This window comes from Hirschia sp. (assembly GCF_058892565.1).
The window spans coordinates 1-57,187 of sequence record NZ_JBZXVU010000049.1 but is presented as its reverse complement, the minus strand read 5'-3'; the positions used below and the strand labels follow the sequence as shown (position 1 = coordinate 57,187).

General features: G+C 43.9%; 36 protein-coding genes and 1 pseudogene. 10 read left to right on the top strand and 27 right to left on the bottom strand.

The annotated features are described in order from the left end of the window. Positions 1-1,124 (top strand): glycoside hydrolase family 9 protein (locus AC5EF3_RS15485; protein ID WP_493548698.1); only part of this gene is annotated, 1,124 nt, incomplete at its 5' end. Positions 1,125-1,341: 217 nt separating this feature from the next. Here the strand turns inward: AC5EF3_RS15485 and AC5EF3_RS15480 are convergent. After that, positions 1,342-4,065, bottom strand: a complete 2,724-nt coding sequence (locus AC5EF3_RS15480; RefSeq protein ID WP_493548697.1) for a TonB-dependent receptor — start codon at positions 4,063-4,065, stop codon at positions 1,342-1,344. 310 nt (positions 4,066-4,375) lie between these two features. On the opposite strand from AC5EF3_RS15480, the gene AC5EF3_RS15475 reads away from it, so the two are divergent. From AC5EF3_RS15475 to AC5EF3_RS15455, 5 genes are all read left to right on the top strand, one after another. Next, positions 4,376-4,975 (top strand): RNA polymerase sigma factor, encoded by a 600-nt coding sequence (locus AC5EF3_RS15475; protein ID WP_493548696.1) that lies wholly within the window; start codon positions 4,376-4,378, stop codon positions 4,973-4,975. Further along, positions 4,968-6,017 carry a FecR family protein gene (locus tag AC5EF3_RS15470; protein WP_493548695.1) on the top strand — a complete coding sequence of 350 codons (1,050 nt, stop codon included), beginning with the start codon at positions 4,968-4,970 and terminating at the stop codon, positions 6,015-6,017. The genes AC5EF3_RS15475 and AC5EF3_RS15470 overlap by 8 nt, the downstream gene beginning before the upstream one ends. A 99-nt stretch (positions 6,018-6,116) precedes the next feature. Continuing rightward, complete coding sequence (locus tag AC5EF3_RS15465; protein WP_493548694.1) at positions 6,117-9,152, top strand: TonB-dependent receptor; 3,036 nt, start codon at positions 6,117-6,119, stop codon at positions 9,150-9,152. Between the two features lie 8 nt (positions 9,153-9,160). After that, positions 9,161-10,186: an alpha/beta hydrolase gene (locus tag AC5EF3_RS15460; protein ID WP_493548693.1), complete on the top strand. Its 1,026-nt coding sequence runs from the start codon at positions 9,161-9,163 to the stop codon at positions 10,184-10,186. A 4-nt stretch (positions 10,187-10,190) separates the two neighbouring features. Beyond that, positions 10,191-11,333, top strand: coding sequence for a pectinesterase family protein (locus AC5EF3_RS15455; protein WP_493548692.1), 1,143 nt, complete (start codon positions 10,191-10,193; stop codon positions 11,331-11,333). 92 nt (positions 11,334-11,425) lie between these two features. Here the strand turns inward: AC5EF3_RS15455 and AC5EF3_RS15450 are convergent, their stop codons facing one another. From AC5EF3_RS15450 to AC5EF3_RS15425, 6 genes are all read right to left on the bottom strand, one after another. Beyond that, complete coding sequence (locus AC5EF3_RS15450; RefSeq protein WP_493548691.1) at positions 11,426-12,808, bottom strand: alanine/glycine:cation symporter family protein; 1,383 nt, start codon at positions 12,806-12,808, stop codon at positions 11,426-11,428. A gap of 64 nt (positions 12,809-12,872) precedes the next feature. Then, on the bottom strand, positions 12,873-13,811 hold the full coding sequence (locus AC5EF3_RS15445) for a tetratricopeptide repeat protein (RefSeq protein ID WP_493548690.1): 939 nt from the start codon (positions 13,809-13,811) through the stop codon (positions 12,873-12,875). A gap of 35 nt (positions 13,812-13,846) precedes the next feature. Then, positions 13,847-15,628 carry an amidohydrolase family protein gene (locus AC5EF3_RS15440; RefSeq protein WP_493548689.1) on the bottom strand — a complete coding sequence of 594 codons (1,782 nt, stop codon included), beginning with the start codon at positions 15,626-15,628 and terminating at the stop codon, positions 13,847-13,849. Between the two features lie 4 nt (positions 15,629-15,632). Continuing rightward, entirely contained in the window at positions 15,633-16,832 is a 1,200-nt protein-coding gene (locus tag AC5EF3_RS15435; protein WP_493548688.1) for an amidohydrolase family protein, read from the bottom strand. Further along, positions 16,832-18,133 (bottom strand): amidohydrolase family protein, encoded by a 1,302-nt coding sequence (locus AC5EF3_RS15430; RefSeq protein ID WP_493548687.1) that lies wholly within the window; start codon positions 18,131-18,133, stop codon positions 16,832-16,834. Before AC5EF3_RS15430 ends, AC5EF3_RS15435 begins: the two co-directional genes overlap by 1 nt. 75 nt (positions 18,134-18,208) lie before the next feature. After that, on the bottom strand, positions 18,209-21,172 hold the full coding sequence (locus tag AC5EF3_RS15425; protein WP_493548686.1) for a TonB-dependent receptor domain-containing protein: 2,964 nt from the start codon (positions 21,170-21,172) through the stop codon (positions 18,209-18,211). 367 nt (positions 21,173-21,539) lie between these two features. On the opposite strand from AC5EF3_RS15425, the gene AC5EF3_RS15420 reads away from it, so the two are divergent. From AC5EF3_RS15420 to AC5EF3_RS15410, 3 genes are all read left to right on the top strand, one after another. Beyond that, complete coding sequence (locus tag AC5EF3_RS15420; RefSeq protein WP_015828454.1) at positions 21,540-22,007, top strand: Lrp/AsnC family transcriptional regulator; 468 nt, start codon at positions 21,540-21,542, stop codon at positions 22,005-22,007. 260 nt (positions 22,008-22,267) lie between these two features. Further along, positions 22,268-23,281 (top strand): PLP-dependent cysteine synthase family protein, encoded by a 1,014-nt coding sequence (locus AC5EF3_RS15415; protein ID WP_493548699.1) that lies wholly within the window; start codon positions 22,268-22,270, stop codon positions 23,279-23,281. After that, entirely contained in the window at positions 23,274-23,735 is a 462-nt protein-coding gene (locus AC5EF3_RS15410) for a RidA family protein (RefSeq protein ID WP_493548685.1), read from the top strand. Before AC5EF3_RS15415 ends, AC5EF3_RS15410 begins: the two co-directional genes overlap by 8 nt. A 161-nt stretch (positions 23,736-23,896) precedes the next feature. On the opposite strand, the gene AC5EF3_RS15405 is transcribed toward AC5EF3_RS15410, so the two are convergent. The 14 genes from AC5EF3_RS15405 to AC5EF3_RS15340 all read right to left on the bottom strand — a co-directional run bounded on the left by AC5EF3_RS15405 (position 23,897) and on the right by AC5EF3_RS15340 (position 43,455). After that, complete coding sequence (locus AC5EF3_RS15405) at positions 23,897-25,342, bottom strand: NAD-dependent succinate-semialdehyde dehydrogenase (protein WP_015828457.1); 1,446 nt, start codon at positions 25,340-25,342, stop codon at positions 23,897-23,899. Between the two features lie 274 nt (positions 25,343-25,616). After that, positions 25,617-27,200, bottom strand: a complete 1,584-nt coding sequence (locus tag AC5EF3_RS15400; protein WP_493548684.1) for a sensor histidine kinase — start codon at positions 27,198-27,200, stop codon at positions 25,617-25,619. Between the two features lie 18 nt (positions 27,201-27,218). Continuing rightward, on the bottom strand, positions 27,219-27,620 hold the full coding sequence (locus AC5EF3_RS15395) for a response regulator (RefSeq protein WP_493548683.1): 402 nt from the start codon (positions 27,618-27,620) through the stop codon (positions 27,219-27,221). A 272-nt stretch (positions 27,621-27,892) separates the two neighbouring features. Beyond that, positions 27,893-29,383 carry a DUF1593 domain-containing protein gene (locus AC5EF3_RS15390; RefSeq protein WP_493548682.1) on the bottom strand — a complete coding sequence of 497 codons (1,491 nt, stop codon included), beginning with the start codon at positions 29,381-29,383 and terminating at the stop codon, positions 27,893-27,895. Positions 29,384-29,525: 142 nt separating this feature from the next. Continuing rightward, positions 29,526-31,823, bottom strand: coding sequence for a TonB-dependent receptor (locus AC5EF3_RS15385; RefSeq protein ID WP_493548681.1), 2,298 nt, complete (start codon positions 31,821-31,823; stop codon positions 29,526-29,528). A gap of 338 nt (positions 31,824-32,161) precedes the next feature. Further along, positions 32,162-33,526, bottom strand: a complete 1,365-nt coding sequence (locus AC5EF3_RS15380) for a spinster family MFS transporter (RefSeq protein ID WP_493548680.1) — start codon at positions 33,524-33,526, stop codon at positions 32,162-32,164. Between the two features lie 319 nt (positions 33,527-33,845). Continuing rightward, complete coding sequence (gene maiA, locus AC5EF3_RS15375; protein WP_493548679.1) at positions 33,846-34,484, bottom strand: maleylacetoacetate isomerase; 639 nt, start codon at positions 34,482-34,484, stop codon at positions 33,846-33,848. Next, positions 34,477-35,175, bottom strand: coding sequence for a fumarylacetoacetate hydrolase family protein (locus tag AC5EF3_RS15370; RefSeq protein ID WP_493548678.1), 699 nt, complete (start codon positions 35,173-35,175; stop codon positions 34,477-34,479). Before AC5EF3_RS15370 ends, maiA begins: the two co-directional genes overlap by 8 nt. Beyond that, the gene (gtdA, locus tag AC5EF3_RS15365) at positions 35,172-36,227 is read right to left on the bottom strand and encodes a gentisate 1,2-dioxygenase (RefSeq protein ID WP_015828465.1); all 1,056 of its coding nucleotides are present in this window, start codon (positions 36,225-36,227) and stop codon (positions 35,172-35,174) included. Before gtdA ends, AC5EF3_RS15370 begins: the two co-directional genes overlap by 4 nt. A gap of 93 nt (positions 36,228-36,320) precedes the next feature. Continuing rightward, a complete protein-coding gene (locus AC5EF3_RS15360) occupies positions 36,321-37,091 on the bottom strand; it encodes an IclR family transcriptional regulator (protein ID WP_015828466.1) in 771 nt (256 codons plus the stop codon). Positions 37,092-37,184: 93 nt separating this feature from the next. Beyond that, on the bottom strand, positions 37,185-38,879 hold the full coding sequence (locus AC5EF3_RS15355) for a glycoside hydrolase family 3 protein (protein ID WP_493548677.1): 1,695 nt from the start codon (positions 38,877-38,879) through the stop codon (positions 37,185-37,187). A gap of 4 nt (positions 38,880-38,883) precedes the next feature. Then, positions 38,884-41,061: a glycoside hydrolase family 3 protein gene (locus AC5EF3_RS15350; protein ID WP_493548676.1), complete on the bottom strand. Its 2,178-nt coding sequence runs from the start codon at positions 41,059-41,061 to the stop codon at positions 38,884-38,886. A gap of 323 nt (positions 41,062-41,384) precedes the next feature. Continuing rightward, positions 41,385-41,984: a hypothetical protein gene (locus AC5EF3_RS15345; protein WP_149037425.1), complete on the bottom strand. Its 600-nt coding sequence runs from the start codon at positions 41,982-41,984 to the stop codon at positions 41,385-41,387. Between the two features lie 151 nt (positions 41,985-42,135). Further along, positions 42,136-43,455, bottom strand: coding sequence for a sugar transferase (locus AC5EF3_RS15340; protein WP_493548675.1), 1,320 nt, complete (start codon positions 43,453-43,455; stop codon positions 42,136-42,138). 427 nt (positions 43,456-43,882) lie between these two features. On the opposite strand from AC5EF3_RS15340, the gene AC5EF3_RS15335 reads away from it, so the two are divergent. Next, on the top strand, positions 43,883-46,138 hold the full coding sequence (locus tag AC5EF3_RS15335; protein WP_493548674.1) for a mannose-1-phosphate guanylyltransferase/mannose-6-phosphate isomerase: 2,256 nt from the start codon (positions 43,883-43,885) through the stop codon (positions 46,136-46,138). 89 nt (positions 46,139-46,227) lie between these two features. On the opposite strand, the gene AC5EF3_RS15330 is transcribed toward AC5EF3_RS15335, so the two are convergent. The 6 genes and pseudogenes from AC5EF3_RS15330 to AC5EF3_RS15305 form a co-directional block, all read right to left on the bottom strand. Then, positions 46,228-49,254 carry a response regulator gene (locus AC5EF3_RS15330; RefSeq protein ID WP_493548673.1) on the bottom strand — a complete coding sequence of 1,009 codons (3,027 nt, stop codon included), beginning with the start codon at positions 49,252-49,254 and terminating at the stop codon, positions 46,228-46,230. Position 49,255: 1 nt separating this feature from the next. Next, complete coding sequence (locus AC5EF3_RS15325; protein WP_493548672.1) at positions 49,256-50,209, bottom strand: response regulator; 954 nt, start codon at positions 50,207-50,209, stop codon at positions 49,256-49,258. 5 nt (positions 50,210-50,214) lie between these two features. Next, positions 50,215-51,552 carry an HlyD family type I secretion periplasmic adaptor subunit gene (locus AC5EF3_RS15320; RefSeq protein ID WP_493548671.1) on the bottom strand — a complete coding sequence of 446 codons (1,338 nt, stop codon included), beginning with the start codon at positions 51,550-51,552 and terminating at the stop codon, positions 50,215-50,217. After that, positions 51,552-53,765 carry a peptidase domain-containing ABC transporter gene (locus AC5EF3_RS15315; RefSeq protein WP_493548670.1) on the bottom strand — a complete coding sequence of 738 codons (2,214 nt, stop codon included), beginning with the start codon at positions 53,763-53,765 and terminating at the stop codon, positions 51,552-51,554. The genes AC5EF3_RS15320 and AC5EF3_RS15315 overlap by 1 nt, the downstream gene beginning before the upstream one ends. Beyond that, positions 53,765-55,534, bottom strand: coding sequence for an ABC transporter transmembrane domain-containing protein (locus AC5EF3_RS15310; RefSeq protein WP_493548669.1), 1,770 nt, complete (start codon positions 55,532-55,534; stop codon positions 53,765-53,767). The genes AC5EF3_RS15315 and AC5EF3_RS15310 overlap by 1 nt, the downstream gene beginning before the upstream one ends. Further along, positions 55,521-57,187: pseudogene (locus AC5EF3_RS15305) on the bottom strand (hypothetical protein); the annotation flags it as partial. The gene AC5EF3_RS15310 and the pseudogene AC5EF3_RS15305, both read right to left, overlap by 14 nt.

The window sequence follows — 57,187 nt, the reverse complement described above, 5'->3', positions numbered from 1 at the left end:
CGCGCGCTTGGGATAATTTCTCCATTCCCAGAGATCAAACCAGCATTAATTGGGATACAAATTACACAGATATGCATGTGCCAGATGGCGCAGCCGATATCCAGCAGCAAGTCAAACACGGTACTTTACAATTGCTCGCGCAATATGATGCCGTTGGACATGCAATACACGGCATAGTCGCGCCAGATTTAGATCAGTACACCTTCTTGGGCGATGCAGGCAGCAAAACCGACAATCGCATTTATGATGCAAGCATGTCCGCCGACGAGGAAACACCTACACATTCGGGCAAATTAGATGATAGATGGGCTTTCACATCTCGTTCTTCTGCATTGGAATATGGCTCTGCCGCAGGCATGGCAGCAGCGGCCAGAACTTTGAAAGGCTATGATGATGCGCTCGCTGAAAAAGCGCTTCAACAAGCAATCACAGTTTTTGCACATGAAGAGAGCAATGAACCCACACTATATCAACACGGGAACACCACTGGCGGCCCATTTGCATTAGAGAGAATCCGCGCTGCCGGTGAATTATTGCTCACAACAAAAGACCCAAAATACGCCAAATCAGTTGAAAAAGCATGGGATGACGCATTGCCATTCTTTGCTGGATTTGCCGACTTAGCCGTTGAAATTAAAGACTTAATGCCAAAAAACTACGACAAAAAACTACGCAAAGCAGCAAAAGACTTCATCGCAAAAGAAACCGAAAACAGGTCCGATAACCCATTCGGCGTCCAAATCACCCGCGGCGGCTGGGCTGGGTCTGGAACGGTAGCCAACAATGCCATCGTCTATTATTTCCTTCACAAGGCATACCCTGATCTCGTGTCCAAAGATCGCGTTTATGCAGGGTTTGACTTCCTGCTAGGCCAACACCCGGGACACAATTTATCCCTTGTCTCAGCTGTAGGTGCAAAATCTAAAAAGGTTGCTTATGGAAATAATAGAGCTGATTTCAGCTACATAGCTGGTGGTGTCGTTCCGGGTGTACTGGTTTTAAAACCAGATTATCCCGAAAACCGTGAAGACTGGCCGTTCTTCTGGGGTCAAAACGAATATGTGATACCCAATGGCGCACAATTCATTTTCTTGGCAAATGCAGTTGCTGAATTAGAAAACTAAATAACATAGACTTGGTTATAAATTAGGGTGCTGAATGTAAGTTTCAGCACCCATTTTTGTGGTCTGCTATGCAACCCTATTGCACCTCCCACCAATGACCATAACCAGCTGAAACTAAATAAAAAAACCACCCATCTCCATAGAGAGACGGGTGGTATCCAGCAGAAAAACGGAATAAATTTATGTGGAAGGAAAATTATCCGCTCTGCTGTATTGTTTACATGCTGTAACGAGCACCGAGCATGAATTGGCGACCTGTGTGACTGAATTCACGGGTCAGATCGAGATCACCATATCCAGTCCCGTAAATCCGCTCTTCTTCATCTGTCATGTTGATAATTTCAAATGTGAAAGTGAGATTATCATTGTAATTATAGAAAGATGAGAAATCGACATGGGTTGGTCCGTATTTACGTTCTTGCGCATGTCCGTTTCCGCCCGGCTCACTCAATAGATAGTCATCACGCTTATTCACTGAGAAACGACCGCCAAAATCTGCGTCTTCATAGTATAAAGTGAAATTGTATGAATTCGGAGATAATCCAGTTGAATCTTGTGCTTCAACATGTGTGTAGTTCGACGCGATACCCATATTGGATAGTGGTCCCGGCAAGAAAGTGAATGGTTGTTGATAAGTGATCTCAAACCCTTTCACTGAAAAACCTTCATTGCTATTGACCGGTATTGAATGGTCATACGGCACAGTTGCCGGATCAGCCTGATAGGACTCATCGTATTCAGGGTCAGCATAGATTGCTGGCCAGAATTCCTCGTCGATCAGTTTGTTCACAACTTCAGATGTCAGATTTGTCGCGATATTTTTGTGGAACACTGCTGCTGACAATAGCCCCTCACCACCCAAATACCATTCAAGCCCCAAATCGAAATCATTTGATTCATATGGATCAAGTTCTGGGTTCCCTAAATTCCCAACTGTACGCGTTGTATATCCAAAACTTGGACGCGCAATGTTTAGAGAAGATAAGCCCGGACGCGTCATGCTACGACCATAAGACAGGCGCGCAACCAATTCATCAGTTACATCAAGCGCCAAATTCATTGACGGTAGATAATTATCATAGCTGCGCTCGACACTAATTGGAAGGTCACCAACAACAGCTTCGGAAGTCACTGTCGTTTCTACATAACGGATTCCAAAATTCGCTCTCAGTAGCATGCTACCAACATCGAAATCACTGTTTAGCTCGACATAAGTTGCAAAAGTTTCTTCTCCAACTTTCCAACTATCTGCAAGGGATTCTGTATATCCAGCAGGGATAACACCGTCATTTTCAATCGCATCAAAATCAGCAACCAAAAATGGCACTAAATTACCATCCAATCCACTTCCGAAATTAGAATAAGGGAAAGCTGTTGTGTATTGCGCCGGATCAAACGCTGCTGAACCACCGATTCCTTCAGCATAAGAAACGGACCTATCATTGTAAGCCACACCAGTATTAATTGAAAACCTATCGCCTTCATAAGTTAGATCGACTTTAGAAGTAAGGTTTTCCTTTTCAACATCGTTGCTACGATTATTAGCGTTCACGACATCAATGAAATTATTTGGATCGTTCATATCGTAGTCGCCATAGTCCACAGAGGCGACTTCATTATTGGAATAATCATACGCATAGAAATGAGGAACTGAACGATAGTAAAATCGCAACTCTTCTCGGGTCGCATCATTCTTGGCAGAACCAAACATAGCATCTACAGAAATATTATCTGTGATCTGATATTCACCTGATAAGACAATCTGATCAAATTTTGATTCAGAAACTTGCTTACGGCTTTCATACCAAGATGTAACGTCATCAAAACTCGCCGCGATCAAATATTGTCCTGTAGGATCGACTGTAAATTCGATAGGCGTTTGACCAGTAAAATTGCCTGGATCTCCATGTGTTAGCAACCATTCCATAGAGTTGTAATTGCGGCGATCATTTGTAAGTTCAGAATGAAGGACATCAAAAGTTAGCAACAATTTGTCATTGGGTTGATATTGGAAAGAACCTGTAAGGCCGAGACGTTCTTGCTCATTCCCAAAAAAGTCAGCACGAGGCAAACGAGGAGCCCACAAACAATCTAGCGGATCTTCTGCACCACAGGCACCTGAAGGTGTACCATTCACGACTGGATTAGTGTCTGCCCAAGAATCTCCATTTATGAATGGTGAGGTCCAACGAACACTCCCAAAACCTTCCTGACGGACTGTACGGCCGGAATAAGCAACCGAGACAAGTGCACCCAAAGTGTCATTTGCGAAAGTGTCGCTGACCATGAGAGCAAGACGAGGGTCAACCTCTTCTGTCAGGTCGTTATAACCTGCTTGACCTGATACTGAAAAATTAAAACCTTCAAAATCAAATGGTTTTGCAGAATATAGGTCTACAGTTCCAGCAATACCACCTTCTTCAATAGATGCTGTTTGCGTCTTTTGAACATCTATTCGATTGAAAAGTTCTGCTGCAAAAACATGAAAGTCAAAGGCGCGACCACTATTTAAAGTTACTCCCCCAGAATCAAGACCATCACTCCCTGCTGGAACCTCCATCCCATTCAATGTTGTACGTGTAAAGCTCGGACTAAAACCACGAAGCGTGATGTTACGTCCTTCACCACCTTCACGAGAAATCGCAACCCCCGGCACACGCTGAATCGCTTCGGCAAGGTTTAGATCAGGCATTTTACCGATGTCTTCAGCTAAAATACTTTCACGTGAATTCACGGCTGCCCGTTTAAAATCACGCGCTTCTTGCAGAGATGAACGAAAGCCCTGAACTACAATTGTATCCAATTTCTTCGTTTCATTTGCTTCCTCTTCTGCTTCCTGAGCATAAGATGGCGCAGCAAAACAAAGCCCGAGCAATATCGGTGTCATTAAAGACGCACCCGAAAACAGCCCCTTTTTCAGGGATTTATTAAAAAAGCTCATTTTTCCTCCTTAGCTTAATATTTAAATATTCAATTTTAGAAAAATCCAGAAAATTAAATAAATTCAAATATTAATGCCCCTATTTACTTATTATGTATGGAATAATTACTGAACCAAAAAAAAATTTTGTTGATTTATATTTTGGGTAGTCTTCCATTTATTTTACGAGGCAACGAATTAACTAATTTATTGCTCGTATTTAGGTAGACTTTTCAAAAATCAAAACGAGTAATAAAAATGTTAAAAAAAGTGGAAAAATATTTTTAGATAATGTGTGATGCTTTTTCGAAACTGAGAAGTCTATATAGATATGTCGAAAGTTTACGCAGCATTTTTGAATTGCGAAGCAGCCATCCGGCGCACTATCGCAAAATATTGCCCACAACCGGCGGATGTGGACGAATTAACCCATGAAACATTTTTGAAATGCTTCGCTGCAGAACGAAAAGCCGATATTCGCGAACCAGAGCGTTTATTACTGTTCGCAGCTAAAAATGTAGCCTTGAGTGAGATCAAAAAGAAACGCAACACAACAACCGACTATATTGAAGATGCCCCCTACTCAACGGACATAGTTGATAGGAACCAGCACGATCCAGAACAACATCTCAATAGTCGCCGAAAACTTGCTGCTTTCACAATGATTATAGCTCAACTGAGTGAAGATGATCGCAAAATTCTTCTAATGCGTAAAATTGACGGCATGAAGTATTCTCAAATAGCAACGCGCATGAATATATCGGTTAGCACTGTACAAAAACGGCTAGCGGCATCGCTCACAAAATGCACTCAAAACATGATCGCAACTGGATACACACCTGACGAATTTGGCGGCAAAGCAGACTCACCTAAACCCGATCAGGCTGCCGCCGAAACATCAAAGACTGAATGGAATGCTGACAATGACTAACGAAAAGAAAATACTCAGCCTTCCCACTCGTCAACGACGTGAGGCCCAAGCTGCAGAATGGGTGACAAAGCTGGATGCAGACACGGTTTCCGCTATAGACCGCGCTCGATTTGATCAATGGATGTCAAGCAGTGAGAAAAACCGCGAATGCTATTACAGAATTGCTAAAGCGTGGTCAGCTCTCGATGATTTAGAAGAACTCCAACACCTTGCAGAATCTGATGATGTCGCCGAGCTTTTAAAACAAAATCGACGACAATCTCGGAAGATAGTCCAGTCGATAGGTGCCATGGCGGCTATGCTAATCATAGGTTTTTCAACATGGGTTGCTCTGCCTTACCTAAACACACAAACGTATAAATATGAGGCATTTATATCAACTGCGGTTGGTGAAATGCAAAATATTCAGTTACCTGATGGCTCATTGATTAAGGCAAATACAAATACTCATCTGGAAATTCATTACTCGAAAAACTCAAGAGACATCAATTTACTTCGTGGAGAAGCTTTCTTTGAAGTCGCTCACGCACCAGACCGTCCTTTCTCAGTCGTCGCAGGAGACAGGCAAGTACGCGCAGTTGGAACAGCCTTTAACGTGCGCCTGAGAGAAGCAAAACTAGCCGTAACTGTTGAAGAAGGGCGCGTGGCACTCATCAATAAAAAGGCTATGTTGGTTCAAAACAAAAACCCCGAAAACAATGCGGCTCAAGAATTGACGCAAATATCTGCTGGACAACGCGCCGTATTTGACACTGACATTGAAGAACTGGAAGTGTTGCAAGCAGAAAATTTACAAAGACGTTTGTCATGGAGAAACGGCATTTTGTCATTCTCTGGAGAACCACTTTCATTTATGATTTCAGAGGTCTCGAGATATTCCAACGTCGAAATTGAAATTGCCGATGAAAGTCTAAAAGACATGCCCGTCGCTGGATATTTTAAAGTAGGAGAAGTTGATGCAATGCTTGAGGTTTTAGACCTCATGTCTGACGTGACGATAGAACGGATTGATCAAAACAAAGTCCGTCTAACAAAAAAATAAATATAAAAAAACTTCGGAGGAAACACATATGACTATTTTTTGGAATGCAACCAATAGGTATTTTAGAGAAATTAGAAATGCAAATTTCTAAATCTCAAAATGTTTTGGAAATCACCCCGTAGAGTTGCAAACTGTTTTGCAACTTGCGCTGTTGGTTTATTTCTACTTTCGATGCCTTTAGCGCAAGCGCAAGATACTCATACCGTATATTCATTTAACATCGACGCCCAAACATTGGGGACGGCGCTCGACGGAATTGTGGAAAAAACAGGTGCTCAACTTTTTTATCCCAATGAGTTGTCCAGTGTTCAAAATAGTCAGACAGTCATTGGAAGCTATACACTTGATGAAGCGCTAAAATTATTGCTTGAAGGCACAAATTACAAACGCGGCGTCACGCAGAGCGGTGTCATTTATGTCCTGAACGCCCCTAAAGAGAGCCAAGCATCAAACGTGCAGCCTGTCCCTCTTTCGCCCCAACCATCTCCACAAACTATTCCTACTCCAAACTATAGTGAAGAAGAAGTTCCACACACCATCACGACACTCGAAACAGTAACAGTTACGCGATATCGCCAGTCGTTAGAAAAAGCACTTTACAATAAACGCCAAGCCATAAGCCAGCTTGAATCAATTATCGCCGAAGACATGGGAAAATTTCCTGACTCAAATCTCGCAGAGTCAATTCAAAGGGTCCCTGGCGTCGCAATCTCAAGAGAAGGCGGAGAAGGTCGTCAAATAACCTTACGTGGACTAGGTCCCTCTTTCACTCGGACAACTTTGAACGGGATGGAAGTGCCTGCTAGCACGGATGGACTGGACTCAAGCGGAGGTCTAAACACTGGGCGCGCGTTTGATTTTAATGTTTTTGCCTCTGACCTTTTCAGCCGTGTTGATGTACACAAAACCACTTCAGCCAGCATGGAAGAAGGCGGCATAGCAGGAACAGTTGCTCTTTTTTCTCCAAAACCGATGGACAACCACCCCAGCAATTTAGTGATCGCCTCAAATGCACGCTACAATAATTTGACAGGGCAAATTGATCCTAGCTTATTTGGGTTATGGAACGGCACTTATAAAGACGACAAGCTTGGGTTTCTTCTTTCTGCCTCATACTCAGATAGATCTGTCCGCCAAGAGGGGTTTGGTACGGTCAGATGGACCACCCCTATTATTGATGGTAGTGGCCCCTTCCCCTCAGAACAAGATGTTGAGGTGATCGGCACACCAAGTGTATCAGACTGCGCAGACAGCTCAGACACAATTGTCTCTCCTATCAATTGTCTTTGGTTTCCGAGGCTTCCTCGCCCGGATTTTTTCGGTAATTCTCAAACACGCTCAGGCCTTACAGGAAGTTTCCAATATCATCCTAATGACCAAACAAAACTGACAATTGACACCTTGATGTCGTCCTTGATTAACAGACGCAATAATTACAATTTTTTTGAATTTTTCCTGTCGTCTTTCAATGAAGTTCAGCCTACCTCAATTCAGATTGCCGACAATGGTAAACAAGTTGAAGCTGCCAGCTTTGACAATGTAGAATCCTTTGTCGAAAGCCGAAAACAAGATTCTGATACTGAATTCTTCCAGCTGGTTGCAAATATTCAGCATCGTTTTACCGACAGTCTTTCAATAGATGCGCTAATTGGATCAGCAACATCAAATTCTCACCGCGAAGAATACCGCTATTACATGCGGTCTATTCCGCATAGTTATAGCTTTGACTTTTCAGACAATGCGAATGTTCCCGACGTAAGTTATGGCTATGATTTCAATGATGCATCCAATTTTTCACTTATAGATGGCCGTCTAAGCTCAAGCGATGTTCTTCGCAACAACACAACTGCGCGTATTGATGCGACACTTGATCTGGACATTCTTCGTATAAAGTCGGGACTATCTTACAATAAACGGACAACTGAATACCAAGTCGCTTATATCTCTGACTTCCCTGATCAGGACTCTGCAAGCGGATTTACGCAAGCATTTCCCTATAACCGCTACGGCTTTAAATTTGACGGTCCGCTCTTTCCGTTCACTGTCGCTAATATTGATAAAATCAATGCAGTTCTCCTGACCTCACCTTTTGTCAAAAATTATGCCCAAAGCTGGCAAACTCACGAAAATACGCTTGCCGCGTTTCTCGAATTACAAGCCGCCCTTGATTTGAATGGAATGCCATTGCGTGTAAATTCCGGCGCGAGAATTGTCGAAACACGCGTTAAGTCTGAAGGCTTCACACAAAGTCAACAAGTCATGTCTCGCAACAGTTACACCAACCTTCTACCATCAGCGAGTTTATCTCTAGATACATCAGATAATTGGACATTACGTGCTTCATACGCGCGAAACATGACACGTCCCAGCTTCAATTTTTTAAACCCCGGAAACCCTGCTTTTGGCTATAACACAGGCACTGTAGTTACAGGCAATCCCTATTTATTGCCTAGCATTTCAGACGACATTGATTTTTCTGTTGAGTGGTATCCAGGCAGCGAATCTTTAGTTTCATTCAATATATTCAATAAGGAAATCAAATCACTGATAGAAATCAGTGAATCTAGGCAACTCATTGACCCCATCTATTATTCAACGATTGAAGCCGACCCAGAATATGATCCGAATGTAACTGTCGATTTTAGAACTGTTCCCTATTTGCATATTACGCCGTCCAATGAAGAGGGGGGAACATTGCGTGGAATAGAAGTCATATATCAGCAACCATTTTCGATTTTACCATCTCCTTTTGACAATTTTGGTGCGACTGCAAATTACACCTATGTCAAAGCTGACAATAAAATCACTGGCCTGTCTGAAAACTCTTATAATTTCACGCTGTATTATGAAGAGCCTCAGTTTGGCGGTCGTATTTCAATCAATACACGAGATGATTATATCATCCGCCTGCCAGGAGAGAACGGCAATCTAGCTGAAGGTAAGAATGGGCAAACTCAAGTCGACGTGTCGGCATTCTACAACCTAAATGACAAACTCAAACTGACATTTGAAATCGTCAATCTGACCGACGAATACGAGCGTATTTACGGGACAGGTGACGGCACGCTCAACCTTCCTCGAGAATATAACCATACTGGCGCGCAATACCTATTAGGTCTGCGCATTATTTTGTAGGGATAAAAATGAAACAAATTCAATTTATTAAGATTGCTTGCATGCTAACAAGCATGACCATACTGCCCCTTTCAGCATTAGCTGAAAACAACATTTTACAAGTTGATGATGGCTATACCGTTTCGCAAAGGTACGAGAAAAACAAGGAAAAATACCCAGAAATAGAGTGGCCCATTCTCTCCTTCCAGCCCGGACAGACAATACAATTCGACCTTGCTTACAAACAGACAGATCAACGCACGCTTCATGCCGACATATTCCGCCCGTCGTCTGAAATAAATAATGGCGGCGCACTGCTACTTGTCCATGGCGGCGGATGGCGCTCTGGTAACAAGTCCCACTTTTATGCATTGGCAAACCTGCTGTCTGCTCGAGGTTATACAGTTATTTTACCAGAATATCGTCTATCCATAGAAACACCATATCCGGCGGGACTTCTTGATATCAATGATGCCATTCATTGGGCAAAACAAAATTGTGCTCAATTAGGTTTTAATGCCGATAAAATGGCTATTGGTGGTGCCTCATCCGGTGGTCACATGGCCTCTCTCATCGCGTACACATCAAACAGTGACATCTACAAATCAAAACCTGACTTGGATACGAGTTTGATAGGTCTGATAGATCTGGATGGTGTGCTCGACTTAACCGACCCATTAGCCATTAAATACGAAAACCGTATGAAAGAAAAATCTGGCCTTGGCCTCTGGTTTGGCGGCTCAATGGAGAACAAACTCACAGAATGGACACAGGCCAGCCCCCTAGAACACATAGATGCAAACTCCCCTCCAACCTTGATCATTAGTAGCGGACAAATGCGCTTCACGACCGGTCACCAGAAAGTGCAAGAAAAGTTGGATAAGCTAAATATTGCAAACGACTTTTCAAGCTATGACGACATCCTACATACATTTTGGCTATTTGAGCCTTATGCATCTGATGTCGCTAAAAAAATAGACCAATTTCTAATCCAGAATACGTCCATTAATTCCCCTAAATCACCAGCCTTCCAATCCGACATTCGCGGAGAATAACCTCATGCCAACATCTCGTCTTTTAGCTAGTTTCCCTCTTGTTGGAGCCCTGCTCGCTGCCTGCCAATCTACAAATTTACCTGTGGCCCAATCACTTGAGTTTTCGGTGCAGGAAACTTGCGAAGCGACACCCAACTGTTTCACAAATATTCAAGACGCACTAAACGCCGCATCAGCACTAAATAGCTCTGATTGGAAGACAGTGTCTGTCGCCGCGGGTGATTACTACGAAAAACTCACCATTCGAGATGCTAAAACCCGTTTAATTGGTGAAGGTATCGAAACTACACGCATTCATTACGATGCAGTTGCGGAGACCGCTGGGAAATTCCATCGCCAAAACTGGGGAACTGCAGGATCTGCTACTATAACTGTCGATGCAGAAGACGTGCACATTGAAGGTTTCAAAATTGAAAATACATTTGATTACATATCCAATGACAAATTGGACAATGATGACCCAAAACGCATATCAAACTCTCAGGCCGCCGCCCTATTACTCGATATCCACAGTGACAAAGTCTATTTGAACAAAGTCACTCTGGAAGGCTATCAAGATACAGTCTTTGCCAACGGAAAACGAGCCTTCATATCAAATAGCTTTATTTCCGGAAATGTTGATTTTATCTTCGGCAATGGTCAATTGTTGATTGAAGACAGTGAAATTCAATCGCGCCGACGAGGCCAAGATTTTGAAGCTGGAGAAGTGCAATCATTTATCGCTGCTCCCTCAACTCAAATTTCAGATCGAATGGGAATTGTATTTCACACCTGCCGCCTAACACCAGAAGAAGGTTTACCAAACCACTCGATCACCCTTGGGCGTCCTTGGCACCCTACTACCCGCTTCCCTGATGGGCGATATGCTGACCCCAATGCGATTGGCCAAGCCATTTATATCAACACGTTTATGGATTCTCATATTCATCCAGACCATTGGTCAACTATGAATGGAACCGCCAGAAATGGTGAGAAGACAGACGTCTTCCACCCTGAAGACTCAAGGTTTCACGAAGTAGGTTCTTATGGCCCTGGCGCAAAAACGTCTTTTAAAGGCACAAGCTATACCGACTTTCCAGACATGGCCGAAATCAACACAATCATGTTTGATGACTGGAACGAGTTTAAAGACAGGTTAAAAGAATAAGCCAATTGCTACTGCATGCTCGGAAAAGAATTGGTTTCCGAGCATGCTCAAAAGCATTTTAGCTAAATCCTTCAATTTCGATTTTCTATTATTTAGTCCTGCTGAAGATTTTGGGTCCGGCTAAAATACTTTTTGGTTTCTCTTAGAACATGCGGTGATAACAGAACTGCCGACACCACGGTAGGAACCGCCATTAACGCAAAACTGATATCAATGAAATTCAAAATTGCGCCAAGAGACGATATAGAACCAACAAATACTGTCACAACATAGAATATCGAATAATTTCTGCCGCCAGCTTCACCAAACACGAATTTCGCACATTTCGTTCCAAAGTAAGAATAAGAAAATAGAGACGAAATACCAAAAGCTAAGACACACAGGAATAACAATCCTTTTCCAAACCCTGGGTAGGCTTGCTCGAATGCCATTGCTGTCAGCGTGACACCGCCATTTCCAGCCTCTTGCCAAACACCGCTAATCAAAATGGCAAGCGCAGTCATCGTACAGACAATCAAAGTATCAATGACAGGTCCAAGCATCGCCACAAGACCTTCATGTACTGGTTCATTGGTTTTGGCATCACCATGAGCCATTGGTGCCGTTCCTAATCCGGCCTCATTTGAAAACGCTGCACGTCGAACTCCAAGCACAAGCAAACCACCTAATGCACTTCCAAATACCATATCACCTTTATAAAATTGAGGTGCAAATGCGTCGGTAAAGATGAGCGCAAAATAAGTCGGAACTACATCAAAATTGATAACAATAACCCCGATCGCAAGAGCCACATAAAGCGCAACCATAAACGGCACAATAAGTGATGTAACTTCACTCACCCGCTTCAATCCGCCCAAAATCACTATCCCCGTAGCAATCGCCAAAGTGATACCCAATCCCGCGCTAACCCAGAGATCGTTTTCAATTCCCATGGGGATTGCAACCAAGTCATTCGCGGCTTGAACAAGCTGATTAGCGCTAAATAATGGCAGACAACCAGCCATACCAGCGAAGCAGAACCACCACGCCAAAAATTTCCATTTTTGTCCGAGTCCATTGATTATGACATACATTGGACCACCGCTAGCCTGCCCAGAACTATCAACGGTGCGAAACATAACGGCTAATGTACAAGTGAAGTACTTTGTTGCCATCCCGATAATCGCAGACACCCACATCCAGAAAACAATACCAGGACCTCCCAGCTCAATGGCCACGGCAACGCCTGCTATGTTTCCCATGCCTATCGAAGCAGCTAGCGCAACCGACAGAGCTTTAAAGTGAGATACCGCTCCAGTATCAGATGTTTTATCATGCTTCCCAGACAGAACAGATAAAGCGAGACCAAAATGACGGAAAGGAAGCAAACGCGAATAAATGAAGAAATATAAGCCCGCCCCCGTCACCAATATAACGAGAGGCCAGCCCCACAACCAACCTGCTAGATCTCCTAAAAATTTATCGAGAAAATTCAAAACGTACACTCCGATTATTCGAGATCAAGCCAACTTCACCCCGATAAATTCATAGGGCCTTAATTTACTTCAGGATTGTCAACTGATGTTCCGCAGTCAAATACGCCCATATATCCCAATATGGCGTTGCGAGAATAGCGTCATACACTTTTGCCGCTTCTTCGGGACGCCCCTGAAACAACATCCAATTTGCGACACCATTGGCAAGCGTTATGTCTTTGGCTGACCAATTGGATGCATCCGCTTCTAGGTCTATAACTTCTGCCGCAGTCCGTAGCCCCTTATACAACATCACTCGGTCATAATATGGATAAGAAGCGTCTGCTCCGGTATCAGCAGGAACATTCTCAAGCACTTTCTCTGCCGCTTCTACCTTTCCTGCCAAGTTATAAACCGTGTAGAGCCAATCAACGACACCCAGCACCTCATTGTCATTCGAAGATGTCGCTAAACTATCTCTAAATGCGCTTGCAGACGCTTCATAATTTTCAAGCAATAGCTCGGCAATTCCCAAGTGATAGCCAATCCAATGTCTGTACGTCCCATTTTCATGGCCATTTTTAAACTCGATTGCATCCGCGTCTAATGCATTATTGAGAGAATTGGCCAAAACTAAATCCGCACGCGCTGCCTCGACTTGTCTAGTGGTCAAATAACGGTGCGCCCGATGCCGCAATAGCTTAAAGGATTCTGGATATATCTTCAGTCCTTCAGAATAAGCAGCGATTGCATCTTGATATTGCTTATTGGCAGCCAAAAGCTTCCCAAGCTTCATAAAGTCATCTTCAGATAGCGAATCCTGTTCTTTAATCTTTAGAATTTTCCCTTCATTTTCTTCTCTTTGAGTTTCAGATACACCCCTTCTCAAAAGAGGTTCTCCAGTAAATGAAGTCGCTTCCGTTATCTGTCCACTATGCTCTTCAACCTCCGAAGGAGGTAGCTTTTCACATGCGGCAACTATAGAAAATGCGAGTATAGTTACAACCATATTAGCTTTTATCATAATACAATAAGCTTTCTATTAGAGACATTTAGGCTTTAAAAAAATTCGACACTGTCGAGCTCTAGCCAGAATTCAGAATTGGCTTCACCTTGACGGCCGAATGCGATTGCAGAGAGCTTGGATGTGTCAATTTCAACATTGTCATCGGGTTTGAAGTCCGAAAACAAAAACTCGACAGTTTTCCAATTTTTGTTGGCCTTAAAAGAAGCCAATGCCGCGCCTGATACCGAAGACAGTCGAGCATCAAATCGCCCATCTCCACGAACCTCAAATCGAACTCCTTTCATAGAAGTCGCATCAAGGGGAGCAAACGCTTCAGGTGAGAATGGTAGTAATACGTATGCAAAGGGTTGCTTCTTATGCGCAAACTCACCCGAGAAGTGCAATGCACTCCCTCCTGTTTCACGTTCAATTTTGCCAAAATCTGCTTGTGAGCGAGGGAAGTTCTTGTCGCGCAACAAAAGTCTAGCAGCATCATAAGCTGTCAGAGAGTCTTCGCGTTCAAAATCGTCAATCTTCTTCTTAGCTTTCACAGAAGGTGGCTGTCCTGAACCTTGAGGCTTCACCAATTTTCCCGATTTTACCAAAGCCACGCCATCGACATAGACTTGATCGGTTTTTCGAATATCAGAAACACTCTCCCAAGGGCGACCATTCACAAGAATAAAGTCTGCACGCATGCCCTCTTCAATCGCACCGCGATCATTTCCGACACCAAGCGCCTGCGCCCCATGGAGAGTAGCCGCTATTAACGCTTCTGAGGGAGACATACCGAAATCAACAAAGAGTTCTAACTCTCTCAAGTCAGCTTCACCAAAATATGTTGAGTCAATCCCCTGATCAGTTCCGAGTGCAACTGGAATACCCTCTTGATTAAAACGGTAAAGATTCGCCCGAGAAAAAGCCTGACGCTTTTGCATTATTTCAACAGTGCGGGGATTTGTAATTTTCGCCATTTTGTCAGCGCGAAGCTCATATACAACTAAGGTAGGCGCGTAAAAAACTTCCTTATCAAGCAATAATTCAATCAAGTCTTCATCTGTAACATCGTCTTGAACAGCATGAACAATCGCTGAAACTCCTGCCTTAGCCGCTAGCTTCGCCCCATCCACAGAAACTGTGTGCGTGAAAGTTGGCAATCCATTTTCATTGGCAACACCAACAATTGCTTCAAGAGCATTTGCATTTATGCTCGACTGATTGACACCATACCCATATCGCCAACCATCCGCGAACACCTTTATTGCATCAGGTTTATAACGCATTATCTTACGGGTCGCTTCTTCAGCATCTTCTTTCCCGTAGACGGAAGCGGTCATGTTGGAATCACCCCACTCCAAGCCATGCCCGTAAGGCACCCCCATCCTCGCAGTGAAAAACACATGAGGCGACATAATAGTCTCATGAAAGGCACGCTTAATCTGAAACGCTTCTGGAGATGTATGGAAGTCCGTAACTGTCGTTACACCAGCCAATAATAGATCGCTCGCAATGGATGCACGGTCTGCACCGTCCATATTTGTCCAATGTGTATGGATATCGATCAAACCGGGCAATAAAGCTTTGCCTTCTGCTTCAACGACCTGATCAGCTTTATCTTTATCAATTTGATCTTTTACGGATACGAACCGCCCATCTTCCACCAAAACATCTTTTTGGGATGCCGAGCCTGATCGTACATCGAAGACCAGAGCATCATTGATCAAAAGCGTTTCAGCAGCGGCTAGAGGAACCGAAAGCGAAGACAAAATACAGAATAGACCAGCCTGCCACATCGCTTTCTCGACGCCGCCACTTGGCACTTTGCGCTTCTTCATAAGCTTATTCCACTTCTTTTAGGTATTTGTCTCTAAGCATATCTTGTCGCGTAACAAGAGATTGTTCCTGTCCTGCGATATACATTTTGTTTAGTTTGGTCAGAGGCTGAAAAGGGTCGCCGCTCCATATCAATATGTCTGCTTTATATCCGACCGCTAGTTCACCAATCCCTGACATATTGAACATTTTAGCAGGATTTGATGTGACGGCTTTTAGAGCACTTTTTGCTGACAAACCATGAGCAACAGCAACACCCGCATGGTAGCGTAACAATTGAGCGTCATGTCCATTGTAGGGAGCAACAATCGCAATTTGAACGCCGGCCCTATCTAATATTGCAGCATTTTCCAATGTTGCTCCAATACGATTAAAATCCATCGGGCGGTTTTCGATAGCCTCAACAATAACTGATGTGCCTGCTTCAGCGAGCTGATCAGCAACCATCCAAGCTTCCGCTGCTCCATACAGAATTAAGTTGATATCAAAAGGCTCAACAATTTTTAGCAGAGCCTCAATATCTGATGCGCGATGGACAACAACAACCAACGGTATTTTACCTGCAACGACATCATGAAGTGCTTGCATATCACGTGATACCGCATCACTTTGCTGAGCAGCTTTAAGCTTGTCTTCCAACAGCAAAAATGCCGCGCCACGCTGAACCTTTGCCTTTGTAAAATCAAGAATGACCGCAACTTTACTCTGCTCTAGTAAGTCTTGACCTTCACCAGTGTTGATGAACGCCGCCAACCCACCAAAGCTCAATTCACTCGCTCCAGTCTTGCCAACCCCAGGCATTACCACAGCACGGGAAATACCCCCCTTACGGGCGACAGGAATAAGTGTTGAATTTCGATTTAAAGCATAGCTGATATCAACACCCGCACTAAAAGCCGATGTTGTCGCAAATGAATCATCCGCATTTGCACGATCCCACAACTCCATAGTTCCCAAATTCGTACCCGCTTGAATAAATCCAGAGGTAACAACTTGGTCAGTTGAGTCGACGACACGAGCATTTCTAGGAACCTTCAGATTGGGACCTATTTTCGTGATTTCTCCATCTTCAATTATGATATCAGTTGCAGGAGCATTGTCCGAGGAGGGAAACAATTTCGCATTTTTTATAATAATGGTTTCTGCATAAACACTAGAAAAACTAGCACCTAACCCCAACAACAAAAGTAGTACGATCCGTTTCATTATTCTACTTCCCCGTTCTGTCCTATCATAAAGTCAGAATGAGGCGGCTTACCTGACCGTTGAGCATATACCTGCTCGCCTTCAATAAAGACTTTCTGTGGGCGTGAATACACATCAAAAGGATGAGAGGACCACAAGACAATATCTGCCATTTTACCTGGCTCGATTGATCCTACTTTATCTCCGATACCAAGCTGATTTGCTGGATCCTGTGTGATCCACCCTAGTGCTTTTTGTTCGGTGACTTCAAAACCAGCATCCTGCGCCAATGAATATGAAATAGCAGCCTCCATATTCATATGTTGAGTCAAAATAGCCGCATCGGAGTGCAAAACAGCATCTACGCCTTTATCTTGAAGAAACGCCACCAAAGCTTCGATGGAGTCATAGGCTTCAAGCTTGAATCCCCAGCGGCGAGACCAAGTCGCCACACCAATATCTTGCTCTGCCAATAAGTCGGCGATTTTATAGGCCTCTACCGCGTGATGAAATGAGCTGATCTTAAACCCATACTCATTTGATATATCTATCAGGTTCGCCATCTCATCCGCGCGATAGCAGTGTACGATAATTTTATATTCACCTGCAATTGCCCTCGCCATCACGCCAAGGCGACTATCATCAAATTTTTTGTCGTCACTTTTGTCATAGTGCTGCTTTGCTTGACGCCAAATATCTCTAAATGCGGCCATTACCCCCATACGTGTAAAAGGGGTTTTGCCTTTCCCGCCATATACTTTTATTGGATTCTCACCACATGCCATTTTTAGCAATTCTGGTGCGCCTTCAAATTTCATTTCTTGAACTGTCGCCGCTGGGCGGTTTTTCAATACAACGCCCCGTCCGGCTACCAAATTTGTAGAGCCCGGCAATACAGCAAGCGTCGTCACACCGCCCGCTCGCACAAGATCAAACCCAGGATCCTGCGGCCAGATCGCATCAGCAACTGAAATCTCTGCGGTATTTATGCCCGTTTTTTCATTTAAATCCATCGTAGCGGGAACAGATGGCGTTGGGAAATTTCCAATATGTGTATGAGGATCCACAATTCCTGGTGTCAGCCATTGGCCTTGCGCATCAATGATGTGTGCATTTTCAGGTATGGACAGTTTGTCTTGTGCCGCCACGCGAAGAATCCGACCATTCTCAAAGACAATGCCGCCCTCTTCAATCACCGGCCCATTGGGTGAAAACACTTTAGCGTTTACAATTGCGACCGGCTGATCTTGCGCCAAAGCAGCATTCGCAGAGGCAAAAGACATCGCGGCGAAAGCCAAAATTCGAATTAAAGTGGATTTCATTTTCGTCCTCAAAACTTCCCCAAAATAGCCGCAACCTTGATAGAGGTTGCGGCTGTTAAACCAGAATACTTGGCTTTAGAAAGTGTATGTCGCACCAACGAAGATGTAGCGACCTTGCGCGTCATACACTTGAGGATATGTGTTAGCACGCCCGTCGATTTCGTTACCACCATACCCTGCTAGTGACGTCAAAGGAGGATCTTGATCTAACACATTGTTTATACCGGCTCTCAACCCAAGGCTTTCGGAGACAGTATAACTTCCTGAAACATCAAAGTAAGATGTCGCCTCAAGATCATTCACTAATGTCGGTGAAGTTGTGTATTGATCAACACTGGAAATATATCTCCAAGTCAGAACAGAAGACAGGTTTCCATTTGCCCACTCCAAACTAGCACGGTGGCTATATTCTGGAATTGGGTTGTTACATGCACCGCCATGGAAGCCCACACAGTCAATTCCATCATCTGTTGGTAGAGACTGAATGTTGTATTCATCTGTAATAGTAGCAGCATAGTTTAGCTTCACATCACCTGGAACTGGTATGTTGTAATCTGCCAAACCAAAACCATAACCCATGCTAACATCTACACCAGACGTTTTAAGGCGTCCTGTATTGATAAGCGTACTTTGGATATATGACTCACCCGGAATAAGAACAAATGATCCCAAAGAGTCCCGTTGAATTAAGCTACAATAAGCCTCGTCACCTGTTGAGATACAGTTGTCGATTGCTTGGCTAGGCTCAATTTGAGAGATGAAATCTTCTACTTCGATAGAGAAATAATCAATACTGGCCACAAAGCCTGAAAGCCATGATGGCTCATAGACAAATCCAGCAGTCCATGTATCCGAAATTTCGGGGTTCAGCTCAGGGTTTCCGCCTGAAAGTGTACCAATATTGTTAGTCACATCAGGAATGGAGCCATATTGATCAGCTGTTACGCCAGTCAAAGCACACTGTGCTGCTGACAAATATGGTTCAGCCAACTCAGTTGATGCATCAAAATCACCCGCACATGGATCATTCTGACCATTTGGAAGTGTCGCTAGTGTACTACGACCAAGATCTTGCGGACTAAACAGCTCAATCGGGTTTGGAGAACGTGTAGCACGTTGATACTGCGTACGAATACGAAGATCATCAATAGGTCTCCACGCCATTCCAACAGAATAGGTGTTTTGGCCACCCGTAGTGTCATAATAGTCTGAATATCGATATGCACCAGTCAGCGTCAATTCACGCATGAATGTTTTATCTTGTACCAGAGGTGCCAAGACCTCTGTGTAAGCTTCATAAACAGGCACTTCACCCGCAACAGCGCTTCTCTGACTTGTAGTCGTGTCACTGTCATCGGGAGTGAGGCTTAGAGAATCTTTGCGGTATTCAACTCCAAAAACCGTTTGAAAGCCTTCAGTTGCAAATGGACTTGTAACACCATAAACACCCAAATCACCTGACAAACTCGCACTGTATACAAGTTGCTTTGTGTCACCGACACGTAAAGTAGGAACTGTTATGTAGTTTGAAGCAGCTTCAGTAATCCCATTTGGAGAGAAAACATCAAATGGTACACATGAAGCATCCACTCCGTTGAGAGCTGAACGACACACAACATCCCCAGTCTCTGGGTCAACCACAGCATCCAATGCAAGTGTCACTTTAGATGTAGATACATCATTTAGCAGCAATTCATTATAATCAACAGATGAGGTTTGGAATGAAACTTCGTAGTCGAACCCTTCAAATGCTTTTCCTCGAATTCCACCAACAAAACGCTGAGTTTTCAAAGTGAATTCATTCACACGTGTGTAATCTGTATTACGGCGACCTATTCTTAAATCCGCCCGTTCAACACCATCAGCATCAATTGTCGTACTGCCTGCAGCACAAAATGTTGCTAGCAAATCGCCAGTTAGATATGGATTATCACAATTGATTGAATCTGTGCGACCGAGAGCGAGCCCTCCTGGTCCGACCTGAGCCGAAGTCGAATTGTCTACGACAGAAAAATCCATGAATACAGTGTGATCATTGTTCAAATCATAATTTGCAAATGCACCGTATGAGTGACGTTCTCTTGGACGTTGTAGATAATTCCCAGCGGAGAAATTAAAAGCATCAGTTGAACCTGCATAATTGCGCAATTCACCAGTTTCGGGATCAACGACTAAATCGAATGCACCGTCTCCTGATCTACTGAAACGAGAGATGGTCGGCATAGACCCTGAACCACTACATCCAAAATCCGTTCCGCCATCACGTGTCGTATATGGACACGCCGCGAAATCACGGTCTTCCCAACGCACAGCATTATCTTTGGAATATCCAAAATAGGCCGTTACATTCCCTTTTCCATTGTCGAAATTATTACCCGCAATGATGTTTAAATCGACAGACTCACCATCGAAAATAGAGTCCGCATCTGGCTGATTGTAATCAGACAATATACGTTCTGAATTAGAGTCATTATTTTCGGCGTAATATCCGCTTCCTTGAAGGTCTATCTGAACGCCTTCAAAATCACGCTTCATGATGAAGTTTACAACACCAGCAACAGCATCAGAACCATAAACAGCAGTCGCACCACCTGTCAGCACCTCAACGCGCTCAACCAATTGTGATGGGATTTGGTTCAAATCCGCAGCGACATTGATCGGGGATCCATATGGTAGCCTCTTACCATCAACAAGAACAAGCGTACGGTCAGCACCAAGTCCACGAAGGTTCACAGTCGCTGTTGCGCCATTAACCCCTGATGATGCCCCTTGACCAGACATAGCTTGAGGAAGAGTTGCGAGTAGATCTTCAACACGAAGCACTCCGCGTGTGTCGATGTCTTGCTCCCCAAGAACAACGACCGAACTACTTGATGTAAGATTGGGATTCGCTAGGCGACTTCCGGTGATAACAATCGTATCATATTTAGTCTGCGGAACCGCTTCCGTTTCTTGTGCGAGTGCCGCTCCAGCCCCAAAAGCACCGGCGGCTATAAGGGACACGCTTGACGCTAACCCCCGAATTGTTTTTGACTGCATTTTCTACCCCTACGCAGATGATCACTAAATTTATTAAACCATCCAGTCATAAGTATTTGTATTCGAAACAAAAGCTTACAATGGTACATTCATACCAATACAACTGAATTGTCTCCCTATTGATCAATCGCCTGATGATCTTTTTGTCATCAATTCATATATGGCGACTGCAAATTCACTCGCCTGATAATGGTATATATTCACTAAGCTTCCGCTTTGAACCGGCTACCAGAACAGTGTTTTTACAATATCATCAGCATAGAAATTAATTATTGAGCTTGTAAATAGCGAATATCGGAATAATATACCAAATTATACCTGTATTTTACTATTTATTGGTATGTATATGATATATCAGGGGGATATAATGAAATTTGATGATATAGATAGACGTATACTCAAGACAATCCAAGAAGATGCAACACTCTCGGTTCAGGACATTTCAGATAAGGTTGGCGTTACAACTAACCCATGCTGGCGACGCATCAAGAAACTAGAAGATGAGGGAGTCATAAAAAAACGAGTCGCCATTTTAGATCCAAATAAAATCGGCCTTGGCATGACTGTTTTTGTCACTATACGAACAGAAAACCACAGCACATCATGGCTGGATATACTGTCTAAAGCCGTTCAAATTATTCCAGAAATTGTTGAATGTCATAGACTTGGAGGAAAAGAGGACTATCTTCTCAAAGTTCAAGTAGGCGGCATCGAACATTATGACCGCGTTTATAAACGCTTTGTCGATCTTGTACCTGGATTAAATGATGTATCTTCGACTTTCTCAATGCAGAAGATAAAATACTCAACAGCATTTGACCTCTCTGAAATTTGATTCTTCTCTAGCAAACGTCAGAATTACATCAGTCTATTCGAACCACACACATCCATACATTGGTATGTTTATACCAATATATGTTACAATATTGAAAAATTTTGGGATTTAATTTTGATTGGCCTGCAATAGCATACCAATATTATAAAATTTAAATTCAGGAATTTTCGGTGTCTATTGCGTTAAAAACCCCACATTTCTCTTCTTCATGCCATTTAAGAGAAACTAGAAAAGAACGTCCCTATAGCCATCGCCAATGGATCAACGAGGCTATAGCAAAAATATGCGCTGAGGCAAAACGCGGCGGTGAAACTAGCTTAATTAGGCTGGATCTTCCTTTTGATAATGTTGATGTTTATTTAAAAGACGAAAGCACCCACCCATCTGGAAGCTTAAAACACCGCTTAGCCAAATCTCTGTTTTTATGGGGATTAAGTAGCGGCAAAATCGGCCCAGAAACCACAATTATCGAATGCTCTTCTGGAAGCACCGCTATCTCAGAAGCATATTTTTCTAAACTTCTTGGCCTCCCATTCATTTCTTTTGTACCCGACCATACGGCCGCAAAAAAAACGTCCCTCATAGAATTCTATGGCGGGCAATGCAAACTTGTGCCAGCTCAAATGATTCACGAAGCAGCCACGGAAGTCGCACGCTCAACCAATGGTCACTTTATGGACCAATTCACATATGCAGAGCGAGCAACTGACTGGCGCGCAGAAGATAACATTGCAGCCTCAATCTTTAGACAAATGGAATCTGAACGCCACCCTGTCCCTAGCTGGATTGTTGTCGGCGCCGGCACAGGTGGCACTTCAACAACAATTGGACGCTACCTGTCTTATGTCCGCCCAGACTGCAACACAAAACTATGTGTCGTAGATCCTGAAAACTCTGTGCTTTATGACTATTACACCTCACGCGATATCAATTTGAAAGTCTCACAATCTTCTCGCATTGAAGGCATTGGCAGACCACGCGTTGAACCATCATTTTTTCCAGAACTGGTGGATAGAATGTATAAAGTTCCTGATGCAACATCTATCGCCGCAATGCTCTATTTGGAAAACCTCACAGGCCGCCGCTTTGGCGCATCAACTGGCGTAAATCTGGTTGGAGCAGTAGAACTAGCAAGAGAGCTTGAAACAAAAGGCGAAAAAGCAAGTATTGTGAGCTTAGCCTGCGATAATGGCGAGCGGTATTCCGAAACTTATTACAATGATCAGTGGCTAATCAAAAACAATCTATTACCGCAGGAAAAATTCAATGTCTAAGCTCCAAATCACCCTTTCCGAAATGGGATTAGTGCTCCCTAAGCCAGCCACTGCAGTCGCAACGTATGCGCCATTTAATTGCTCAGGCAAAACACTGATAATTTCAGGCCAATTAGCAAACGCAAACGGTCAATTCATTAAAGGAACTTTGGGTACAGACCTCAACCTTGAAGATGGCATTCAAGCTGCGCAACTTTGCGCACTCAATATTGTCGCACAAATAGGTAATGCCTGCGACGGAGATTTTTCAAAAGTCGAAAGCATTTTCAGGCTTGGTGCTTTTGTACAAACCACAAACGATTTTATTGACATTCCCCAAGTTGCGAATGGGTGTTCCGATTTATTGACAAAGCTATTTCCCGGAACCGCTCTTCACGCCAGATCAGCTGTTGGTGTTGCAAGCCTCCCCTTAAATTCAGCAGTAGAAATAGACGCTATAGTGATTTTAAAATAAGCTCCGCACAATGCAAAGCTAGGGTCGCTATTGAAGGTTCAACTCGCTACATTCAATTCATTTGGAAGCCACACAAATGTTGGCTTCCATTATTTGAAATCCCTCAAAACTCATCAAAATCACACGCACACGCACGCGAGTTATAGGCATATTCTAAGCGTTTAATTGCCCTTTTCTATGCCCATACAGACATATTTCAGCTCAAGATAATCATCCATACCATAGTGAGAACCTTCACGGCCCAGACCCGATTGTTTCACACCTCCAAATGGCGCAACTTCAGTTGAAATCAGCCCAGTATTCACACCCACAATGCCTGTCTCAAGTCCTTCAGCAACACGCCAAACTTGTGAATGGTCACGCGAATAGAAATACCCCGCCAAACCAAATTCAGTGTCATTTGCCATCTTCAAAACATCTGCTTCAGTTTCAAATTTGAAAACAGGCGCAAGAGGACCAAAAGTCTCTTCACGTGCAACAGCCATATCGGATGTCACCCCTGTTAGAAGTGTTGGCTGGATAAAACGACCTCCCAATGCATGTGCTTTTCCACCAGTAACCAGCGAGGCACCTTTGGAAACAGCATCTTCAATATGCTCATTCACTTTGGCGATTGCATTTGCATCAATCAGCGGTCCGAGTTCAGCACCTTTTTCATTGCCGGGAGCCACTTTCAATGCCGTAATAGCTTTGCTTAATTGTTCGACAAATTCGTCATGAACACCAGATTGTACATATATCCGGTTCGCACAAACACAAGTTTGCCCAGCATTTCTAAACTTGGACATCATAGCGCCTGCAACAGCGGCTTTAACATCAGCGCTGTCAAACACGATGAATGGGGCATTGCCGCCCAATTCCAAAGACAGCTTTTTAATAGTCGGCGCCGACTGCTCCATCAATAGCGCACCAACACGCGTTGAACCTGTGAAACTAATCTTAGATACATCAGGGTTTTCAGTCAGTTCCGCACCGATAGATGTTGAACTTCCCGTCACCACATTAACAACACCAGCAGGAATGCCCGCTTCCATCGCCAAAGCCCCCAGCGCTAAAGCTGTAAACGGCGTTTGTGTTGCTGGTTTAATTACCGCTGTACACCCAACTGCCAAAGCGGGTCCGATTTTGCGTGTAATCATAGCCGCAGGAAAATTCCACGGCGTAATCGCAGCAACCACACCGATAGGCTGCTTTAACACCACAATCCGTTTGTCTCGCTGATGCCCTGGAATAACGTCCCCGTAAACTCGCTTTGCTTCTTCGGCAAACCATTCGATAAAACTCGCAGCATAGACGATTTCACCTTTCGCCTCTGCCAAGGGTTTACCTTGTTCTTCCGTTAAAATCTCTGCCAATTCGTTCTGATTTTGTATGATTAAATCAAAATATTTGCGCAATTTGATTGAGCGCTCTTTGCCCGTCAAAGCAGCCCAAGCAGGCTTTGCTGCTTTTGCTGCAGCAACGGCTTGCGCCGTTTCATCACGACCAAATTTTGGCACCCTGCCTATCACTTCGCCGGTCGCTGGATTGTCTACATCAATCCAGCTGTCATTTGTTCGCCATTCCCCATTAATCAAGCAAGCTTCACGCTTTAATGATGCACTCATTCACTTCGTCCCAATTGTTATATTTATAATCTTCTATTATTAGAGATGTATTCGTCTTTTCCATGTAAAAGTCAAAGCGACATTCACCCCCACCCTGAAAAACACTAATGACTTTCATCCCACAAATAGAGATAGAAAAGCGCGACAATTCTCGAAATTAATTCATACCGTAATCGAAGAAAATGCGGCGAAAGCACTTAGATCGCATATCGATCTTTTTAGTCAGAAATCTAAGAAAATGTTATTGGTAGCAGGCCTTCATTTGCATTGACGTTTACGCAATCTGAGCGACTAACGGTATCGACGCCAGCGTCTGAACATCTGGTGCCTTTGGAATCGTCCAAGAAATACAAGCCCCCTCACTTATATTCGATTCAATCCAAATTTGCCCTTTATGGGCCTCCACAATTGTCTGACATGTAGCAAGACCAAGCCCCGTCCCCTCTTTTGAACCAGTAGAAAGATCAACAGCTAGCGGGTCAAATGCACGAGAGACGAACTCTGGATTAAAGCCCGTTCCATTATCCCGAAAAGACAAACGCCAAGCAGATTTCTCTTCTTTGACCTTCAAATAAATATTCAATTGTTGATCCGGAATGCGATACTTTATGCTGTTGGACATTAAGTTTAAAAATAGAGTCTCCAACATTGATGCATCACAGATAATCTCTGCATCACCGTCTATTTCAATTCGACACTCTGCTTCATCTAAATCATTTTGTAGAAGCCTAGCTGAGGCATCAATAAGCTCCGAGACTCGATACGTTGAAAATTTCGGCTGACGATACGCTGTTTTCGCATTATCAAGCGTCTTTTCTATAGTCTCGATCAACTTCTCTCCACCTGAGATGTTGCGATTCAAATAAGTTTTAGCCCCTTCGACATTATCCGCTTCCAGCGCCTCAACAGCCAACTCGGAATATACTTTAAGGTTCCTAATGGGGGCCCTGAGATCATGAGCCATATCGAACGCAAAACGCTTTAGATGTTGATTAGCAGTCGATAAATTCGAACTTAGCTCCGTAGCATTACTTTGATATTCCTCAAGCAGCGCAGAAATCCACCATGTCAGAACAGCTCCAGCAACAATACTCAGCCCCGCAAACATAACAAAGAGCACGCTTACAGAAGCATTTTCTATACTTCTCGATGGCAAAGCAAGAATATAAGACGCGAGAGGAACTGCGACCAATATCAACAATGATCTGCGTAGAACTCTTCCTCTTAAGCTGATCTGAAAAACAGTCATGCCGATACCAAGGCGAGGATGCATAAGAACACACACAACCATAAACCACGTGATTAAAATCGACGTGTGAATAGCCATGGAGTCAAACGGTCCCGCGACCAATACAGCACCATGGAAAAACAATAAATCCAAAGCTCTCAATAAGGATGTGCAACTTACACCAAGAGCAATAATCGCTATCGCTGTAGAAAAGAATTTAGCAAATGGAAAAAGCGCATAAGATAAACCAGCCAACATGAGAGCAAACTTGGTTGCGAGTGATGGCTCAAGCGCCCAAATACCCATCTCAGATCGTTCATTATCAAAAAGCAACAAAAACAACATACTGAGTGAAAGCAATGCACCAATTGTTGCTGAGACAATCACCCCAAAGCGACTAGACCGCAAGCTAAATATACATGCCACGCTCAGACTTATAATGCTAATCGCGGTAACAGGCTTCATCGAAGGCATGTCACTAAACACTGTTGTCAGTGTTGGTATAAAGGCACCCCAGCCAATTAATAAAACCGCTAGCGCAATAAACCCAATTAGTCCCGCATGTAATTCAAGCGATAAGAGCCAACTTGGTATGCGATTCGAGCCAAAGGCTTTCGAATATCGTAACATCCCGTCTCCTATTGCTAATTAAGCCCCAATAGGCACATAACCTGTAGACCAATATTCCACCAGACAGGTGGCAAACTTCCGATAATCGTCGAGTGATCCAGGTTTCTCAAAATAGCTGTTACAGCCCAGCTGATAGGCGCGATCTATATCTTGTTGATATGATGAACCAGATAGCATAATCACCGGTGTTTTATTACCTTCGCCGCGAAGCTGTTTTAGAACATCAAACCCATTCACTTTTGGCATTTTAATGTCCAAAACCACAAGATCAATTGGATTGCTCATGATGTGATTTGCTGCAATTTCAGATTCTGTCTCAGCCAATATGCTGACAGCGCCCGCTGCATTCAATGCCAATCTTAATAACTCTATACAATGTTCGTCATCGTCAACAATAAGAATGCTTTGTACCTTCGACATAGTAACGACTCACAACTGAAAGTTTCTTTTAAATACTACATATATTTAGAGTGTTCAAGTTTACTCGCTCTTACTCCTAATCGGTTCGAATGATTGAAATGAGTGCACAGACAACGCAAAAACGCAACTGGCATCCCAATTAATCAAAAGCCGATTGGAAGAGACATAGTAAAAGTTTGCGCCTGCAAACAACAGTAATTGATCGCCGAAATCCATAGTCACCATTAACGCCTCCCCACCTACGGAAAGGCGTTTTATTGCTCTGTCAGCGCCTAATGTGACGGCTGTATCGGAATAACCGCGCACTCATAGCCAATGACCGCAGAGGAATCTGCAAGCCCCGGAAGATTGATAATAGCACGACGATATCTTGTTAATGCGGGTGATCCAGCATCGGTTATTTGCGCGATTACATGCAAATTATATTCTGCTGGTGGCGTAAACTGATCCACTTTTGCTGTGCCAGCAATTTTCACGTGCGTATCTGCGCCCACCGTGTCACTTAGGGTCACCTCAGGTGCAAACCTGCCGCCCGCTTCACGATACCAAAACCAACGAATATCTAATGCATCACCATCTGGATCTGAAGAGCCGGTCGCACTTAGCACAATCTCTTCGCCCGGACAGGCATCAATATAGACAGGAGCGAAGCCATCCTCACCATTTAGTATGATTTCTGGCGCATGATTAGCCTGCTCAAAATCTGAGGTCTGGCTCCATTGAATGCGTGAAGCAAAATCATTTTGAAAAGCCTCTCTCCAGCGCCAAATCGTCGCTTGAGGCGAAGAAAATGACTGCCCTCCATCACCTCTCAGACTATCAAACGTGGTTGTCCACAAACCAAGAAATGCAGCCATTTTTTCATAGCGGCCACCCCATCCACCCCAATCAGGTCTCTCAGGATCGCTTAATCCATTCGGAATCAAATTCAAAAAAGACGGCGTATCACCTTCCACAATATAAGCTGGTGGCGGGTAAAGCTTTCCCAGAGGACCTTGATCAATAATATGTTTTGAGAGCCAGTCCAAGCTTACGGTTTTCTGGTCCGCGCCGGGAACAGCTCTGGAAATTCCAGTCCATGTCGCAAGACGATATTGCGTAAAACCATGAACATCCGACACCCAAAACAAAGATGGAAATTGTGACCGTGCCCACGGACCAGCATCATCTTGATCAGAAATCGAATACACTCTCAATTTAGAGAGAAAATCCGCTAACTCATCCGAACTTCGTGTTTCTCGCACCGTCCACAATGCTTGAGCCAAGGTTGATGCACCACCCCATACAGAAACCCAAACAGGCGCATCATCAGACTTATCAACCGTGTCGATAATCAATTGCGAAGCAGATGATTCAAAGCCTTCACCCACCCCCGTCATTCCATATGTTGGATGCCCCGTGACAATGTTCTGGCGTATGTAAATCGCGTCTGGATAACGCGCATCGTGAACTTTTAAATTTTCGAAGACCTCTTCATAAGCATCGACCCGCTCGTCAATCAATTGCGGGTTCACTGTGGCAGGCAAATGCCTTGATGTAACAGCAGCTATGCCTTTTAGGTCAATTTCATTCGTATACAGCAATAGCCGAACAAGAGATTCGGCATCGTCCGGTTCATTTCCAATATCTGTAAGTACAATTAATTGCGGACGATCTGACTTTGTTTGTCTCTGAGTTTCAATCAGATCAGCCAGTTTTGGAGAAGCCGCACACGCCCCTAAAAGCAACATTGAAAATATAACGACTTTGGAAAAGCATCTCATCGGATTTATTCCTTTGGATCATTTAGGAAGTCAGACGCACCGAGCATCACATGAATCCTGTCCACGTAACAGAAAAGCGAGCCTCTTCTTTTACAAAAGGCTCGCTTTATTCATCTGACTATAATTACCTATCGAACTGCGATTAGAATGAGTATGATAGTTGAGCACCAATATAGCGGTGACGGTTACGTGCAATCTGTTGAGCGTAACGACCACCAGCAAGTGGAGCCACAAAGATTTGTGGAGTGTACACTTCATCCGTCAAGTTTTGACCAAAGATGCTGAATGTGTAACGCCCATCATCTGATTGAACACCAAAGGAAGCATTCAACAAGCCGTAAGAATCTTGAACAGCATTCGGGTCTTGGTTGAGGTTTGTGAAGATTTCACTCTGCCATGTTCCGTTCACTTGAACAAAACCATCAAATGGTAAAGTTTCAAATGGAATTTCCTGCCGGATCAAAGCAGTAAACTTTGTATCTGGAGAATATGGAACTGACTTTCCGCTCAAATCCTGCGTACCATTCACACAGCCCAATGCTTCTGTTTGACCAAGGTAACACTGGCTTCCTGGGAATTCTTCAAACTTGGCATCAATAAGAGCTGCACCAAAATTAATACGTGTCAATTCAGTCGGACGATATACAAATTCAGCTTCAATCCCTTGCGTGATGACCTGCCCAGCATTGTCTAACAAGAATACAACATCATCAGTGTCTTGACGCTGCGCCTGGAAGTCATTGTAAGTCGTGTGGAATGCAGCAAGATATGTTGAAAGCTTTCCATCAAATGTGTTGAGTTTCAAACCAACTTCAAATGCATCCGAAATTTCAGGATCTACAGGCTGAGTTGTTTGAATTGTCCCAAGACTAAGATCAAAGCCGCCGCCTTTATATCCGCGCGAATAGCTTGCGTATACGGACCCCGCATCACCAAGCAGTCTACGAACACCAATGTTTCCTGTGACAGCATCATCTTCTAAGCTGTCTGAGATATCAAGCAATGTCCCAATATCACCCGGCAATGCGACATCACCTTCTACAAGCACATTCTCAGGATTTCTATACCCTACCCAAGAAAGCTCTTCACGTAATGCACGCACACCCCCGAAGACTGTCCAGTCCGGTGTTACAAACCAGTTACCGCTAGCAAAAGCAGACAAGTTTGTATTCTTTGCCGAACCATTAAACTGACCGCTTCGGTTTAGAAGGCTGTCACCTAAATTCCACTCCCAGCGACGCTTGAAAGTGCGATCAATTTCTGTCTGGAATGCAAACAATCCAACAAGAAAATCAAATTTTTCATACGTCGGAGACGCAAGTCTGAATTCTTGACTTTTTTGCGTTAGCTCAGTCGTACCATTGTTATAATTGAAGTTAAAAAATGGCATTGCCTGAGGCTCTTCAAACGGCAACTGGTCAATATCCAAATTGCTGTCGATAGTGAAATCACGCCACGCAGTTACAGATGTTAACTCAAAATCATTGTCAAAGCTGTAAACAGCTTTTGCAGACAAACCACTTTGTTCTGAATTACTGTAAACACCACCATTAATGTTAACCTGATCATTTTCAGGACCAACGACTACTGGTGCAATCAGGTTAGCAGCCGTTTCACCAGATGCCTCTGAAAAGAAGCCACGAATTGTGTATGTCGGTGTCGCTTCACTATTACGGTGATCACCGATAAAAGTCACTTTCAAGGCATTCGTTGGATTAAACTCAAGTTTACCACGTGCACCCCAAACGTCATATCCGTTTAGTTTTTCGCCATTGTATACGTTTTCAGTGACACCATCGAGCTGCTTGCTATATGCAGAAAGTCTCCATCCAGCAGTATCACCAATTGGCCCAGATAAACTTCCACGAGCCTCCAATTGACCGTCTTCTGCGACGAGCGCATCAAAATCGCCAGAAAAAACATCAGAAGGTGCTTTTGTCGTCACAGAGACAACACCCGCGGACGCGTTTTTACCAAATAATGTACTCTGCGGCCCACGCAGAACCTCAACGCGCTCAATATCAATTAGGTCTTGAAAAGCCTGACCAGAGCGCGCCATCACCACGTCATCAACAACAACAGATACTGACGGTTCCACAGCAGATGAGAATACAGAAGTTCCCATACCGCGAATATTCAACGAGCTACTTAGGTCGTTGCTTCCCTTTGTAAATGTCAAACTGGGAGAAACTTCTACGATAGAGTCCACAGCTCCAATCATGTTGTTTTCTAGATCATCTCCAGTAACAACATTTACAGCCACAGGTACTTGCTGAAGAGTCTCTTCACGGCGAGTGGCAGTCACAATAATTGTGTCCAAGTTTCGCGTTTTAGTTTCTGTCTCTTGCGTAGCAGCAGCCTCTTGTGCCGCAGCAGGCAATGCATAACTGACACCCAACACAATCGTGGACGTCATCAGAATTGATCTCAAATGTTTCATTCTATCCTCCCTTTGGACCTATTATTTGAATTTGCGTAACTCTTTTTCAGGACAATCCCTCAAGCAGGAGATTAAATGTAACGCGTCTTTTTGAGCTTAAATGCGAAGCTTGACCATCCATCTTGATTAACCCAACGCATTCCTACGCAACTCGATGATTTGAATATCTGAATATTCCTCATTGTGCAACCAATTTTCCAATGCGGTATATAAAATGAAAGGGTAGTGTGGAGTATTTGCCACGGTTTTGAAAACCAACACGCTTTAAAAAACAACAAAACGCCCCCGCTAATTAGCAGGGGCGCTTCTGGGAGGTGCTCTTAAATCTAAATTTAAGCTCAAGAGCTAGTGTGTTGTTTAACCGTTTCGATAGCTTTCACATGATTTTGAAATCCAAGGATAAGCAAAATAAAAGCTAAGGGTGAAAACACCAAATTTGTAATCGCCAATGAGTATGGCAGCGCAGTTGAATCACCAAAACCAATATCAGTTATCAGAGCCACAATTGTTGGCCCAAGCCCTGCTCCAAGTAAGTTTACTCCCAGCATGAAGATTGCCACCACTTGGGCCCTCATGCGATTGGGTGTAATTTCTTGAAGCGCGGCGAAACAACCGCCAAATGGAAACCCAGCACAGAAGTTCATCACTCCAATTAGGATAAGCGCTAAGGTCGGCGTGCTCATAAGTGGGTAAAGTATCGTTACCGGAATCAATGCACCAAAAGCAAACAGAGGGGCGATAAGGTTTGCACGGACATGACCCATTTTCTTTAGATAACTTGCAACGAAACCACCCAGTAAAGCACCACTCGCACCACAGAAAACCACAACTGGGCCATAAGCTGCACCTATCTGTCCCGCATCCCAATCGAATTTACGTTGAAAGAAAGCCGGTATCCAAGCAGACCCAGACTGACCAACAAGTATAAGAAATGCCAAGCCCAGAATAATACCAGCATAACTCTTCCAATTAAGACCAGCATAAGCTTTCATCTCTTGAAAACTCATGGAAGTTTCTGCTTTTTTCGTTAAACCACGCCGCTTAGGTTCTTTAACAAACATAAAAATCGCAGCTAGCAACATTCCCGGTGCTCCCACAATAAGGAAGGGCACCTGCCACGGATCTAACGTTCCCAAAATCGGAACAGTAATAGGCCCAACTTCATTTAGGTGCGTGATGATTGACCCACCAATAATCAAAGCAGCTCCACCACCTAGATAAATTCCAGTTGAAAACAAACCTAAAGCAGTCGGCAACCGATCTTTTGGAAACATGTCTGCCAATAAAGACTGAGCTGCCGGAGTAAATCCACCTTCACCTGCCCCCACACCAATACGCGCTAAAAGCAGCATGATATAATTTTGTGCCAACCCACAAAAACAAGTCATAACACTCCATAGAGATATCGCTGCAACAACGATATTCCGACGGTTCGTTGAATCTGCCAATCGCGCTATTGGAATACCAACAGCAACATAAAAAAGAGAAAACGTTAGGCCGTATAGGATGCTAATCAAAGTATCACTTACCTGAAAAGCCTCTTTAATCGGCTCAACAAGCATAGCTAATATTTGGCGATCAACGAATGCCAGAGAGTTAGCAAACGTTAATAGAATTGCAACAGTCCATGCCACGGCTGGCTTTGGCCAATCTGAGTCATGGCTCTTTACTTCGTCACCAGTCTTTTCAGACACCTGGCTCATTTTGGTCTCCTCCTTCTGGGTAAATTGCTAACCAACCCAGTTATTATTCTTATGTCAGCACAGCTAAGATATTGCATACAAAAAATTTACCATTAAAGAATTTATTTCATCATAGTGAAACAAATTTAGACCATCAAAAATTTCAAAACTCTTTTGATGACTTATCACGCAAAGGAGCCCCTACTGATCTCAAGTCTATGGGAATACAAGGGTCACCCGGTCAAACATTATCTGCTACATCTTTTCTCATAACGCTAATCACCAGAAAAAGTTTAGTTGCAACCCTAGAGTGTTTTGCTGATATTAAACCCAACACGCGCTAAACAGCATCTGGCTGGTTTTCTGGCATCGCCCTCTTAAACGCATCCAAAGTGAGACATTTCGCTTCGATTTCCATAAGACGCTCCCACTTCATAGAGGCACCGAAACGACGGGCATTTACAAGCTGAGGAATAAGGCAAACATCCGCCAAAGTCACATCCTCACCAAAACAAAATGGTCCTGATTGCCTTTTGATTAAGGCTTCACACGCATCTAATCCCTCATTTATCGTCGTCGCAGCCCAGGCATTGACTTGATCTTCATCCAGCCCAAGAGCTGACAATCTTTGAAGAATTTTCAGATTTTGAATAGGATGTATATCGCATGCAATAACCTGCGAAAACGCCCGAACTCTCGCGCGCTCAATTGCATTATCAGGCAAAAGCTTGGGCGTTGGAATAATCTCATCCAAATATTCGCAGATTGCGAGACTTTGCGTCAAAACCGTATCATTACCCTCTAATGCCGGAACAAAACCTTGTGGGTTTAGCTTCAGAAAAGCCTCACTATTTTGTTCATTTTTACGGAGCTTATATCCGAATTGCTCATAGGAAACACCCTTCAGATTCAATGCAATACGAACCCGATAGGATGCTCCAGAACGAAAAAAACCGTGAAGAGTATACTGACTAGTCAACGGGAGTTTCTCCAACTTTGACAGTACAGGCTGTAAGTCCGTCAATTGTCACCGAGATTTCATCACCAGTAACAACCGGTCCGACACCTGCAGGCGTTCCCGTATAGATCAAATCACCTGGCTCAAGACGGTAGAATTTAGAAATGTAGGCTACGACCTCTTCTACATCCCAAATCAACTCGGCCAAATCACCATCTTGCTTCACTTCACCATTTACAGTCAACTTGATTGAGCCTTTGCTCATGTCGTGCACATCTGAAGCTTTGTGTAATAGACCAATTGGAGAAGACTCTTCTACATTTTTACCAGTATCCCAAGGACGACCTTTTTCTCTGGCTTCTAATTGCAGATCACGACGCGTCATATCCAAACCTGTCGCATAACCATAAATATAATCACGCGCAGATTCGACAGGAATGTTACGTCCCGCTTTTCCAACAGCTATAACTAGTTCTGCTTCATAGTGAAAATTTTCAGTGCAAGGCGGGTACATAATTGTTGCACCAGATGGCACAATTGTTTCTGCCCATTTAGTAAAGAAAAATGGAAGTTCACGGTCTGGGTCACGGCCCATTTCCCGCGCATGAGCAGCATAATTTCTACCAATACAGAAAATACGACTTACCGGATAGGTTTCTCCACTAGTCGTTTCCGTTAGAGTTGTTTTTTTAGGTTCAAACACATTGCTCATGAACACTTCTCCCTATACAGGCCCAACTTCTCTTGAGCCCCTTTGTCAGAATAAATAAATAGGACGAGCTCTGAATCAGCGCGTAGCTGCAGCTCTTTCCACGACGGAATTGTAAAAATATCTCTTGGCCCGATCTTGAGGATTTTATCGCCAATTCGAGCTTCACCATGCCCACTAACAACTGTCGCGACACTACCATCAGAAGATTGACGAGTTTTGGTTTCAAAACCAGCCGGCAACAACCGTACGTGCGCAGATATAATCGGCATAACAGATCCACCGGTTGCTGGATTTATGAACTCCAGAGCATGCCCGAGATGTGGATCAATCTCACTTCCTTCAGCAACACCACGTAGGGATTGCATCCAGTCTTGATACGGATAATGGAAAAGAGGTTGATGTACCGGCCTTGTATCTGCGGCACTTCCACTGAATGGACGCATATTTTTCCCGTAACGTTTTAGCGTATCTCCAGGAGGTTGCGTTTCCTTGTGTGCTTTTTCATCCAACCGCTCAGCAAATGCGGCATCAAATGATCGAACAGCGGGAATATCTAAGCCATCCAGCCAGATCATATGTTGTTCAGTTTCATTTCCGTGGTCATGCCATTGCCAAGAAGGCGTCAACACCAAATCAAACTGACTCATCACTGCTTTTTCACCGTTTAAAGCAGTAAATGCGCCCTCACCTTCAAGCACAAATCGCAATGCACTTTGTGAATGCCGGTGACTAGGTGCAATTTCCCCCGGAAGCACAAGCTGCAAACCAGCATAAAGGCTCGGCACTATCGCAGAACTTCCAGGCATATCTGGGTTTTCAAGAATGAGGACGCGCCGCTCTGCTTGCTCAGCCGTTATGAGCCCCCCAGCTTCAAGCAGATAATGCCGCATTGAATCAAAGGACCATTTATACACGCGTGCAGGCGATTGTGGTTCAGGAGTAACGAGGCCTGCGAGCAGCTCCCATAAAGGCAAAAGATGTTCTTGTCCCATCCTTTGATACAATTGCTGCATGCGGGACTGATTTTCTGCCGTCAGTTTGGAAAGAGACATTTACATTCCACACATAAGTCTTTGAAGCCATCATTATGATCAGCTCTTCAAATTCACTATTGCGGTATGAATTCCCCAATGTCAAACTCTAAATCAATTCACCCATCCCAATCTCTCACTTACTCTTTTACATGCTGCGCGCAATTCTTCGCCTTCTTCATCCTTCTTATAGACAGACGAATCTGGCTGGAGGGACGTTGCAGTCAAAACAGCGCGACCTTGAAGGTCAAATATTGGAAATGCCGTCGCCCTTAAGCCCGGTATCATTGTTCCATGCACTAAAGAGCACCCATCTTTACGAACACGTTCACGTATTGCTTCAACTTGGGAATGATCCATCTGAGCATCTGCCAATTCATGATATAAAACACCAATCAACTCTTGCTCCGGCGCAAATGTCAAAAACACATGCCCAGTTGCCGAATACAGCAAAGGCAAAACACTGCCGACAGAAAAAGATGTCATTACAGCCGGCCGACCCATATGCCAGCGAATAACAGTTGGTCCTTGTGGACCAAGAGCTGCTATTTGAACTGTTCTACCTGTTCGAGCGACAAATTGGCTTATTTCTGAGTCTGCCTCACGAATTGGGTCGGCCTGCCCTAAAGCCGCCAAACCGATTTTAATGGCACCTGCCCCCAGATCATATCGGCCAGTCGCTTCATTCTGATGTGCCATTCCTGACTCAATCAGACTGACGAGATAGCGATGGGTCTGAGAGGGTGCCATTCCGCATTGTTCAGCAACGCGCTTAAGCGTTGCTGGCTCGCCTATGCTAGCTAAAGCTTCAAGGACTCTGACACCGGTTTCAACGGATTGAATACCACGCCGTTTATCTTGATTATTATTTGATTCTTTTGACATTCGTAGAAACATATTCTTTTGTTTTGCAAACGTCTATCAAGAATTATCTAATGATCATTTACGCCTCAGAGAATTGACTAACCAACAATAATATCAATATTTTAAATGCTCTAGACCACAAAAGGCGTCTACAGGCGAAACACCCTCAAATGCGACTTCTCCAAACAAACGCGGCACCAACTGGCGTTGCACCTCTGCTATGGAACAATAAGCATTTATGTAAGTTTGATAATTTGGCGCATCAAACAAATAATATGGCTGCCCAAAAGAAACAATTATTGTAGGAATTTCCTGATTGAATTGCGCCATCCCATTACGTGGACTACCGTGCAATTTTGCAAAATCCAAATGAATATTGGATACACTTGGCGTGGCTTCCTGACCGATCAAATACACTAAAAGATCCGCATCTTCAGCCGTGGGGAAATTGTCTTTATCAAATCCTCTTACTTCACACCCTCTTGCAGTTAATTCCGCTTTAAATGGATCGTAATTTCTCTCTGGCGCTCCCGAAAAAAAACTCCAACCTTCGTCTTCTACAACCACAACTCTTTTTTGCTTGATTGATTTTAAAGGCAATAATTTCGCTGTGTCTTTGACAAGGGTAATCCCTTTTCCACACGCCTTCTGCGCAATTTTCATGTGCTGATCAGATCGCAACATCCCCTTGGTTTCTTCAAGCACTGGAAGTCTTTCTAGACTCGTTTTGGTGTGAAGCTGCAATTTGGCTTTCAGCGTCAGCATTCGCCGAACAGCCTCTTCCAACCGCTCTTCTGATAGCTTTCCTGTGCGAACGCCATCAAGCATAAGTTTCATATCTCCAGCGGGATCTCTGCTGAACAAAAAGGCGTCACATCCATTTTCAATAAAAGCTGGTACTGCTTCTTGTCGGCCCAACCAACTTGTCACACCGCCCATCACAGTGGCGTCAGATACGATAAGCCCTTGAAAACCCAGCCTTTCACGTAGCAGGACACGATTTAACAGATCAGACACAGATGCCGGCTGAAATGCACTTCGTCCTGCGTCTGGAATCAGAGATCGAATAAAAGATGGGAGCGCAATATGCGCGGACATAATGGTCATGACACCATCATTGATCAGCGATGAATATATACTCCCAAATGTATCCATCCAATCGTCAAAATTTTGAGGATTTGCTGTCGTTACAAGGTGTTGGTCACGCTCATCATAGCCTTCACCAGGCCAATGTTTAGCGGTGGCAGCCATGCCGTGCTCCTGTAGGACACGTACATAAACACGCGCCTGCGCTCGCACTTTTTCAACATCACTCCCATAGGAGCGCGTCCCTACCACTGCATTGCGAAACGCAACATTGAGATCAACTACCGGCGTAAACGTCCAATCATACCCCAATGCACGACTTTCAAGAGCAACTAACTTTGCTAATTCTTCTGTTAATTCAAGGTCATCGCACGCAGCTACCCCTAATTGGTTGGGAATATGCGTTGCGAATGGATAGCTAATCGAACCGCCCTCAATGTCACCAGTAATGATAGGAGGAACACCTTCGCTTTCATCTAATAACCGCCTTGTTGCACGCAAATGCTGCTCAAGATTATGACTAGGAAAACGGTGAATACCACCTGGCGCAATGGCGAGTAAATCATCACATTCAGCATCTGTATCGTATCGACTTGATAGCACAAATAATTGCGCTATGCGTTCTTCCACACTCAAACTCGTGAGGGTTTTGTCTACCCATTTTGTGGCTTGAGTATCGAGACTCAGTGGGTTTAGTGTGGGTTTCGTGTTCAATTTCTTCATGCCTTCATCCGCCCATTACTAAAGTGAGCGCATCAGGGTCACCTGCGTAAGATGATACCCTTAATTCCACATTCTCAAGCGCTGGTAATTCTCGCTTTTTCACACTTTCATTCCAAAGCGCCAAAGCTTCAAAAGAACATGTCACGTCTACAGATTGAGAAGTACCTGCATTCACTTTCACAGGCGCAAACCCCACTAACATCGACTCATTTGCATGCTGTCCCGTTAAACGTTTTCCATACACTTGAACGATATGAATACCATCTCGCGAACCGGTATTTTCAACTGCAATTTGAAGGGCCGCTTTTTCTGCGTCCAATTCTTTGATTGTTGCATTTGAAATGACAAACTCAGTGTAGGATAACCCAAATCCATGCGCATAAGCAGGCTCGTGATTGTTTGCATCAATCAGGCGCTGACCATATAAACGACCATATTCAATTGCTGTGGCGTCTTTGTCGAAAAATGGCAGATCTTTAGCATTTTGGGCAATAGCATATGGCAAACGACCAGCTGGATTCACATCACCGGAAATAATATCAGCCAGTGCATGACCTCCTTCCATACCGGCATACCACATCATCATCAGAGCCGGGACATCATCTCGCCACTCATCCATGAGCACAGCACCAGCAGCAATGATGGCCACAATTGTTTTAGGGTTTGCCGCGCTTACTTTTTTAATGATTTCCCGATCAACTTCCCGCAATTCAAGCGAGGAGCGATCACCACCAACAATTTTCATAGCTGCATCATCCGACTGCTTACTTGCCGCCAACTCAGCCATTTTTTCCTCAAAACCTTCTGGTGGTGGCGGAAAATTCTTTTTAAATTCAGGGTTTGAGCGCATTTGATTGCCACCAAAAAACTCCCCCTCATCTCTATAATCATATCCAGCCACAACGATGGCCACATCCGCATTTTTAGCAGCGAGTTCAGCCGCATCTGGATTATCTTCTGAGACCAATTCTATCTGCGCATCTGGATACCGAGCACGTATTCCCGCTTCAGGTGTCACATAATAAGGTGGTACGACCCGCGATGATCCGTGATCTCCCATATTCGGAGCATTCGCCAAACGCCCAATCAAAGCTATGCGCTTCACTTTAGATGGTTCAATTGGAAGAACTGCTCGCCCTTCTTTATCCTCATTTTTAAGCAGGACCATAGATCGACTGGCAACTTCTCGGGCCAATTGTGCGGCTGCCTTATTGGCGATTAAAGCTTCTGGATACCCATCTTCCAATCGTGCTGCATAATGCTTCAACTGTATTTTTAAAATGCGCAGACAGGATTGCTCTACTGTTGACCAATCTGTCTCACCGCTTTCAATTTGCGTAGCCAGATATTGTGCTCTTTGTTGGATATAAGGTGCCTCAAGGTCTAAACCAGCATTCAGTGACGCCGCGCTATCACGCAACCCCATGACAAAATCACTGATGACAAAGCCGTCAAACTTCCAAAGCCCCCTTAAAACATCTGTCAGAAGGTAATTATGATGACCTGCCCACTCACCATTTATGGCGTTATAGGCGCTCATGACACTATCCACGCCTTCGTCAATTACTTGTTTAAAATGAGGTAGATACACGTCGTGCAAGTCTTCTTGGCTGACGGAAACATCAACTTCAAAACGTTTATTTTCCATGCTGTTGAGTGCATAGTGTTTCACACATGTCATGGTGTGCTTTTTCACGCCCCGACAAAGGGCTGCGCCAAAACTTCCTAATTGATAAGGTTCATCCCCATAGGTTTCTTGAACACGTCCCCACGCCGGATGGCGCGCAAGGTTTATACAGATTCCACCAAAGAAATTTCCGCCGCGCGCCCGAACTTCCTGACCGATAACATCACCAATTTGTTCTTCAAGCTGGACATCCCATGTGGCCCCTCTCGCCATAGCCACAGGAAAAGCCGTGCCTTCACCAGACACACAACCACGCGGACCATCGACAAAGTGAATTCCCGGAATACCAATTCTATCAATCTGGCCCATAATATAAGGACGAAGATTATAGCGGGTGGTCATCATTTGCATAATGCCATCATGAAAAGGCAAATCACCGTCCAAAACCCAAAGTCGCTCTTCTTCGGTGAGCAAATCATACAAAAATTTAGCTTGCTCAGATAGCGATGCTCCCCGCTTGACTTCGTCTACGGCCTGATCAAATGGTTTTGTCATCGCTGCATCTCTCCTATTATATGTCATCATGCACAGCTTCGGCTATGCTATCAATTCAACCCATTTATTTCACAATGGGGAATTAATGTCATATATGGATATATCGCTATAATCAATTTAGAATAAAGACAAGATTTAGGAGCACGAGCTGCTGCAAGACAAAAGCTCTTTATATCTAGCTTATAGTCATGACAGCCGCGTACGAAGAAAGCTCACTAAAAAATACACTCACAGCTTTTAAATTCTGCACATTATATTTCTAGATCATTTAAAGGTATGCTCGTCCAATTACCGATTGAATGAAGCTAACCTGCCAGAGCAGACTATGGTCGAACCTTTGCAACAACACGGCGATGCAACGTTTCAGGTAAAAATGAAACTATCCAAGCAATCGCTTCATAATGGGCTTGTAGCCATATCGCGTGATACCCACCCGTTTCAACGCATGAATAGCTATGCTCTATGCCTTTCCAATCCACTCTGTTTTTTAATGATTTCACACGAACCAAATGCATGCATTCGCTAATATAGGTGACAGATTGCGCCTTCATGTCCTCAATAGAACTCGCAGCACCTTTAAGACTAGTTACCGTGTCATTGGAGGTTCTGTCTGCCGAAACTAGCGAGTTTGGCACACCCAGCATTGTTGCTTTTATTGCCATATCCACCGCCCCAATTCTGCCCTGCAAAGGACGCATACCTCCAACTGTTTTCAAGTGATTTATATCGCCAGACAAGACCATGCCAACGGACTTTGCCATCCGCCTATTTAGCAAAGACTTGTTTTCGGTATGAAAAACAATTCCGACATCTGTAGAGCCCTGAAAACTATCATCTACAGATTGCGCAGAGACGTAAAAAACTGCGACTCCGATAACGTCTAGCAACAGCAAAAATATCACAAGCTTTATTACAGTTTTCAACGTCTCATCCATCCAATACATACCATTTCAATGGTAATATATCTGATTTCCTCAACATTGAAGAGTAATTTTAACTATAAAATCTTAGTATAAACAACTATTAGACAAACCTTATGCGCCTTGCCTAATGCCAATAGACGAATGAAGTGTATTACTTTGCACCATTTCCAGTCAAAACGACTTGGAATGTTTTAAAAATTACGAGCACATCAAGCCAAATGGATAAGTTGCGCACGTAAAAGAAATCATATTGCAGTTTCACATCTGCATCTTCAACACTTGTGACGTGGCCTTGATGAACTTGCGCCCATCCAGTGATACCCGGGCGCACCAAATGACGATAACGGTAGAAAGGGATCTTCTCTTCATACCAACTGGACAAGCGCATGGCTTCAGGACGCGGTCCTATCCAACTCATTTCGCCTTTAAGAATATTCAAAATCTGGGGTAGTTCATCAATCCGATTTCCACGGATTTTACGACCAATTTTCGTAATCCGGTCATCATCGCTCTTAGTCATCTCACTATTGCGATTGACCTTAGTGGAGTCTTGCTGACGCATAGACCGGAATTTATAAATCGTAAAAGGCTTACCACCAAACCCCATGCGTGTTTGTTTAAATATTGCAGGCCCAGGGGATTCCAGACGAATAGCAATCGCAACGGCAAGCAAGAGAGGCGATAATAATATCAAAGCCGATAAAGCCAAAAACCAATCAACATAAAGTTTTGCTGGTGCATAAAGCGTCGTTGGCGCTAGGGAGCCAAATTTGTTCTCCGCTAAATGATCAACAGGCATACGGCCAGTCAGCGATTCAATTACCTGTTTGACATGAAATATGGGTCGCCCACGCAATGCACTATCTGCGATATAGCGTTCCCAATCCTCATCCAAACTTTCATTCAAATCGACAACCAGAGGCAAATTTCCACGCTCTTCTAGGGATTTAACTTGAACTAAATCAACCCAACTCAATTGTTTGAGCAAGTGTGTACGACCGCCATCTATATAAGCTAAACGCAATCGCGTGACACGTTTTCTCAACAGAAACAAAACCATAAACCATGACGTTGTCATGCCGAAACTAATGACAAACTGATAGCGACTGTAATCCAGCCTTAAGAGAAAAAACATCACAACAATTAGAACATACCCAGCAACAAAGCTTGGGAGAACATATTGAACTTTACGGATACCTGGAAAAGACGTGATCTTATAAAAGAACAAAAAACCTAACAAAAATGCCAGAGTGGTTCCAAGAAGAGAATTATCATAGCTCGCGACCTGATCCGCAAACTGCTCCCAACGCCCCCTCATGAGAGCGGGAGCTACAACGGCGAGGAAAAGACCTGAAATGAGTTGAAAATGTAAGCGGGTTATGTAACGAACAACGCGCTTCCATATACTCCCCTTGCCTTTTGTGGAAAATCCATAATTAGCTAATTCTGCAGAAACAATCTCGTTCATCATCTAAAAAGACAAGCAATAATCTGCTTTATCTTCCCCCAACATAATTATCTCAAAATATTAAAATATAAGAATTTAACCCAAAATTCTATGTACCGTTGAATTAGAATACAGCAAGAACCTCGCCAAACCAAGTAATGATTTATTAATCATTGAATTTTGGCACCTATGCGGACCAAATTGCAAATGAGCAAAGTCGCTAATGCTCACTCTAATTTACTAAAAACCGTCAAGATACAAGGTTAAAATCATTTCAAAAAAATTAGCTTATCCAAGTTTAGGGATATGCATTTTAACAATTTGGCAAATACGTTTTGCCTTGATGTTTTATCTTTTAGCGCGAACAGGACTCTTCATTTTGTAGAAACCTGTTGAAATTTGTGCCTATTTGCACCAAGAGGGTCATGTTCAAACATGGGTGGGATCAGAAATGACACTAAAGATAGTACCGGCTATTTTATGTGGTGGTAGCGGAACGCGGCTTTGGCCATTATCACGCTCGCATGAACCTAAACAACTTCAAACTCTGTTTGGAGAGCATTCTCTGCTAACCCATACCGCTCTGCGGATGAACGCAACCCCAAATAGCGAAGCACCGTTGATTATCTGTTCTCAGGCATATGCAGCCGAGGTTGAAAATCAACTATTTGAAAATGGTATTCCTTCAAGCGCTATCCTTGAAGAACCCATGGGACGCGATACTGCCGCTGCGGCTGGTATTGCAGCTCACTGGGTCAATGAAAACCTTGGTGAAGATGCAATCCTCGTTCTAGTTCCAGCCGATCACTATATTGAGGATATGGAGCATTTCCATACAGCGATTATTGAAGCGGCCCAAACTGCTCAACAAGGTAATATATGCACAATAGGCGTCACCCCTGACCGCCCTGAAACCGGCTTTGGATATATAAAACGTGCTTCAGAAAAGCTTAAAGAAGCGCCAGGCTATCCCGTAGAAAAATTCGTTGAAAAACCTGACGCTGAAACCGCGCAAATGTATATTGATAGCGGAGATTATGTCTGGAATGCCGGTATCTTCGCCGTACGCGGCTCAACCTATCTCAGCGAATTATCCAAATTTGAACCAGACATCTATGCTAAAGTTCTAGCAGCATGTAATTGCGCACGCACAGAGACATCACCTAACGGCTATAAACATCTTCAATATGACCCGCTCTTATTTAGTGCGATAGAAAAAAAGTCTATCGACTATGCCATCATGGAACGCACAGAAAATGCCGCTGTTGTTCCTGCTAAATTTGGTTGGTCAGATGTAGGGAGTTGGGCCAGTGTACGCGAACTCGGCAACATGGATAAGAATGGCAACAACTTAACAGGTGATGTCCGCATTGTAGATTCTAGCAATTGTCTCGTGCAAGCTAGCGGCCGCGTCGTGGCACTCATCGGAATGCAAGATGTAGCCGTCATTGACACACCAGACGCTTTACTGGTTTGCCACACTGAGCACGCACAAAGTGTGAAGAAAGTGCACCAAGCACTCGAAAAAGATGGTCACTCGACCGCACTTGGACATGGTGCAAGGTCCAAATCTTTTGCCTCTCGCCAACGTGGCTGGGCGCGCAACTGGTTATTTAACCAAGCCCTACCTCTTTGGGCTGATATCGGCCTAGACCGTGAATTTGGCGGTGTTTATGAAGCGCTTAATATGGAAGGCAAGCCCCTCCACGACATGGGGCGCCGTTTCCGTGTCCAAGCGCGTCAAGTTTATGCATTTGCTCATGCTCATGAAATGGGATGGAAGGAAGGTGCCCACGCCCTTGAATCTCCACTCAATTATATGCTCAAGCATTGTTGGTTAGAAACCGGCGGTTGGGGGCATATATATAATCGCGATGGTTCTCTGCTAGACGGGCGCATAGATACTTATGATCAAGCTTTTGCGCTTCTTGGACTTGCTTGGGCATATAAAGTCACAGGCGAAAAACGCGTTCTAGAAGCAGCGACAAAAACAAAGGAACTCCTGTTTAATCGGCTCCGTCACCCAATAATCGGGTTCGTGGAAGGTATACCTGCGACTACACCCAGAAGAGCCAATCCGCATATGCATTTGTTTGAAGCTGCAATTCACTGGATGGAATTGTTTGGTGATGAACAAATGGCTGATTTAGCTGAAGAAATTTTCGAGCTATACACACAACGCTTCTGTGTTGATGGATTATTGCGTGAATATTTTCACGAAGACCTGACACCATTGCCTGAACGCGCAAATGAGCGATACCGCCTTATTGAACCCGGACATTTACTCGAATGGGTCTTCCTATTGCGTAAATATGCAAAAATGACGGGACGCAAGACAAACACCACCGCTGTTTTAGAAGCATTTAGCGACACTTATGGGATTGCACCCGAAACCGGACTTGTCATGAATTACTGCTATCCAGATGGAACGCACCCAGAGAATGTAAATTCTCGTTTATGGCCGCAAACAGAATATATCCGACTAAAGCTCTCCAATGACTCTATCCCAGAACAGCGTAAAGGTTTGGAAATGCTGGAGCGTTTGAAAAAGCATTACCTCAATGTGAGTGGCGAAAACATGGGATATTGGCATGATGAAGTAGACGGTGCAGGAAAGGTTATTTCCAGTAATTCACCAGCCAGTACATTATATCATGTGCTTGGGTGCCTGATGCCGCTAATCAACGAAAAGACAGCTTCTGACTAAGCTAAAATACTCCAATACAATAGAATTTGATAACGCTATGCTAGTTTCAGACCTACATAGCGTCATCAAATCTATGCTATTGTTTTCCTTTAAATAGCTTGTTTTTGAACACTATTTCCAGATATTTCCGCTTTTCCATCAAGCAATAACATACCACTGACATCCAAGAAGCTCTCTAATTCAGTCAGCATTTTTGTGAATTCTTGATTACTATAACCAATCTGCGAATCTTGATCAGAAACTTCTTTAGCTTGTGCTTCCAATTTTTTAGCTATGGACGATAGCGCTGTCGCCCCCATTTGCTTTGCACTGGATTTTAGAGAGTGGGAAGGTCTTACGATTTCTTCAATTCGATTGTTTTTTAATGCTAACCTGATCTGCTCTAGCATTTCTTTTGAATTCTGAATGAAAAGCGGCACCATTGTATCGAACTTGTCTTTCAATAGTGATCTTGCTTCTTCCACGGCTACTTCATCAATAAAATCAGACCTCGACATGCCAGCAGGCATGATTGGAACTAGTTTTTCCACCGTCTGGAGCGTATGGACAGGCGCATGTTCCTGTGGAGTCGTTTCTTGTGTTTCTGAACTCTCATCTGATTTGGACTTCTTAAACAAATTAAACATTTTCTGCTTCAACTCCTCTTTTCGCACTGGTTTCGTCATGTAATCTGCCATTCCGGCATCTAGGCATCTTTCTCGATCTCCCTTCAGGGCATTAGCCGTAAGAGCCACGATGGGCAAATCCTTTGAAATTTCACCAGAAAGCTGATAATCGACAATCTTGCGTGATGCTTCAAATCCATCCATGACTGGCATTAAACAATCCATCAAAACAATATCGAATGGCTTCTTTAGCGCCATATCAACGGCTTCCTGCCCATTAGATGTCAAAACAAAATCACACTCGAACTCGTTCATTATTTCTTGAATAAAGATCTGATTGATGAAGTTGTCTTCCGCGATGAGCACACGCATACCAGCAATATCTATATCATCTGGTTTCACAGTTTCATTTTGATATTCGGCTAACTCAGGAGGGATGACATCTCCAAATTTAAATTTTGACCAAATTTCCGCGACGTTTTGCCGAAAGGAGCTCATACGAATGGGTTTTTCAATCGCAGCACTAAATACCCCGCAAGCAAAACTATCATCCACACCATTGCGCCCTGCTGCCGACACAAGTATCAAACAAGCATCAGTAATCTGGCTGAGTTGAACCGCTAAAGTTTCGCCATTCATTGAAGGCATAACATAGTCAATCAATACCATATCAAATTCGGATCCATTAGCGCGAGCTAGTTTCACGCTTTGGATGGCCTCACTACCAACTGAAACGCAATCGACACTCACGCCGGATGCTTCCATTTGGGCTCGTAGAATTTCCAGAGAGACATCACTATCATCGACGATCAACACACGCTTAAGACCCAATCGTTTCAGATCTAAATCGGCAGAGGGCTTCATTTTCGAACGTTGAGTTATAACCTCAAACCAGAACGTAGATCCCTCTCCTTCAACGCTGTCGACACCAATTTTGCCATTCGCAAGTTCAATAATGCTTTGACAAATGGAAAGGCCCAATCCTGTTCCGCCAAACTTACGCGTTGTTGATGTGTCAGCTTGACTGAATTTTTCAAATATTCGGCTTTGGGCTTCTTCTGAAATTCCAATCCCCGTATCCACAACCTCGACACGAAAACGAATACCATCTTCATCAAGACTTTCATCAGGGATTTCAAACACCTTGACTTGGATTGAGCCGGTGTTTGTAAATTTGATTGCATTGCTAACAAAATTATCCAACACCTGTCTAAAGCGAACAGGATCCAAGAAAACATTTGAAGGCATATCTGGATCCGAAAAAATCGAAATTTCTACACCTTTATCCTGTGCTCGCATCGCGAACAATTGGCCGGTTTCATCAATTAATTCAACAACATTGCAATCAACTCTCTCAAGTTCCATTCGCCCTGCTTCAATTTTGGAGAAATCCAAAATATCATCGATGATACGTTGCAGCGAATTTCCAGATGACAAAATTGTCTCAGCATAAGATTCAATTTTCTTAGACGGTTTTGCACTCAGAATAAGCTCAGCCATTCCCAGAACGCCATTCATAGGTGTCCGAATTTCATGGCTCATAGTGGCTAGAAAGTCTGACTTAATTTGATTAGATGATAACGCCAATTTACGTGCTTTAACCTGATCATGTAGCACACGCCTCATTTTGAGCAGGTAGATGAACATTCCACCAATCACCAAAACAAGCACAATAAAAAGACGCGTTATGCCGGAACGATGCGCTTCATAAAAATACGCTGATGGAGAAAAACGAAAATTGAATGTGTATTCTGAATCTTCAGCACCACTGTAGACTGGCGTTATCACTGGCTCTAATTGACGCTCTAGCAACGCACCCAATATCCCAGGAGGAGAAATATTTGGTGCTGGAACATTGTCAGCTGTTACAACGATGTAATCGGCATGATCTCCACCTATTTCCTTTTGAGCAACACGAACGCCCTCAGGAAGATTTACGATGTGAATAGACACGCCTTCAACTGCACTATCAATTGCCATAGGGACGATGAAAGCCATATTTAATTCATTGCGCGTTGTCGTTGAATCTAAGGAATGATCAAGGCCCATATTTTGTAATTTATCTATACCAAACTGAAGACGCCCCGTCTTAAAGGCTGTCAAAACCAGCGGATATAAATAATCATCGACGTCAATTATCTGACCATAATCGAGCCCCCTTTTTAGAGGGTAAACATTATCAACAGTGAAGCTTCCATCTTCGCCCTTCGAAACCCACGACAAAGAGCGAGTTTGTGTATTCGTTTCTACAAGCTCACTGTTAAAATCTTTGAATTCGTCTTGAGAAACAAATTCCGACGACGTCATATATCTCCCAATATATTCAGCAATTTCAGCATGCCGACGCGTATGAGAGTCTTTAAGCAAGATTTCGAGTTTCGTTATCTGGTCAAATTGGCTCTCCAGACTATTCATATGCTCTTCGCGTGCAAATTCTCGCACACCCCACATAATAAAGGCCGCAACCAAAATAAAAATAAGAGTCTTTGTTTTTGAAAAATCTACGCTCATATCACCACTCCAAACTTTCACCTTGAGTGATGATGGCAACGGCCTTATTGCCCTTTTCATTGTACTGAAGCTTATCAAAGCTGCTCATTGCAGCCAGAGCAATTCCTCGACCATGACTGTCACCAGCCCGAGAAGGATCAACGCGAACGTATTTTTTCCAGTCGAAACCTTCGCCCTGATCTTCAACTACGAGATAAATACCGTCCTGTTTTTTAACAACAGATGCGACAACAACGCGATCAGCATATTTTGGTAATAACAATCTGCGTTGGACCTCAGCCTCCCAATTATTGGCTTGAAGCAAGGTGTATTTATTTTCATAGCCAATCTCAAGATTACCATGTTCCACAGCGTTGATGAGAAGCTCAGAAACACCCGCTACCACGCGCGAGGGGTCGGGAAAACAACTCGCTATAAACCCGCTCAATTTGTTGACATGCTCAAGGTTTTTAAGTTCGAAACGGAATGACGTCATCAAATCAAAGCCAGTTCGATGCTTTGAAAGTTCTGTTTGAACTTTTTCTCGATTTTCCACTTCCCGAACTGCCGCTGAGAGAACAGATCGTAACATTTCTTCTTTAACTGGCTTCGTCAGATAGTAAAAAACACCTGCATTCAGCCCATCATCTATCGCATCATCGGAGTCTGTCCCCGTGATCATTATCACAGGCATATTCCGCAATTTTGGCTCGGATTTAATACGTTTAACCGCAGTCAACCCATCCATTACCGGCATTTCGCGATCCATTAAGATCACATCCACACCTTCAGGATTTTCTTTAAGCTTGGTTATCGCATCCAAACCATGTTCAGCATGAACTACCGTATGCCCTTCTTGAACAATCTGAGCTTCGAGGAAGGTCCGTGAAATCAGATTATCTTCAACAATCATAACCTTTGTTTCACGAGACAAAGCCAGAATATCGGAACGTTTTTGTTCTTGAACCTGCGTCATCGGTATTATCTCTCTGTAAAGGCTGTTTTCAAGGAAACATGGATTGGCTTTAGTAGATATTGCAGGATAGTCTTTTCACCCGTTACGACATCGGCCATAACTGTCATTCCAGGGAGAATCTGGTTACGCGTATCTGATCCTACAAAAGACTTATCCAGAAGGATTGTTCCTTTGTAGAAACGCCCGCCATTAGGCTCCGTGAAGGTGGCAGCTGAGATGTAATCCAACTTTCCATTCACAGCACCAAATCGAGAAAAATCGAACGCGCTAAACTTAACCCGAACAGGCTGCCCGCGACGAAGATATCCAATATCTTTCGGTGATATCTTGACGTGAACTTCTAGCGTCCGGTCCTGAGGAACAATTTCCATCACTGTTTCTCCGGCGGTTAAGACCTCACCAACAGTGTTTACCGACATTCCTTTCACGCGCCCAGAAACGGGAGCCACTATATTCAACCGCTGAATACGTTCATTGAGCTTGTCGACAGCATTTTCATTTTGAGAAATTTCCGACAAGGTAATATTCAAACGCTCAAGCACTTGATCAGATTGCGTTGCTTTCAGTCCAGCAATACGACTTTCATATTCATTCATTTCCTGACGTGCGAGCCGTAATTTATTGTTAAGTGCAGCCACAGAGTCCTTTAATTTTGTGAGTTTCAACTCTTCTTCCATAAGTCGAACTGCTGGAAATAGCCCCTTTTCAGCAAGCGATTTACGATTGTCATAGATCTGCTGAGATATTTTTAGTTTTTCAGTTTCGCTTGCTTTTTGAGACAAGAGTCCACGCTCTAGCTCATGCTTCTGCTCAAGCTGACGACTAACTATTTGAAGCTCTTGCTCACGCGACACCTTCATTGATTCAAATGATGCTTGCTGATCAGAGTATTTCAATGCGCTCAGATCGAAGCCAGAAAAATCTGGTTCACGCTTTTCAATGAAGGCCCTAAGGCGCTCCGCCTGTAGTTGTAGAAAAACTTGCTTAGCAACAAGAATTCTATGATCTTCATTTATCGCTTTAGCGCTGATAGATACGAGCAATTGCCCCGCTTCAACCAAATCACCTTCTTCAACGTGTATTTTGTCAATAATCCCGCCTTCTAAATGTTGAACAAGCTGCTTTTTACCTTGCGGTATAACCTCACCTGACGTCCGTGCGACCTCATTAATGTTAGTGAATGACGACCACACCAAGAATGCGAGTATAAGCGAGGACACCAAAGCTAAGGTTGTACGCACAATGTAAGGATTAACTGTTTCCTCCAATTGGACTGCTTGCGAAAGGAAACGCATTTGACGGTCACGCCGATCACGTTTCAAACGAGAAATAAGATTAAACATTATGCGGCCTCCCCAGCAGGCTTTTGAATATTGGTGGATTGAGTTGTGTCACTAGATTGCACAAACGGCTTTTCGCGCCCCTTGAGATTAATGACCGTAGTCGCCATATTAATGAAATCAGTACGATAAGTGCTTAAGAATACTGTTTGCTGCCCGCGGACGTCCGACAGGTATTTCTTCAAATTCATACCTAAACGGTCTGACAGAAGCGAATTTGGCACCTCATCTATCAACAGAATAGAAGCCTCTTGCAAATAACCTCGCGCAAGTGAAATTTTGAAAGCCAATGAGGAATTCACCTCCACTTGGCCTTTCGTGCCTATTTGAGTTTCTAATCCTTTAGGTAGTCGATTGATTGTGTCTTGCGCGTCAGATAGCGCAAGTACACGTTGTATCTGCTCATCTGTAGCGTCTGGACGCACCAATTTAAGATTTTCCAAAATACTTCCGCTGTATAAAGTGGGTGTTTTCGGAACATAAGCGATCTGTCTTCTAAGGCTATTTGCTTCCAATTGACGAATATCAAATCCATCTATTCTGACAGCACCACTTTCCGCCTGATAAAGCTTTTGCAATAGCTTCAAAATACTGGCTTTACCGCCTCCCGTCGTTCCAGTGAGCGCGACAAAATCTCCCGCAGCGACACGAAACGACAGATCTTTAAAGACGTAATCTCCAGCCTCTCCATATTTGAAAGAGACATTGTCAAAAGTGATCCTACCTCTAACGCGCGGAAGTTTGGCGGCGCTTGGGTTTTCCTCAATTTCACTACGCACTTCCATCAAATCGTTGATCTGAAGAATACTATTCCTAATTTGTTCAAGTCTTGGGACCATGGAACACAGAGAATAGAAAGGTACGAGTGCACGCCAAGTCAGGACCATAGACGCCACCAAAGCACCAGGGCTAATTTGCCCTTCCCAAATCAAGTGCACACCAAAACCAATTGTTGCAACAGACGATATGAGAGTGATTGCATGTGCTAAAGTCTCGACGACAGAGCCCAGAAACCCCATATCAAAATGCAGCATCATTTCTCGGCCAGAAACATCACGAAACTTTCGGATCCACTTTTCCTGAAGCCCTTGAGAACGAATTGTATCTATTTTCTCGTATGTCTCGATTGCAAATTGCTGTCGTGCAGAACTTGCTTTCGCTGCGATGCGAATAATGCTCTTTATTTTATTTCGTACTAGCCAAAATAAGACGCAATAAAGACCAATAGCTGCAACCGGCACCAAGAATAGCGGGCCTGCGACAAAATACAAAACAACAATCGACAAGACCACAAAAGGAGCATCAAGAGCTGACATGAAGGCTGGACTACTGAAGAAATCTCTCGCTGCTTCAAATGTCTTAATTCTTGATATTTGCGATGAGACAGATGCGTTTTCAATTATTGATGGCGGCAATGATAAAAGATGAGAAAATATTCTGTTACCTACAATATTATCTAGGCGCCCTGACACCCAAGATAAACCAGATGCCCGAACAGCTCTAAAGGCACCATCAAAACACATAGCCGCAATTGCACCCACGCATAACATCGGAAGTACATCTGGCGCAGCAGAGGCAATCACCCGGTCATACACGAGCATAATGTAGATAGGGATCGAGATCGCAACGAGATTTAGAAGAAACCCAACAACTGAAACCTGAAACAAAGTCCCGTTAAAACGGTTTGCAGTCGCGATAAACCAGCTCTTGCCACTCCCCTTACGTTGGAAGTGAGAGGTCGATTGCCTATTTTCCTCATAACGTCGAAAGATCCAGACTACGCCGTTCACATCATTTGAACGCTCATCTAACTCCTGAGTCTCGGGATCAAACACCAAAACCCCATTTTCATCCTTACGAATGGGAAGAATTGGTTCTTCGTGGCGGTTCACCATTAAAGCTGGGAATAATCGGCTGTCTATTCTCTGTATGCTATCAACATGTTTTCGGCCGTAAAAACCCAAGTTTGCAATAGTGTTTAACACACCTTCCATTTTCAAAGGTTCTTTCGAAAATGGAAGCGCTTCCACGATACGGTCCACAGTGATTGTAGGTTCAAGTTCAAGCAACAATGCTAGGAGTGTTATCTCCCAAGCACCTGGAGATTCAAAATTCGTACGGCCCGATAGAAAGATAGCTGATGCGAGCTTACTAATCTCAATTCTAATTTCTGCCGATTTGGTCAGGAGTTGAACATTTTGAGTAACCTCGGACACTAGCCATACTCCTTCAAATTAGTGAAACTTTGAACTTGTCGCTGCCTTCCACCTGCTTCCAGCCGGCCATTCACCAGATGGTAGTGTCTGTCTGTTAGCGCGCGCAGATTTTCATCATCGGAGCAAATGATCATGGTAACTTGAGATTTAAGGCGCGCCAAAAGCTTATAGACTGTCTGATAGCCCTCAAAATCCATGGATCTGTCAGCATTATCAAATAGAATGATCCGAGGTTTTTCAGCTAATGCACGCGTGATTGCTATGCGCTGACTCAACGCTGGAGGTATTGCATCGCTATAATTGCCAGTGACAATCGTATCAAAACCACCCGGTAATTTGGCGACTTCAGCATCGACTCCCAAAATACGAGCAACTTGGTTAACCTTAACAGGGTCAGCTAAACCGAAAGAAGAAATATTGTGGCGAATACTTCCGCGAATGAGTGAAGGAGATGTAACTAAGTGCCCAACATGCTTAACGCGTTCTCTTGCCTCATATGTTCTGATATCTTCTCTATCGAGTATCACTTTGCCCGAAGTCGGCGTGAGAGTTCCTGCAATTAACTTCATCAACACCGACTTACCTGCACCATGTACTCCGGTAATTAAGAGTGACTCACCTCGTTTCATCTCAAAACTAGCGTCATCAATGATAGTCTTACCTGTATTTTCACAGACAAAACTCACATTCTTTAATTCCAAATTACCTTCAGATTCACGTACATAGGCATTATTTCTCGTCAGGGTTTCTGTTTTTTCACCTGCTAGAATCTTTTGAATGTTAGCCTGTGTAATTTTGAAAGCTTGATAGCGCGTCCAGAGCGACAATCCTTTCTGAATAGGCTGCATAAGACGACCGGAAAGCAGAAGTGCTGCGATGAGAGCACCGTTTGTCATTCCTCCTGACAACACCATTCCCGCGCCAAATGTTATAACTGCGATGACCATGATGTTTGCAAACAAGCCACCGGAATTATGCGTCATTGAAACATGGCAGCTAAGATCGTAATGCGCCCGTGCTGATGCTGCCTCCATATGCTCATAACGACGCGAAAACATCTTCTCAAAACCAAATGCCTTGAGTGCATGAATGCCTTCAAGTGCCTCAACAAGAAAGTTGAAACGTTTATCATCTGCATCTTCCAGCTTTTTCAGATAGAATTTGTGCTGGCTGCCATTGAACGCTGTTATGGCTCCGAACAAAACGAGGATAAAGATCGGAATTAAGACCAGAATACCGGATATATAAGTTAGTAAAACCAAGTAAACTGGCACAAACATCAACTCAACAAATGTCACCAATTGCTGGCCTGTATAAAATTCCCTTAGTCGCGCCAATGTTGAAAGATTGTGCAAGAACTCTCCAACCCCACCTTTACGCGTATTATTTGCACTAACATTGATGAAATGATCAACAAAACGGACCATCATTCTGTGCTCATAGGCAGCACCTGAACGTGTCAAAACGTAGTTACGTGCAATTCGCAACATAGTTTCCAGCATTATCGCAACGACGACACCAACTATGAGGACAACAATCGTTCCAGTCCCTTTGTTGACCAAAATACGGTCATAGACCTGCAAAGTTGTAATAGGCAGCGCAAGCGATAGGATGCTTATCGCTAACGTACTTAAGATAATCGAGCTGGTATTTTCCCGGAAACTTTCAATAAAAAGAACATCATCCTTAGATCGCTCGCCTCTAAAAACACCAGCATGCAAACTAGAAATCTTTTGAGAAAAAGCTCCCCAAATATTAGATAAACCCATCTCCGCCCCCACCAAAGTTTAATGAGAGCTGCAACTCTCCAAGCCCTTCACCAAAAGATGATTCAGGCTCTGGAAGCTCGCTATCTCCAGCTGATTGTCCGCCTATTAAGTCATCAAACAAACCACCTACACTCACGCTTTCTTCGGTCCAACCATCAAATGGTGACTCTGCTTGAGTATCCTCATCACTGCCTAAAAACAGCGGGTCTTCCAGAACGGTTAGACCTTCTAAATCTTCACCGACCACAACATCAAGTGCAGCTTCTAACTCTTCGCCAAGCGCTTCAACGCTTGCGTCAACATCCACATCAAGGATGGCGTCATCAGAAAGAACTTCTGCAACCGCATCCACATCAATGTCGACATCGCCAATTATGGCTTCAACTGGATCAAGATTAACATCGACATCAAGGTCAACAATGTCCTGACCTGCTAGATCAACATCGCCATCCACTGTCAGATCTTCATCTGATGCATCTGGATCTGTTGGTTCTGAACCGCCCGGTGTTAATAGGTCGGAGAGAACATCTTCGACTGTCTCAACAACGTCTTCCACAGTCTCTTCAACTGCTTCAACAACCGGTTCGACAACTTCTTCGGCTACCGCTTCAACTGTCTCTTCTGCAGCTTCGACAACTTCTTCAGCCACAGCCTCAACATCATCACCAGCGTCTTCGCCGATCACAACATCAAGTGCAGCTTCTAACTCACCGCCAAGGGCTTCAACGCTCGCGTCAACATCCACATCAAGGATGGCATCGTCAGAAAGAACTTCTGCAACCGGGTCCACATCAATGTCGACATCGCCAACTATGGCTTCGACAGGATCAAGATTAACATCGACATCAAGGTCAACAATATCCTGACCCACAAGATCAACATCGCCATCCACTGTCAGGTCTTCATCGGATGCGTCTGGATCAGTTGGCTCTGAACCTTCCGGTGTTAATAGGTCGGAGAGAACACCTTCAACTGTTTCAACAACTGGCTCGACAATCTCTTCAACCGCGTCAACGACTGGCTCGACAACTTCTTCAGCTACCGCTTCGACTGTTTCTTCAACTGCTTCAACAACCGGTTCGACAACTTCTTCAGCTACCGCTTCAACATCATCACCAGCGTCTTCGCCGATCACCACATCAAGTGCAGCCTCTAACTCTTCGCCAAGGGCTTCAACGCTTGCATCAACATCCACATCAAGGATGGCATCATCAGAAATAACTTCTGCAACTGCGTCCACATCAATGTCGACATCGCCAACTATGGCTTCGACAGGATCAAGATTAACATCGACATCAAGGTCAATAATGTCCTGACCTGCTAGATCAACATCGCCATCCACTGTCAGATCTTCATCGGATGCATCTGGATCTGATGGTTCTGAATCTTCCGGTGTTAATAAGTCAGAGAGAACATCTTCAACTGTTTCAACAACCTCTTCGACAGTCTCTTCAACCGCGTCAACGACTGGCTCGACAACTTCTTCAGCTACCGCTTCGACTGTTTCTTCAACTGCTTCAACAACCGGTTCGACAACTTCTTCAGCTACCGCTTCAACATCATCACCAGCGTCTTCGCCGACCACAACATCAAGTGCAGCCTCTAACTCTTCGCCAAGCGCTTCAACGCTTGCGTCAACATCCACATCAAGGA

What these genes read in the sequence shown, in the direction of transcription:
- AC5EF3_RS15480 (WP_493548697.1), bottom strand. Translation starts at nt 4,065, where the DNA reads ATGAGCTTTTTTAATAAATCCCTGAAAAAGGGGCTGTTTTCGGGTGCG.
- AC5EF3_RS15475 (WP_493548696.1), top strand. Translation starts at nt 4,376, where the DNA reads ATGTCGAAAGTTTACGCAGCATTTTTGAATTGCGAAGCAGCCATCCGG.
- AC5EF3_RS15470 (WP_493548695.1), top strand. Translation starts at nt 4,968, where the DNA reads ATGACTAACGAAAAGAAAATACTCAGCCTTCCCACTCGTCAACGACGT.
- AC5EF3_RS15465 (WP_493548694.1), top strand. Translation starts at nt 6,117, where the DNA reads ATGTTTTGGAAATCACCCCGTAGAGTTGCAAACTGTTTTGCAACTTGC.
- AC5EF3_RS15460 (WP_493548693.1), top strand. Translation starts at nt 9,161, where the DNA reads ATGAAACAAATTCAATTTATTAAGATTGCTTGCATGCTAACAAGCATG.
- AC5EF3_RS15455 (WP_493548692.1), top strand. Translation starts at nt 10,191, where the DNA reads ATGCCAACATCTCGTCTTTTAGCTAGTTTCCCTCTTGTTGGAGCCCTG.
- AC5EF3_RS15445 (WP_493548690.1), bottom strand. Translation starts at nt 13,811, where the DNA reads ATGATAAAAGCTAATATGGTTGTAACTATACTCGCATTTTCTATAGTT.
- AC5EF3_RS15440 (WP_493548689.1), bottom strand. Translation starts at nt 15,628, where the DNA reads ATGAAGAAGCGCAAAGTGCCAAGTGGCGGCGTCGAGAAAGCGATGTGG.
- AC5EF3_RS15435 (WP_493548688.1), bottom strand. Translation starts at nt 16,832, where the DNA reads ATGAAACGGATCGTACTACTTTTGTTGTTGGGGTTAGGTGCTAGTTTT.
- AC5EF3_RS15430 (WP_493548687.1), bottom strand. Translation starts at nt 18,133, where the DNA reads ATGAAATCCACTTTAATTCGAATTTTGGCTTTCGCCGCGATGTCTTTT.
- AC5EF3_RS15425 (WP_493548686.1), bottom strand. Translation starts at nt 21,172, where the DNA reads ATGCAGTCAAAAACAATTCGGGGGTTAGCGTCAAGCGTGTCCCTTATA.
- AC5EF3_RS15420 (WP_015828454.1), top strand. Translation starts at nt 21,540, where the DNA reads ATGAAATTTGATGATATAGATAGACGTATACTCAAGACAATCCAAGAA.
- AC5EF3_RS15410 (WP_493548685.1), top strand. Translation starts at nt 23,274, where the DNA reads ATGTCTAAGCTCCAAATCACCCTTTCCGAAATGGGATTAGTGCTCCCT.
- AC5EF3_RS15405 (WP_015828457.1), bottom strand. Translation starts at nt 25,342, where the DNA reads ATGAGTGCATCATTAAAGCGTGAAGCTTGCTTGATTAATGGGGAATGG.
- AC5EF3_RS15400 (WP_493548684.1), bottom strand. Translation starts at nt 27,200, where the DNA reads ATGTTACGATATTCGAAAGCCTTTGGCTCGAATCGCATACCAAGTTGG.
- AC5EF3_RS15395 (WP_493548683.1), bottom strand. Translation starts at nt 27,620, where the DNA reads ATGTCGAAGGTACAAAGCATTCTTATTGTTGACGATGACGAACATTGT.
- AC5EF3_RS15390 (WP_493548682.1), bottom strand. Translation starts at nt 29,383, where the DNA reads ATGAGATGCTTTTCCAAAGTCGTTATATTTTCAATGTTGCTTTTAGGG.
- AC5EF3_RS15385 (WP_493548681.1), bottom strand. Translation starts at nt 31,823, where the DNA reads ATGAAACATTTGAGATCAATTCTGATGACGTCCACGATTGTGTTGGGT.
- AC5EF3_RS15380 (WP_493548680.1), bottom strand. Translation starts at nt 33,526, where the DNA reads ATGAGCCAGGTGTCTGAAAAGACTGGTGACGAAGTAAAGAGCCATGAC.
- AC5EF3_RS15370 (WP_493548678.1), bottom strand. Translation starts at nt 35,175, where the DNA reads ATGAGCAATGTGTTTGAACCTAAAAAAACAACTCTAACGGAAACGACT.
- gtdA (WP_015828465.1), bottom strand. Translation starts at nt 36,227, where the DNA reads ATGTCTCTTTCCAAACTGACGGCAGAAAATCAGTCCCGCATGCAGCAA.
- AC5EF3_RS15360 (WP_015828466.1), bottom strand. Translation starts at nt 37,091, where the DNA reads ATGTCAAAAGAATCAAATAATAATCAAGATAAACGGCGTGGTATTCAA.
- AC5EF3_RS15355 (WP_493548677.1), bottom strand. Translation starts at nt 38,879, where the DNA reads ATGAAGAAATTGAACACGAAACCCACACTAAACCCACTGAGTCTCGAT.
- AC5EF3_RS15350 (WP_493548676.1), bottom strand. Translation starts at nt 41,061, where the DNA reads ATGACAAAACCATTTGATCAGGCCGTAGACGAAGTCAAGCGGGGAGCA.
- AC5EF3_RS15340 (WP_493548675.1), bottom strand. Translation starts at nt 43,455, where the DNA reads ATGATGAACGAGATTGTTTCTGCAGAATTAGCTAATTATGGATTTTCC.
- AC5EF3_RS15335 (WP_493548674.1), top strand. Translation starts at nt 43,883, where the DNA reads ATGACACTAAAGATAGTACCGGCTATTTTATGTGGTGGTAGCGGAACG.
- AC5EF3_RS15330 (WP_493548673.1), bottom strand. Translation starts at nt 49,254, where the DNA reads ATGAGCGTAGATTTTTCAAAAACAAAGACTCTTATTTTTATTTTGGTT.
- AC5EF3_RS15325 (WP_493548672.1), bottom strand. Translation starts at nt 50,209, where the DNA reads ATGACGCAGGTTCAAGAACAAAAACGTTCCGATATTCTGGCTTTGTCT.
- AC5EF3_RS15320 (WP_493548671.1), bottom strand. Translation starts at nt 51,552, where the DNA reads ATGTTTAATCTTATTTCTCGTTTGAAACGTGATCGGCGTGACCGTCAA.
- AC5EF3_RS15310 (WP_493548669.1), bottom strand. Translation starts at nt 55,534, where the DNA reads ATGGGTTTATCTAATATTTGGGGAGCTTTTTCTCAAAAGATTTCTAGT.